Origin of the sequence: Variovorax sp. PDC80, assembly GCF_900115375.1 — a bacterium.
Taxonomy (GTDB): domain Bacteria; phylum Pseudomonadota; class Gammaproteobacteria; order Burkholderiales; family Burkholderiaceae_C; genus Variovorax.
In genome coordinates, this window is sequence record NZ_FOWG01000001.1 from 563557 (window position 1) to 618943 (window position 55387).

General features: G+C 70.3%; 51 protein-coding genes and 4 tRNA genes (2 of these 55 running past the window's edge). 23 read left to right on the forward strand and 32 right to left on the reverse strand.

Annotated features, from left to right (window positions below; all coding sequences use genetic code 11):
* The 3 genes from BM109_RS02480 to BM109_RS02490 form a co-directional block, all read right to left on the reverse strand.
* Nucleotides 1–496: the beginning of a type VI secretion system Vgr family protein gene (locus BM109_RS02480; RefSeq protein WP_256222281.1), read on the reverse strand. Its footprint begins 2732 nt before the window's first position; only the first 496 of its 3228 coding nucleotides appear in the window; its start codon is at nt 494–496; its stop codon lies beyond the left edge, outside the window.
* An 88-nt stretch (nt 497–584) separates the two neighbouring features.
* Complete coding sequence (locus BM109_RS02485) at nt 585–1067, reverse strand: Hcp family type VI secretion system effector (protein ID WP_093340269.1); 483 nt, start codon at nt 1065–1067, stop codon at nt 585–587.
* A 208-nt stretch (nt 1068–1275) separates the two neighbouring features.
* A complete protein-coding gene (locus BM109_RS02490) occupies nt 1276–1992 on the reverse strand; it encodes an SIR2 family NAD-dependent protein deacylase (RefSeq protein ID WP_093340270.1) in 717 nt (238 codons plus the stop codon).
* Nucleotides 1993–2157: 165 nt separating this feature from the next.
* Between BM109_RS02490 and BM109_RS02495 the strand changes: the two genes are divergently transcribed.
* The gene (locus tag BM109_RS02495) at nt 2158–2994 is read left to right on the forward strand and encodes a hypothetical protein (RefSeq protein ID WP_093340272.1); all 837 of its coding nucleotides are present in this window, start codon (nt 2158–2160) and stop codon (nt 2992–2994) included.
* A 6-nt stretch (nt 2995–3000) separates the two neighbouring features.
* On the opposite strand, the gene BM109_RS02500 is transcribed toward BM109_RS02495, so the two are convergent.
* From BM109_RS02500 to BM109_RS02530, 7 genes are all read right to left on the reverse strand, one after another.
* Nucleotides 3001–3077 (reverse strand) — tRNA-Asn (locus BM109_RS02500).
* Between the two features lie 9 nt (nt 3078–3086).
* Nucleotides 3087–3163, reverse strand: a tRNA-Arg gene (locus tag BM109_RS02505).
* Nucleotides 3164–3170: 7 nt separating this feature from the next.
* Nucleotides 3171–3248 (reverse strand) — tRNA-Pro (locus tag BM109_RS02510).
* Between the two features lie 10 nt (nt 3249–3258).
* A tRNA-Leu gene (locus BM109_RS02515) sits at nt 3259–3332 on the reverse strand.
* Between the two features lie 535 nt (nt 3333–3867).
* Complete coding sequence (locus BM109_RS02520; RefSeq protein WP_093340274.1) at nt 3868–4701, reverse strand: carbohydrate ABC transporter permease; 834 nt, start codon at nt 4699–4701, stop codon at nt 3868–3870.
* A 5-nt stretch (nt 4702–4706) separates the two neighbouring features.
* Nucleotides 4707–5630, reverse strand: coding sequence for a carbohydrate ABC transporter permease (locus BM109_RS02525; RefSeq protein ID WP_256222282.1), 924 nt, complete (start codon nt 5628–5630; stop codon nt 4707–4709).
* A gap of 34 nt (nt 5631–5664) precedes the next feature.
* The gene (locus BM109_RS02530; RefSeq protein WP_093340276.1) at nt 5665–6939 is read right to left on the reverse strand and encodes an extracellular solute-binding protein; all 1275 of its coding nucleotides are present in this window, start codon (nt 6937–6939) and stop codon (nt 5665–5667) included.
* Nucleotides 6940–7074: 135 nt separating this feature from the next.
* Between BM109_RS02530 and BM109_RS02535 the strand changes: the two genes are divergently transcribed.
* From BM109_RS02535 to BM109_RS02555, 5 genes are all read left to right on the forward strand, one after another.
* Nucleotides 7075–8118, forward strand: coding sequence for a LacI family DNA-binding transcriptional regulator (locus BM109_RS02535; protein ID WP_256222283.1), 1044 nt, complete (start codon nt 7075–7077; stop codon nt 8116–8118).
* Nucleotides 8119–8135: 17 nt separating this feature from the next.
* A complete protein-coding gene (locus BM109_RS02540; RefSeq protein WP_093340280.1) occupies nt 8136–9092 on the forward strand; it encodes a phosphate acetyltransferase in 957 nt (318 codons plus the stop codon).
* 9 nt (nt 9093–9101) lie between these two features.
* A complete protein-coding gene (locus BM109_RS02545; protein WP_093340281.1) occupies nt 9102–9560 on the forward strand; it encodes a GNAT family N-acetyltransferase in 459 nt (152 codons plus the stop codon).
* 31 nt (nt 9561–9591) lie between these two features.
* Nucleotides 9592–10521, forward strand: a complete 930-nt coding sequence (locus BM109_RS02550) for an SMP-30/gluconolactonase/LRE family protein (protein WP_093340283.1) — start codon at nt 9592–9594, stop codon at nt 10519–10521.
* A 197-nt stretch (nt 10522–10718) separates the two neighbouring features.
* Nucleotides 10719–12215: a carboxylesterase/lipase family protein gene (locus tag BM109_RS02555; RefSeq protein ID WP_177239225.1), complete on the forward strand. Its 1497-nt coding sequence runs from the start codon at nt 10719–10721 to the stop codon at nt 12213–12215.
* A 68-nt stretch (nt 12216–12283) separates the two neighbouring features.
* Here BM109_RS02555 and BM109_RS02560 read toward each other — a convergent pair whose 3' ends face one another.
* The 4 genes from BM109_RS02560 to BM109_RS02575 form a co-directional block, all read right to left on the reverse strand.
* On the reverse strand, nt 12284–13039 hold the full coding sequence (locus tag BM109_RS02560) for a helix-turn-helix domain-containing protein (protein WP_093340286.1): 756 nt from the start codon (nt 13037–13039) through the stop codon (nt 12284–12286).
* Between the two features lie 106 nt (nt 13040–13145).
* A complete protein-coding gene (locus BM109_RS02565; protein ID WP_093340287.1) occupies nt 13146–14078 on the reverse strand; it encodes a dimethyl sulfoxide reductase anchor subunit family protein in 933 nt (310 codons plus the stop codon).
* A 5-nt stretch (nt 14079–14083) separates the two neighbouring features.
* Nucleotides 14084–14863 carry a 4Fe-4S dicluster domain-containing protein gene (locus tag BM109_RS02570; protein ID WP_256222286.1) on the reverse strand — a complete coding sequence of 260 codons (780 nt, stop codon included), beginning with the start codon at nt 14861–14863 and terminating at the stop codon, nt 14084–14086.
* A complete protein-coding gene (locus tag BM109_RS02575) occupies nt 14860–17799 on the reverse strand; it encodes a molybdopterin oxidoreductase family protein (RefSeq protein ID WP_093340289.1) in 2940 nt (979 codons plus the stop codon). Before BM109_RS02575 ends, BM109_RS02570 begins: the two co-directional genes overlap by 4 nt.
* 81 nt (nt 17800–17880) lie before the next feature.
* Here BM109_RS02575 and BM109_RS02580 point away from each other — a divergent pair, with 81 nt between their 5' ends.
* Nucleotides 17881–18822 (forward strand): LysR family transcriptional regulator, encoded by a 942-nt coding sequence (locus tag BM109_RS02580; protein WP_093340290.1) that lies wholly within the window; start codon nt 17881–17883, stop codon nt 18820–18822.
* Here the strand turns inward: BM109_RS02580 and BM109_RS02585 are convergent.
* Together BM109_RS02585 and xsc are read right to left on the reverse strand one after the other, a co-directional pair.
* Nucleotides 18819–20009 (reverse strand): acetate/propionate family kinase, encoded by a 1191-nt coding sequence (locus BM109_RS02585; protein WP_093340292.1) that lies wholly within the window; start codon nt 20007–20009, stop codon nt 18819–18821. The two genes, BM109_RS02580 and BM109_RS02585, sit on opposite strands and share 4 nt — an antisense overlap.
* Before the next feature lie 16 nt (nt 20010–20025).
* Nucleotides 20026–21837 carry a sulfoacetaldehyde acetyltransferase gene (gene xsc / locus BM109_RS02590; RefSeq protein ID WP_057597042.1) on the reverse strand — a complete coding sequence of 604 codons (1812 nt, stop codon included), beginning with the start codon at nt 21835–21837 and terminating at the stop codon, nt 20026–20028.
* A gap of 184 nt (nt 21838–22021) precedes the next feature.
* Here xsc and BM109_RS02595 point away from each other — a divergent pair, with 184 nt between their 5' ends.
* From BM109_RS02595 to BM109_RS02630, 8 genes are all read left to right on the forward strand, one after another.
* Entirely contained in the window at nt 22022–22843 is an 822-nt protein-coding gene (locus BM109_RS02595) for an IclR family transcriptional regulator (RefSeq protein ID WP_093340294.1), read from the forward strand.
* A gap of 22 nt (nt 22844–22865) precedes the next feature.
* Complete coding sequence (locus BM109_RS02600) at nt 22866–23840, forward strand: AAA family ATPase (RefSeq protein ID WP_093340295.1); 975 nt, start codon at nt 22866–22868, stop codon at nt 23838–23840.
* 12 nt (nt 23841–23852) lie between these two features.
* Complete coding sequence (locus tag BM109_RS02605) at nt 23853–25580, forward strand: cobaltochelatase CobT-related protein (protein WP_093340297.1); 1728 nt, start codon at nt 23853–23855, stop codon at nt 25578–25580.
* A gap of 140 nt (nt 25581–25720) precedes the next feature.
* Nucleotides 25721–26512 (forward strand): IclR family transcriptional regulator, encoded by a 792-nt coding sequence (locus BM109_RS02610; protein WP_093340298.1) that lies wholly within the window; start codon nt 25721–25723, stop codon nt 26510–26512.
* Nucleotides 26509–27501, forward strand: a complete 993-nt coding sequence (locus BM109_RS02615; protein WP_093340300.1) for a tripartite tricarboxylate transporter substrate binding protein — start codon at nt 26509–26511, stop codon at nt 27499–27501. The genes BM109_RS02610 and BM109_RS02615 overlap by 4 nt, the downstream gene beginning before the upstream one ends.
* A gap of 49 nt (nt 27502–27550) precedes the next feature.
* Nucleotides 27551–28999 carry an acylating sulfoacetaldehyde dehydrogenase gene (locus BM109_RS02620; RefSeq protein WP_093340301.1) on the forward strand — a complete coding sequence of 483 codons (1449 nt, stop codon included), beginning with the start codon at nt 27551–27553 and terminating at the stop codon, nt 28997–28999.
* A 2-nt stretch (nt 29000–29001) separates the two neighbouring features.
* A complete protein-coding gene (locus BM109_RS02625) occupies nt 29002–30519 on the forward strand; it encodes an AMP-binding protein (RefSeq protein ID WP_093340303.1) in 1518 nt (505 codons plus the stop codon).
* On the forward strand, nt 30516–31310 hold the full coding sequence (locus BM109_RS02630) for a sulfite exporter TauE/SafE family protein (RefSeq protein ID WP_093340304.1): 795 nt from the start codon (nt 30516–30518) through the stop codon (nt 31308–31310). The genes BM109_RS02625 and BM109_RS02630 overlap by 4 nt, the downstream gene beginning before the upstream one ends.
* Here BM109_RS02630 and BM109_RS02635 read toward each other — a convergent pair.
* Nucleotides 31273–32511: a DUF2252 domain-containing protein gene (locus tag BM109_RS02635; protein ID WP_093340306.1), complete on the reverse strand. Its 1239-nt coding sequence runs from the start codon at nt 32509–32511 to the stop codon at nt 31273–31275. The genes BM109_RS02630 and BM109_RS02635 overlap by 38 nt on opposite strands.
* A gap of 82 nt (nt 32512–32593) precedes the next feature.
* Nucleotides 32594–33841, reverse strand: a complete 1248-nt coding sequence (locus BM109_RS02640) for an acyl-CoA dehydrogenase family protein (RefSeq protein ID WP_093340308.1) — start codon at nt 33839–33841, stop codon at nt 32594–32596.
* A gap of 174 nt (nt 33842–34015) precedes the next feature.
* Here BM109_RS02640 and BM109_RS02645 point away from each other — a divergent pair, with 174 nt between their 5' ends.
* Nucleotides 34016–35017: an AraC-like ligand-binding domain-containing protein gene (locus tag BM109_RS02645; RefSeq protein ID WP_177239226.1), complete on the forward strand. Its 1002-nt coding sequence runs from the start codon at nt 34016–34018 to the stop codon at nt 35015–35017.
* Here the strand turns inward: BM109_RS02645 and BM109_RS02650 are convergent.
* From BM109_RS02650 to BM109_RS02665, 5 genes are all read right to left on the reverse strand, one after another.
* On the reverse strand, nt 35004–35393 hold the full coding sequence (locus tag BM109_RS02650; protein ID WP_093340311.1) for a VOC family protein: 390 nt from the start codon (nt 35391–35393) through the stop codon (nt 35004–35006). The two genes, BM109_RS02645 and BM109_RS02650, sit on opposite strands and share 14 nt — an antisense overlap.
* Before the next feature lie 21 nt (nt 35394–35414).
* A complete protein-coding gene (locus BM109_RS02655) occupies nt 35415–36005 on the reverse strand; it encodes an NADPH-dependent FMN reductase (RefSeq protein WP_093340313.1) in 591 nt (196 codons plus the stop codon).
* Nucleotides 36006–36089: 84 nt separating this feature from the next.
* Nucleotides 36090–37184 (reverse strand): helix-turn-helix transcriptional regulator, encoded by a 1095-nt coding sequence (locus BM109_RS02660; RefSeq protein ID WP_177239227.1) that lies wholly within the window; start codon nt 37182–37184, stop codon nt 36090–36092.
* Nucleotides 37185–37324: 140 nt separating this feature from the next.
* Nucleotides 37325–37720 carry a hypothetical protein gene (locus BM109_RS41140; RefSeq protein ID WP_177239228.1) on the reverse strand — a complete coding sequence of 132 codons (396 nt, stop codon included), beginning with the start codon at nt 37718–37720 and terminating at the stop codon, nt 37325–37327.
* Between the two features lie 11 nt (nt 37721–37731).
* The gene (locus BM109_RS02665; RefSeq protein WP_093340316.1) at nt 37732–39396 is read right to left on the reverse strand and encodes a hypothetical protein; all 1665 of its coding nucleotides are present in this window, start codon (nt 39394–39396) and stop codon (nt 37732–37734) included.
* 226 nt (nt 39397–39622) lie between these two features.
* Here BM109_RS02665 and BM109_RS02670 point away from each other — a divergent pair, with 226 nt between their 5' ends.
* On the forward strand, nt 39623–40591 hold the full coding sequence (locus BM109_RS02670; RefSeq protein WP_256222292.1) for a DUF2272 domain-containing protein: 969 nt from the start codon (nt 39623–39625) through the stop codon (nt 40589–40591).
* 10 nt (nt 40592–40601) lie between these two features.
* Here BM109_RS02670 and BM109_RS02675 read toward each other — a convergent pair whose 3' ends face one another.
* Nucleotides 40602–41090, reverse strand: coding sequence for a DUF4124 domain-containing protein (locus BM109_RS02675; protein WP_093340319.1), 489 nt, complete (start codon nt 41088–41090; stop codon nt 40602–40604).
* A gap of 93 nt (nt 41091–41183) precedes the next feature.
* The gene (locus tag BM109_RS02680; protein ID WP_093340321.1) at nt 41184–41996 is read right to left on the reverse strand and encodes an IclR family transcriptional regulator; all 813 of its coding nucleotides are present in this window, start codon (nt 41994–41996) and stop codon (nt 41184–41186) included.
* Nucleotides 41997–42091: 95 nt separating this feature from the next.
* Here BM109_RS02680 and BM109_RS02685 point away from each other — a divergent pair, with 95 nt between their 5' ends.
* The 3 genes from BM109_RS02685 to BM109_RS02695 all read left to right on the forward strand — a co-directional run bounded on the left by BM109_RS02685 (nt 42092) and on the right by BM109_RS02695 (nt 46346).
* Nucleotides 42092–43741 (forward strand): GMC family oxidoreductase, encoded by a 1650-nt coding sequence (locus tag BM109_RS02685; RefSeq protein ID WP_093340323.1) that lies wholly within the window; start codon nt 42092–42094, stop codon nt 43739–43741.
* 76 nt (nt 43742–43817) lie between these two features.
* The gene (locus BM109_RS02690) at nt 43818–45137 is read left to right on the forward strand and encodes an MFS transporter (protein ID WP_093340324.1); all 1320 of its coding nucleotides are present in this window, start codon (nt 43818–43820) and stop codon (nt 45135–45137) included.
* Between the two features lie 90 nt (nt 45138–45227).
* The gene (locus BM109_RS02695; RefSeq protein WP_093340326.1) at nt 45228–46346 is read left to right on the forward strand and encodes a class II histone deacetylase; all 1119 of its coding nucleotides are present in this window, start codon (nt 45228–45230) and stop codon (nt 46344–46346) included.
* Nucleotides 46347–46382: 36 nt separating this feature from the next.
* Here BM109_RS02695 and BM109_RS02700 read toward each other — a convergent pair whose 3' ends face one another.
* The gene (locus tag BM109_RS02700; protein WP_143129064.1) at nt 46383–47063 is read right to left on the reverse strand and encodes a DJ-1/PfpI family protein; all 681 of its coding nucleotides are present in this window, start codon (nt 47061–47063) and stop codon (nt 46383–46385) included.
* Nucleotides 47060–47413 carry a DUF6616 family protein gene (locus tag BM109_RS40610; RefSeq protein ID WP_143129066.1) on the reverse strand — a complete coding sequence of 118 codons (354 nt, stop codon included), beginning with the start codon at nt 47411–47413 and terminating at the stop codon, nt 47060–47062. The genes BM109_RS02700 and BM109_RS40610 overlap by 4 nt, the downstream gene beginning before the upstream one ends.
* A gap of 163 nt (nt 47414–47576) precedes the next feature.
* On the opposite strand from BM109_RS40610, the gene BM109_RS02705 reads away from it, so the two are divergent.
* A complete protein-coding gene (locus BM109_RS02705; RefSeq protein ID WP_093340329.1) occupies nt 47577–48557 on the forward strand; it encodes an AraC-like ligand-binding domain-containing protein in 981 nt (326 codons plus the stop codon).
* Here the strand turns inward: BM109_RS02705 and BM109_RS02710 are convergent.
* Nucleotides 48536–49438 (reverse strand): transporter substrate-binding domain-containing protein, encoded by a 903-nt coding sequence (locus BM109_RS02710; protein WP_093340330.1) that lies wholly within the window; start codon nt 49436–49438, stop codon nt 48536–48538. The genes BM109_RS02705 and BM109_RS02710 overlap by 22 nt on opposite strands.
* 16 nt (nt 49439–49454) lie before the next feature.
* On the reverse strand, nt 49455–50789 hold the full coding sequence (locus tag BM109_RS02715) for an aspartate aminotransferase family protein (RefSeq protein ID WP_093340332.1): 1335 nt from the start codon (nt 50787–50789) through the stop codon (nt 49455–49457).
* Between the two features lie 175 nt (nt 50790–50964).
* Between BM109_RS02715 and BM109_RS02720 the strand changes: the two genes are divergently transcribed.
* Entirely contained in the window at nt 50965–51864 is a 900-nt protein-coding gene (locus tag BM109_RS02720; RefSeq protein ID WP_093340334.1) for a LysR family transcriptional regulator, read from the forward strand.
* A gap of 7 nt (nt 51865–51871) precedes the next feature.
* Here BM109_RS02720 and BM109_RS02725 read toward each other — a convergent pair whose 3' ends face one another.
* Entirely contained in the window at nt 51872–52774 is a 903-nt protein-coding gene (locus tag BM109_RS02725) for a LysR family transcriptional regulator (RefSeq protein WP_256222298.1), read from the reverse strand.
* Between the two features lie 123 nt (nt 52775–52897).
* On the opposite strand from BM109_RS02725, the gene BM109_RS02730 reads away from it, so the two are divergent.
* Nucleotides 52898–54244, forward strand: coding sequence for an amidohydrolase (locus tag BM109_RS02730; RefSeq protein ID WP_093340337.1), 1347 nt, complete (start codon nt 52898–52900; stop codon nt 54242–54244).
* Here BM109_RS02730 and BM109_RS02735 read toward each other — a convergent pair.
* Nucleotides 54225–54887 carry a DUF6134 family protein gene (locus tag BM109_RS02735; protein WP_256222299.1) on the reverse strand — a complete coding sequence of 221 codons (663 nt, stop codon included), beginning with the start codon at nt 54885–54887 and terminating at the stop codon, nt 54225–54227. The genes BM109_RS02730 and BM109_RS02735 overlap by 20 nt on opposite strands.
* On the reverse strand, nt 54884–55387 hold the 3' portion of the coding sequence (locus BM109_RS02740; protein WP_093340339.1) for a DUF1295 domain-containing protein. 303 nt of this gene lie beyond the right edge of the window; only the last 504 of its 807 coding nucleotides appear in the window; its start codon lies beyond the right edge, outside the window — the gene reads right to left on this strand; it ends in the stop codon at nt 54884–54886. Before BM109_RS02740 ends, BM109_RS02735 begins: the two co-directional genes overlap by 4 nt.

Sequence of the window (55387 nt, forward strand, 5' to 3'; positions counted from 1 at the left end):
AGATGCCCTCGGACTCCATGAGCCGGCTCACGAAATCGAAGTCGGTCTCACCGTACTGCACGCAGTAGTCCCAGCTGCGGTAGCTGCCGCTCAGCCGCGCATCGATGCCGAAGCCGTAAGGCGCGAGCACCTCCTGCACGATGTCGGGCACGGACTTGAACTGGAAGATCTTGAAGTCCGAGCGCCGCGTGGCGTACCAGAGCCAGGGGCGCAGCTGGGCTTCGTAGACATGCATGTCGCCGTCGTCCTTGCCCACGCGCGCGAAGCGCGTGACCTGCCCGCTGATGAAGCGCTGCCCCGCGCCACCGAGCTCGGTGGCGAGGTTGACCTCGATCGTCATGTCCTCGCCGAGCATCTGCCTGGCACCGATGCCGGGCAGCTCGCTGACCAGCCGCACGCGCGATTCGAACAGCGTGGAGATGCGCTCCTGCCCCGTCATCGAGCGGAACTTGAGGCGCTCGCCCAGCGCGCTGTGGGCGATGAAGCTGCGGGTCATGGGGCCGGGGACTCAGCGACGAAGCGGATGCAATGCACGGGCGCGCACGGGCCGGCGCGCATCGCACGCCGGCCTGCACGCGCGGTGCTCAGGCTTCCCTGTTTTCCTTGATGTTCCAGCCGAGCTGGGTTTCGGCGCCCTTGCCGCCCTTGTCGGTCTGTTCCCAGTACTGCTGCTTGACCTTGGCGGCCTGGAACGCGTACTGCACGAACACCGCGTCGCTGCCCTGCTCGGCCGTGTACTGCACCGAAGTGACCAGCACCTCCTCGAGCGTCACGCGCGTGTATTCGATCTGCGAGCCGCCGGCCTTGCAGACCGACACTTCGATCTTGCTCAGGTGCTTGCCGCTGGCGCAGTTCTTCAGCACGGCCGGTGCCGCCTTGTCGATGCGCGCGAGCACCTGCAGGTCGTTGAAGCTGGCCTTGCCCACGCCACCGCCGCCACCGCTGACCATGTTGCCGGGCTGGGTCGCGCCCCATGCGAAGGACTTGATGTCCGTCCAGTCCTTGTGGTTCGCGTCCTTCGATTCGCCATTCGCGCCTTCGACGCGCATGAACATGTCTACCGCCATGAGCTGCTCCCGTGTTGCGTTGAAACCGCCTGGAAGGTAGGTGATGCGCGATGGGCTCGCCAGTGCAGAAGGTCACGGCGAAAAAAGCACTACGCGCCCGGAACCTTAGGAACAATCGGTTCTTTCAAGGGCTTTGTGCGCGACGGCCGAAACAAGGCGACACAAAAAAGCCCGTCATCTCACGATGATGGGCCTGCGTTGGCGAACGCTAGGTGCCGGCTCGCTCCGCTTCCGCGAGCCATCGCGCGACGAGCGTCGGCACCTGCTCGGTCGCCCTGCCGCGCATGAAGACGAAGCCGCGCGGCACCTCCTCCATCTCGAGCGACACCAGCACCTTCTCGGCACTCGCGTGCGCGTACCGCGCGAGCGAGGCGGCCGGCTGCACCGCGAGCGAGGTGCCCACCACCAGCACGCGCGCGGCGGTGGTGACGTGCATCAGCGCCTCGTCGAAGTGCTGCACCGATTCTCCGAACCACACGATGTCGGGCCGCAGCTGCGTGCCGTCTTCGCACAGCTGGCCCATCTCGATCGCCGCGCCGTCGATGCGGTAGCGATGACGCCGCGCCGAGGTGCCGCGCGCATAGGCGAGTTCGCCGTGGATGTGCAGCACCTGCGTGGAGCCGGCGCGCTCGTGCAGCGCATCGACGTTCTGCGTGACGATGACCACCTCGTAGGCCGGCTCGAGCGAGGCGATGGCCGCGTGCGCCGCATTGGGCTGGGCCGCCCAGGCCTTCTGGCGACGCTCGTTGTAGAAGGCCTGCACGGTCTGGGGATGGCGCTGCCAGCCCTCGGGACTCGCGAGCTCCTGCCACGGATGGTTGTTCCACAGGCCCTTGGCGTCGCGGAAGGTGGGCAGGCCGCTTTCGGCGCTCACGCCCGAGCCCGAGAGCACGACGATCTTGCGGGGTTGAACGGTGGTTGTCATGAAGAGGACTCCGAAGGGAACAAGAAACCCGGGGCAACGTCGAACGCACACCCCGACCGACCCCGCCATGCGGGATTCTTTCGAGCGGCGACCGAGCGCCGCGAGAATGCCAGAAGCCCGCCGCGGCCCTTCACGCGACCGCGCGCACGCATCCGACAACGAGCCATGAACAGCACCACCACCTCCAACCGACCGCTGCAGCGCTTCTACCTTCTCGCCGTCGCCCTCGTGGTGTTCCTCGGTTGCTGGGTGGCGCCGATCGACACGCCCGCGCGCGCGCAGGTCGAGGACGGACTCAAGCGCGCCCTGACCACCTTTGCTGCCGCACGCGCGCTCGGCGCGGTGGTGTCGGTGGCGCAGGGCACGCAGGTCGACGCCACGCCCGGCGGCATCGGCGTGAGCCTTGCGCCGGGCCAGGCGCTCAAGCCGCTCAACGAACTGATCGAACAGTTCGCGGCCATCATGCTGGCGGCCAGCGTGTCCTTCGGCATCCAGCTGGTGCTGCTGAAGATCGGCGCGCATGCTTACATGTCGGTGCTGGTCTGCGCGGTGGCGCTCGCATGGATCGCCTGGCGCTGGCACAGCGGCCGTTCGCCGCGCTGGCTGCAGTCGCTCATGATCGGGCTACTGCTGGTGCGCTTCGCGGTGCCGCTGTCGGCCATGGCCAACGAGGGGCTGTACCGTGTCTTCATGGCCGACGAGTACCAGTCGGCGCTCGCGCTGATCGAGAAGTCGCCGGCCGCCGTGATCGACACCACGCAAGAGGCGCAGCCGAATGCGCAGGAGGGCTGGAAGGAACGCATCGAGCGCTGGCTGCCGAAGCTGCCGAACCTCAAGGCCACCTACGACCAGATCATCCGCTCGGCCTCGGACTGGGCCGAGCGCATCGTGAAGCTGATCGCGCTGTTCGCGCTGCAGACCGTGGTGCTGCCGATCGCGCTGTTGTGGATGGCGTGGCGGGTGGCGCGGGCGCTGGTGCGCGAGCCGGTCAGGCCTGCATGAATTGAATGGCTCCCCGAACACGGTTCGAACGTGTGACCTGCGCATTAACAGTGCGCCGCATCTACCAGCTGAGCTACCGGGGAAAAAACGAATGGCCCCACGTGCACGACTCGAACGTGCAACCCCCTGCTTCGTAGGCAGGTGCTCTGATCCATTGAGCTAACGCGGGATGAGGATGGTCTGGGTGGCAGGACTCGAACCTGCAGCCTCCTGCTTCCAGGGCAGGCCGTCTACCTGATTGACACTACACCCAGAAAAAAATGATGCCTCGGGGGAGACTCGAACTCCCAGAATTCCGCTTCTAAGGCGGACACGTCTACCGATTGCGTCACCGAGGCTGAATGTGTTTTCTCTTGCTTGCCGAGGTGAGGGGCCGCGCCATCGCGACCCCGCCTCGTCGTTTCGAATTTTTAAGGAGCGTGCATGAGCCGCCTGGCTTCATGCGCTGCAGCACGATCGCTGCATGGGTCAAGGGTTCGTTGCACAGGCCCAAAACGAAAAGGCCCGGAACCTTTCGGTGTCCGGGCCTCTTGGTGAAGAGCGCTTGGGAGGTCGTCGCCTAAGCGCGTCCTCCACCCGGATGCAAGCTGTGGTTCTCGTTCAGCCATGCAGCGACCGTGACGGCCAGCAGAGCGCGCACGAGCGGCCGGACCGGCATGGGTCGGAGGCTGTCGATGCAAATGCGGGCTGCGGTGGTCACGATGGGTCCTGTGATGCTGTGGGTCGAATCGAAGAGGCGCGGTCTGCCGCGCGAAGGAGTCGGACTGTAAATAGTCTTTACTCCGTCGTCAACACATCGATCGAAAAAAATTTCGGCGCGGCAATGCACGAGATCGGCATCGACCTCGCGAGCCTTCCGATCGCGGGCCTCACTCAACCCTTGAGCACGCCCGCCATCATTCCCTTGACGATCTGCTCCTGCCCGATCGCATAGGCGGCCAGCAACGGCAGCGAGGTGAGCGTCGCCACCGCGAGCATCGCGGGGATGTTCGACGAGAACTCGCCCTGGTAGTCCCACAGCGCCAGGGGCAGCGTGCGCATGCCGGGCGAGCTGGTGAGCACGTAGGCGAAGATGAATTCGGACCACAGGTGGATGCCGTTGTAGATCGCCACCGTGGCGATGCCAGGACCGGACAGGGGCAGGAAGATCTGCCGGAAGATGGTGAACGGACCGCTGCCGTCGATCTCGGCGGCCTCCTCGAGTTCGCGCGGGATCTGGCGCATGAACTCGGTCAGGATGACGATCGAGACCGGCAGGCTGGTGGCGACGTAGGGACCGATCAGCGCGAACAGCGTGTCGTAGAGGCCGAGGTTGCGCGTCATCAGGTAGACGGGCACCAGCGTGACGTGCAGCGGCACCACCATCGCGGCGACGATCAGTCCGAGCAGCGCGTGGTTGAAGCGAAACCGCAAGCGCGCGAGCGCGTAGGCCGCCATCGTCGACGCCGCGACGATCAGCAGCACCGAGGCGCCGACCACCAGCAGGCTGTTTCGCAGATACCCCGCATAGCCGCCTTGGAGCACCGACAGGTATTGGCTCCAGTCGAAGCGCTCGGGCCAGGCCCACAGGCTGCCCGAGAACATGTCCTGCTGCGACTTGAGGCTGGTCAGCAGCATGAAGGCGATCGGCAGCAGCGTGACCGCGAGCCAGACCAAGGCCAGCAGCCAGACCAGGCCGAGAGTCAGCGGACGGGAGCGAACAAGCATGGATGTCACACCGGGGTCGAGAAGCGCCGCGTCAGGCGCAGCCCCAGGGCGGCGATCAGCGTCACGACCAGGAACATCGCCGAGGCGATCGTGCTGCCGTAGCCGAGCTGGTAGGACGAGAACACGGTGCGGTACATGTAGGTCGCCATCAGCTCCGAGGCGCCTTCGGGACCGCCGCCGGTCATCACGTAGACCAGGTCGAAGTAGCGCAGCGAGCCGATCACGGCAAGCATCGCGGCGATGCGGACCGTGCCGCGCAGCCAGGGCAGCTTGATGGTCCAGAACACCTTGGCCGGGCGCGCGCCGTCGAGGCGCGCGGCCTCGGCGAGCTCGCGCGGAAAGGAAGCCAGGCCGGCCATGAACAGGATCATGTGGAACGGAATGTTCTGCCAGCAGACCACGAGCGCCACGGACAGCAGCGCCAGGCGCGTGTCGCCGAGCCAGTCCTGCGCCAGCCCCGGCAGGCCGATGGCCTGCAGCAGCGCGTTGAGCGGGCCGAAGTTGGGATCGAGGATGTTCTTGAAGACCACGCCCAGCGCGACGCTGGAAAACAGCAGCGGCAGGAAGTAGAGCAGCTTCAGCCATTGCGAACCGCGGCCCGCGCGGTCGAGCAGCAAGGCCAGCGCCAGGGCAATCGGCAGCTGGATCAGCACCGAGAGCAGCGCCAGCAGCAGGTTGTTGCACAGCGCGCGCCGGAACTGCGTGTCGTGCAGCAGTTCGATCCAGTTGCGCAGGCCGACGAAGACGCGGCCGGCGCCCAGGCCGTTCCATTCGAACAGCGAGAGACGGAAGCTGTCGACGAGCGGATAGACCAGGAAGACCAGCAGCAGCAGCACGGCCGGCGCCAGGAACACCACCGGCGCGAGCCGCCGCGCCAGCGCGGCGCGGCGCCGTGGCGTCGATGCGAAGACGGAGACGCGCGAACTCACGATGAAGGCTCCTGGTCCGGGCACGGGCCGGTGCTCAGCGCGGCATCCGCGCCGCCAGCGCCTCCATTTTCCGCGCGGCCTGCTCGGGCGTCATCGAGAGGCCGAACAGCGCCTGCACCGTGTCCTTGTGCAGCTCGGCGAGTTGCGGCGGCAGTTCCTGGTCGTACCACAGCTGCACCGACGGCGCGCTCACCACCGTGCTCATCAGCCGCTGCAGCAGCGGATCGGCGAGCTGCAGTCCCTTGACCGGCACCATGCGGCTGTTGGCCAGCCGGGCCCGCACGGCTTCGTCGTCGACCATGGTCTTGATCAGCGCGTACGCGGCTTCGGGCGACTTGCAGGCGCGGGAGATGCTGTAGAAGTTGGTGCCCATCGAGCCGATGACGGCATCGCCCGCGCCCTTGCCGTTCGGCACGGTGGGAAAGGGAAAGAAGTCGACCTTCTTGCGGAACGCCGGGTTCTCGTTCTGGATGTTGCCGAGCTCCCAGCTGCCCATCAGCGTCATCGCGGCCTTGCCGGCATAGAGCAGGCGGCGCGAGGCGCCGGCGTCGTAGTCGAGCCCGTTGAAGCCCGGCGCGAAGGCACCCGCCTGCACCAGCTCCTGCAGGTAGCGGCCGGCCTCGACGAAGGCCGGCGCGGCGAAGCCCTCCCCGCCCGTGCGCGCCGCCGCCTTGCGAAAGGCATCGGGGCCGCCGATGCGGTCGACCAGGTACATGAAGTACATCGAGCCGGGCCACTTGGACTTGTTGGCCAGCGCGAAGGGCGCGATGCCCAGCCCCTTGAGCGTGCCCACCAGCGCCATCAGCTCGGGCCAGGTGCGCGGCGGCTTCAGGCCATGCCGGCGAAAGAGTTCGGTGTTGTAGAAGATGACCGCCGCCGAGGTCTCCTCGCCGGGCAGGCCATAGACCTTGCCGTCGACGGTGGTGGCGTCGAAGGCCCCGGGAAGAAAGCGCGCGCGGAAGGCCTCGTCGCGGGCCAGGTAGGGCGAGAGGTCGAGCACCTGCCCGGCCTTCACGTACTCGCGCAGCAGGCCGCCGCCCCAGTTGGCGAACACACACGGCGGCTGGTTGGCGCCGAAGGCGATCTTGAGCTTGACCTTGTAGGCCTCGTTGGCGATCGGCGAGCGCTGCACCGTGTAGCCGGCATGGCTGTTCTCGAAGCGCTTGCCGGCGTCCTGCAGCACCCGCGAAACGCCCGGCTGGGTCTGGATGTCCCATGCCGTGATGGTCGGGGCGCCCTGCGCCGCGACATAGCCGAAGATGCAGCCGGCGGAAATGGCCCATCCGCCGGCGAAAGACCGAGGCTTCATTGCCGTGCCCACTCCTGAAGGTTCAGACGTCATAACGATATTGTTAACGTTAATTATCTCAATACTGGTAAATACCATGTAATCCATAGCGAAACCGTGAATAACGTTACAGAAGGGCGTTACGCGAACGTTATGATGCCCCGAGTACAACGCTTCAACCTCCAGGACATGGCGCGGACCACCATCACCTTGGCCGACATCGCGGCGGCAGCCGGCGTGTCGGTCATGACCGCTTCGCGGGCCGTCAACAACCAGCCCGGCGTTTCGTCGCAGACCCGCGACGCCTTGCTCAAGGTCGCGTCCGAGCTCGGCTACGAGGGCCACCGGGCGGCCTTCAAGTCCGGTACGCGCCCCCGCGTCATCGGACTGATCGCCACGCGCCTGAACCACCCGTTCGTTGCCGACATCGTCGGCAGCGTCGTCGAAACGGCGGCCGCCGCCGGCATCGAGGTCCTGGTCTATTCGCGCGGCCCGCACGAGCGGCCTCCCTCGGCCGAAGTGCTGCAGTTGCTGCGGCAGTCCACGGAAGGGCTGGTGGTCCTGCTGCCCTACCGGCTCGACCCGATGGCCGAGATGGCGGCGGAGCGCTTTCCGGTGGTGATGATCGACAGCCCCGGCGAGCCGGGCGAACTGCCCTGCGTCGCGTCCGACAGCTACGGCGGCGCGCGCGCCGCGATGAAGCACCTGGCCGAGTTCGGGCACCGCCGCATCGCCTTCGTCGCGGGCGCCGAAAAGTTCGAGTCGGCGCTCGAGCGGCGCCGTGCCTACGACGATGCGATCGCGGTGCACGGGCTCGAGCGCGACCCGGCGCTGGTGGTGCCCGGCGAGTACGACTTCGAGGGCGGCCGTACCGCGGCGCGCCAGCTGCTCGCGCTGCCGCAACGTCCCAGCGCCGTGTTCGCCGCCAACGACCTGAGCGCCTTCGGCCTGATGGGCGTGTTCCAGGAGCATGGGCTGCGGATCCCCGAGGACGTCTCGGTGGTGGGCTTCGACGACGTCGCGGCCGCGGCCCAGGTGCATCCCGCGCTCACGACCGTGCGCCAGCCGCTGGCCGACATGGGCCGTGCCGCGGTCAGCACGCTGCTGGCGCAGATCGCGGGCGTCGACGCCGGCACCACGCGCGTCACGCTGCCCGCCGAACTGATCGTGCGCCGCTCCACCGCGGCACCGGCACGCTGAGTGAGAAGGAGTCCCGCATGACCTCGTCGACCCCCACCGCCTCCCATCCGCACTACGACCGCCTGATCGCCACCGCGCGCGGCCTGCCGCCGCTGCGCGTGGCGGTGGTGCATCCGGCCAATGCCGTGTCGCTCGAGGCCGCGCTCGCCTCGGCAGCGCTGGGCCTGATCGCGCCCACGCTGGTGGGCCCGCGCGCGAAGATCGAAGCGGCGGCGCACGAGATCGGCATCGACCTTTCGGGCATTCCCATCGTCGATGCGCCGCACAGCCATGCCGCGGCCGACGCGGCCGTGGCGATGGCCCTGCGCGGCGAGGTCGATGCATTGATGAAGGGCAGCCTGCACACCGACGAGCTGATGGGCGCCGTGGTGCGCCGCGAAGGCGGCCTGCGCACCTCGCGCCGCATCAGCCACTGCTTCGTGATGGACGTGCCCGGCCATGCGCAGCCGCTGGTCATCTCCGACGCGGCGATCAACATCGCACCCACGCTCGAGGAGAAGGTCGACATCGTGCAGAACGCGATCGACCTCGCGCATGCGCTGCTGATGCCGGCCGTGCGCGTGGCCATCCTCTCGGCCACCGAAACGGTCAACGCGAAGGTGCCCTCCACGCTCGACGCGGCCGTGCTCTGCAAGATGGCCGACCGCGGCCAGATCACGGGCGCGCAGCTCGACGGCCCGCTCGCGATGGACAACGCGATCGATGCCGAGGCCGCGCGCATCAAGGGCATCGTCTCGCCCGTGGCGGGCCGTGCCAACGTGCTGATCGTGCCCGACCTCGACGCGGGCAACATGCTCGCGAAGAGCCTCACCTTCCTCGGCGGCGCCTATGCGGCCGGCATCGTGCTCGGCACCAAGGTGCCGGTGATCCTCACGAGCCGCGCCGATTCGGAAGCGGCGCGGCTCGCCTCCTGCGCCGTCGCGTCGATGCTCGCGAAGGCGGGGCGCGACCGGCTCATCAAGGCCGTGGGGTAGCCTTCGTCCATGACCATTGCGCCCGAGTCGCCCGATCAGCCCGAGGTGATCGCCCTGATCGCCGAGCTCGACGCTTATCAAGACACGCTCTATCCACCCGAAAGCCGGCACGCGCTCGACCTCGCGTCGTTGAAGCAAGCCAACGTGCTGTTCTTCGTCGCGCGCGACGATACGGGGCGGGCCATGGGCTGCGGCGCGGTGGTGCTCGACACCGCGCAGGGCGAGATCAAGCGCATGTACGTCGCACCCGGCTTCCGGGGCCGGGGCATCGCGCGCCAGTTGCTTCAGGCGCTGGAGTCCGCATCCATCGACGCGGGCTGCAAGCTGCTTCTGCTGGAGACGGGACCGTTCCAACCCGAAGCCCTCGCCCTCTATGCTTCGCTCGGCTACGAGCGTCGCGGCCCCTTCGGCAGCTACACCGACGACCCGCTCAGCGTGTTCATGCAGAAGGCGCTCTCGAACCGCTGAGGCCCAACGTCCACGCGCCAGGAGACACCCGATGAAGATCCGAGAAATCGCCAGCGGCCTGCAGTTTCCCGAAGGACCGATCGCCCTGCGCGACGGTTCGATATTGCTGGTGGAGATCGCGCGCGGCACGCTCACGCGCGTGCGGCCCGATGGCCTGGTGCAGGTGGTGGCCGATCTCGGCGGTGGCCCGAACGGTGCCGCGATCGGCCCCGACGGCGCGGTCTACGTCTGCAACAACGGCGGCTTCAAATGGCACACCGAGGCCGACGGCAGCGTGCGGCCCGTGGGCCAGGCCGACGACTACTCGGGCGGGCGCATCGAGCGCGTGAACCTCGCGACCGGCCGCGCGGAGCGGCTCTACGACACAGTCGAGGGCGGCGCGCTGTGCGGGCCCAACGACATCGTGTTCGATGCGCATGGCGGCTTCTACTTCACCGACCTCGGCAAGGTGCGCGAGCGCGACATGGACCGCGGCGGCCTGTTCTACGGCCATGCCGACGGCGCCGCCGCTCATGCCATTGCGCGGCCCGTGATGACGCCCAACGGCATCGCGCTGTCGCCCGATGGCCAGACGCTCTACTACGCCGAGACCGAGGGCGCGCGCGTCTGGGCCTTCGACATCGTGGCGCCGGGCCGCGTGCGCAAGGACGGCTGGCCCTCGCCGCATGGCGGGCGCATGCTCTGCGCCTCGCCGGGCGGGCACTACCAGCGCTTCGATTCGATGGCGGTCGATGCGCTCGGCAACCTCTGCGTGGCGACGCTGCTGCATGGCGGCATCAGCATCGTGGCACCCGACGGCGGCCAGGTCGAGCACCTGCCGCTGCCCGACCGCTACACCACCAACATCTGCTTCGGCGGCCCCGGCCTGCGCACCGCCTTCGTCACGCTGTCGGGCAGCGGGCGGCTGATCGCGATCGACGACTGGCCCACGCCCGGGCTGGCGCTGAACCACGAGGCCTGAAGTCCGCGCGCGGCGCGCGCCACGCAAGCACATTCCCACCGCTCGCGCTTGTACCGAGTTGCTGTTGTCGCGCCCGCGTCAGCACAGCATCTCGGTACAAGCGTGCGCGCACCTGCGTTCCTACGATGCCAGCTCACTCAACAACCAGGTGTGGAGACATGAAACGTCAGGACAGAGGTACGGGGATGAAGTGGTTCATGGCCCTCGCATTGAGCGCGGGGCTGGTGGCATGCGGCGGCGGTGGTGGCGGCGGCAGCGGATTCATCCCGCTGCCACCCGCATCGGGCGGCAATGGCGGCGACCCACCGCCCGCGGCGGATGCGAACGCCTATGCCGATCCGATCCAGACCGCATCGGGCAAGGTGTCGGGCAGCACGGTCGGCGAAGGCGACACGCAGGTGCACCAGTACAAGGGCATCCCCTACGGCGCGCCGCCGGTCGGCAACCTGCGCTGGAAACCGCCGCAGCCGCCGGCCGCGTGGGACGGTGTCTATGCCGCCACCAGCTACAGCAAGATGGCGCCGCAGCCCTTCCCCGCGTCGCCGGTCTACGACGCCGTGCCCGAGTCGGGCATGGGCGAGGACGTGCTGCGCCTCAACATCACGACGCCCGCGAAGAAGAAGGGCGAGAAGCTGCCGGTGATGGTGCTGTTCCATGGCGGCGGCCTCACCACCGGCTCGGTGAACCGCGCGAGCGACAACCTGCCGAACCTGCCCAACCACGGCGTGGTGTCGGTCACGGTGCAGCACCGCATCGGCGCGCTCGGCTACATGGCGCATCCGGCGCTCACGGCCGAGTCCGCCAACAAGTCCTCGGGCAACTACGGCCAGCTCGACCTGATCGCGGCGCTCAAGTGGGTGCAGGCGAACATCGAGGGCTTCGGCGGCGATCCGGGCAACGTCACCATCTGGGGCCACTCGGGCGGCGGCATGAAGACCAACTGGCTCATGGCCTCGCCGCTGGCCAAGGGGCTGTTCCACCGCGCCATCGCCGAAGCTGGCTGGACCACCGCCGGCACGCCGCTCGCGCAGACCGAGCAGTACGGCGTGAAGCTGATGGCCAAGGTGGGCGCGGCCGACATCGACGCGCTGCGCAAGAAGCCGTGGCAGGACATCATCGCGGCCTCGTTCGCGAGCGGCAGCGGCTACACCACGGCCTTCACGGTTGACGACTGGTCGCTGCCCGACACCATCGGCAACCTGATCCTCGACAACAAGCACAGCGACGTGCCCTTCATGGTGGGCAACGGCGGCGCCGAGATCACTGCCGCCAACCCGCTGCGCGGCAACTTCCTCAAGCAGATGGTGAAGGTGCAGAAGTCGCCGATCTACACCTACATCTTCACGCACGTGCCGGTGAACTGGGCCAATGCGGGCGTGGCGGCCTACCACGGGCTCGAGGTGTCCTACCAGTACGGCTCGCTCGCCACGGTCGGGCGCATCTACGGCACCTCGCTGCTGCCCGCGAGCCCCGACATTCCGGCCGACCCGGGCGTGAGCGATCGCGACTACAAGCTCAGCGACGAGGTGATGAGCATGTGGACCCGCTTCGCGACCACGGGCGATCCCAACGTCGCCAAGGTCGGCGTGACCTGGCCGAAGTACGACGATGCCGACCAGTACCTCGACATCGGCATTCCCTCGATCGTGAAGACCGGCTTCTCGACCGTGACGACGAAACAGATGCCGCGCTGAACGCGCCGCCATGAAGAAGAAAGCCGCCGCGGGTTTCGCCCCGCGGCGGCTTTTTTTTGTGGGCGCGTTCAGGAGAAGAACTTCACCGACTCGCGGTCGCGCGAGTACGACGGGCTCTGCCCGTACCAGTGCCGGTAGAAGTGCGAGAGATGCGCCGAGTCGCTCAGGCCCGCCTCGTGCGCGATGTCGGTGAGCGAGCGGCCCGAGTACAGCAGCTTGCACACGCGCACCTGCTTGCGCCAGGCCTGGTAGGCACGGAACGACAGCCCGAGCGAATCGGAGATCAGGTGCGACATGCGGTGCGGCGAGAGCTCGAAGGCGCGCGCGAGCTCGACCAGCGAGGCCTCGGGCTCCTCGTCGAGGTAGCGCAGCACCTGCAGCACGCGCGTGTCGATGCGCTGCGCGCGCGGCAGCTGCTCGACCGCCATCGTGACCAGATCGCGAAAGATCTCCTCGGCCTGCGCGGGCTTGCGGGCGCCCTCGTGCATGCCGGCGAGGAAACCGTCGAAGGGCTTGAAGGCCTTGCGCTCGAGCACGTGCGCGCCCGGCGGCACGATGCTGCTGAAGGCGCTGAAGAAGGGCGACGACGGCGGCAGGTTGATGCTCACCAGGCCCGCGTTCGACATGCTCAGCGTGCGCACCGTCTGCGGCGCCACCGCGATCGCGCCGCCCACGAACTGCCGCCGCGGCGTGCGCAAGGTGAGCGGCGTGCCGTCGACGGAGAACAGCAGCACCGCATGGGGCCTGGAGGTGGCGGGGAAGTCGTCCTTGCGCGAGGCGTAGACGTAGGAATTCGCACTGAAGAAATACAGGTGGTCGATCATCGGAGGGGGCAACCTGTCGTTCGGAAGGCAACGCGTGTTTTTGCATCACCACCCGGCATCCGGCCAGCGTGCTAACCCCTAGCGGCCTCGACGACGGGCAGCGGTCCTACGACACCACCTGGTAGTACAGGTTCTGCGGATGTTGTGCCTGCGCGAAGAAGAACCAGCGCTCGGCCAGCAGCCCCGGCGCCTGCACCAGCACCGCGAGCAGCCACGGCAGCGCGGCCGCGCTCGCGAGGCCCCAGGCCAGCAGCAGCGCGGGCAGCGCGAAGGCCAGCAGCAGGAAGCCCAGCTTGACCTGGCGCAGCGCGAGCTGCGAGGCGCCATGGAAGAACTCGCGCGTGTTGAACGAGCCCGCCGACATACCCATCGACTTCTGCACCAGCTTGTGCGTGCGAATGCCCGTGGCCGACTGCAAGGTGGAGCGCGGACGCAGCCGCGCATTGCGGCGCAGCGTGAACGCGCGCACGGCCCAGGCCACGAGCGTGAAGGCCAACGCCCACGGGCCGAGGGCCTGCACGAAGCGCGCCTCGCCGGCCCAGGCGGCGAGCGCGCAGGCCAGCACCAGGCCCGACGACAGCCCGATCAGCATGAAGTTGGCGATGGTCAGCGGATGCGCCCACTCCTGGATGAAGCGCAGGCAGGCGTAGATCATCGCGGTGCAGTACCACAGCGCGACGGCGCCCCCCAGCACCAGCACGGGCAGCAGCACCGACCACGGCGCCGCGACCTCGAGCCGCAGCGCGAGCCACCACAGCGCGACCAGCGCGATGAAGGCCGGCAGCACGATCACCTCGCGCGACATCCACGAGGTGCGCCACATCAGCACCGCGCGCCAGGCGCGCGTCTTGCGGCCCAGGTGCATGAACGAGGCCGCGAGGCCCGCGACCAGCAGCAGCTCGGCCAGCGCCAGCGCGCTGCCGAGGAAGCCCGGCGACAGCCCGAGGCCGAACAGCACGGCCAGCGCGAGCGCGGCCACCAGGCCCTGCGCGGCGCCGGCCAGCGTGGTGAAGAAGAGGATCGAGAAGGCGGGATGCATGCGCGCTACTCCGGCGTTCCCTGCGCGGGCGCCGCCATGTTGCGGCGCGGCAGGTAGCGGTTGGCGGGGTTGGTCTCCCACTCGGGCATCAGCGGATAACCGCCGCGCTCGCGGATCGCGCGCGAGACCTCGGAGTCGGGATCCTTCACGTCGCCGAACAGGCGCGCGCCGGTGGGGCAGGCCTTCACGCAGGCGGGCTTGCGGTCTTCCTTGGGCAGCTGCTCGTCGTAGATGCGGTCGACGCACAGCGTGCACTTGGTCATGACCTGGCGCTCCTCGTCGAGTTCGCGCGCGCCGTAGGGACAGGCCCAGGCGCAGTACTTGCAGCCGATGCACTTGTCGTAGTCGACCAGCACGATGCCGTCTTCCTTGCGCTTGTAGCTCGCGCCGGTCGGACAGACCGGCACACAGGGCGGGTCCTCGCAGTGCAGGCAGCTCTTGGGGAAGTGCACGGTGTCGGTGTTCGGGAACGAACCGGCCTCGTAGGTCTGCACGCGGTTGAAGAAGGTGCCCGTGGGGTTCGCGCCATAGGGCTCGAAGTCCGCGAGCGGGCCCGCGCTGCCCGAGGTGTTCCACTGCTTGCACGAGGTCACGCAGGCATGGCAGCCGACGCAGACGTTGAGGTCGATCACGAGGGCGAGCTGCTTGGCGAGGGTTTCGCCGGGCTCGGCGCGCTGGCTCGTCGCCGCCCCGCCCGCGGAGGCCGGCAGGAATGCACCGGCGGCGCCGGCCACGGCCTGGGGCTGCGCGGCCCCCGCCACGAGGTCCTTCAACCATTGCATCATTTCCGCCCCCTCCCCGCAAAGTACGTCAACACCTGCGCCGCCTTGCCCAGCACGCCGGGCGCGCTCGGCATGCTCGCGAACTGCGGATAGCTCTCCTCGGGTTCGCCGGGCTCGGCCGGCCGGATGCGCACGCGCACGTCGTACCAGCCGGCCTGCCCCGTGATCGGATCCGAATTGCTGATGCGCCCGCTGGCCGTGCCCGCGCACGGCAGCTCCTCGCTGATCAGGTGGTTGAGCAGGAAGCCCTTGCGCGCCTCGTCGGCGCCCGGCGCGAGCTGCCATGCGCCGTCGGCCTTGCCGATCGCATTCCAGGTCCACACCGTGCCGGGCTCCACCGCCTCGCTGTAGCGCAGCATGCAGCGCACCTTGCCCCACTGGCTCTCGACCCAGCACCAGCCGCCATCGGCAATGCCCGCCGCTTCGGCCGTCACGGGATTCACGTGCAGGTAGTTGTGGCTGTGGATCTGCCGCAGCCACGCGTTCTGCGAATCCCACGAGTGGTACATCGCCATCGGCCGCTGCGTGAGCGCATTGAGCGGATAGGCCGCGGTGTCGGTCGCGGCCTCCTCGAGCGGCGCATACCAGAAGGGCAGCGGATCGAAGTAGGTGGCGATGCGCTCGCGCAGGCCCTCGGGCGGCTGGCGGCCCTGGCTCTTGCCCTGCGCGGCCAGGCGGAAGCTCTGCAGCGTGTCGGAATAGAGCGCGAGCTGCACCGGGTCGTTGCGCTGGCGCCAGCCCTTGTCCTTCGCGAAGTCGAGGTACTCGCGGTTCCAGTTGCGCATGTAGTGCATGGTCTCGGGCATGTGGTACTGGAACACGCAGTTGTTCTGCGCATAGGCCTCCCACTGCTTCGGATTGGGCTCGCCGCGCAGGTGCTCGGTGCCGTCCTTGCCGCGCCAGCCCATCAAGAAGCCGATGCCCGGCTGCGGCTGGAAGTTGACGACGAAGTCGGGATAGTCGGCGTACTTGCGGCCACCCTCGGCCGTGGTGAAGGCCGGAAACTTCAGCCGCGAGGCCAGCTCGATCAGCACCTCCTGGAAGGGCTTGCACTGGCCCGTGGGCGGCACCACCGGGATGCGCACCGAATCGACCGGCCCGTCGAACTCCGAGATCGGCCGGTCGAGCATGCTCATCACATCGTGGCGCTCGAGGTAGGTGGTGTCGGGCAGCACCAGGTCGGCGAAGGCCACGGTCTCGCTCTGGAAGGCATCGCACACCACCAGGAACGGGATCATGTACTCGCCCTGCTCGTCCTTGCGATTGAGCATCTCGCGCACGCCCATCGTGTTCATGCTCGAGTTCCAGGCCATGTTGGCCATGAAGATCAGCAAGGTGTCGATGCGGTAGGGATCGCCCTTCACCGCATTGGTGATGACGTTGTGCATCAGCCCGTGGGCCGACAGCGGATGCTCCCACGAGAAGGCATGGTCGATGCGGATCGGCGAGCCGTCGGGGTTGATCGCGAGTTCGTCGGGGCTGGCCGGGAAGCCCAGCGGCGCCGCATTGAGCGGCGTGTTGGGCTGGATCATCCCGGGGTCGTTGAAGGCCCGGTAGTTGGGCACGATGTGGCGCGGGTACGGCGCCTTGTGGCGAAAGCCGCCGGGCGCGTCGATGGTGCCGAGCACGCTCATCAGGATCGCGAGCGCGCGCACGGTCTGGAAGCCGTTCGAATGCGCCGCCAGCCCGCGCATCGCATGAAAGGCCACGGGCCGCGCCTGCGTGGTCTCGTGCCGCTTGCCCCAGGCATCGGTCCAGGCGATCGGCAGCTCGAAGGCCTGGCGCAGCGCGGTCTCGCCCATCTCGCGCGCCAGCTTGCGGATGCGCGCCGCATCGATGCCGGTGATGGCCTGCGCCCATTCGGGCGTGCAGCTGGCCACGCGCTCGCGCAGCAGCTGGAACGAGGGCGCGACCCGCGTGCCGTCGGCCAGCGTGTAGTGGCCCTCGAGCGCGGGATCGCAACCCTCGGCGATGCCCTCGGGATAGGCGGGCTTCACCGTGCCGCTGGCCTTGTCCCACACCAGCTTGTTGTGCGGATGGCGGCCGTCACCGGGCGGGCCGCGCTCGGGGTCGAAGGCGAACAGGCCCTCGCGCTCGCAGTCGTCGAGCACCACCAGCTGCGGCGCGTTGGTGAAGCGCTTGAGGAAGGCGTGGTCGATCAGCTCGCTCGCGATCAGCTCGTGCAGCAGCGCCATCAGCAGCGCGCCGTCGGTGCCGGGCTTGATCGGGATCCATTCGTCGGCGATGGCCGAGTAGCCGGTGCGCACCGGATTGATCGAGATGAAGCGCCCGCCATCGCGCTTGAACTTGCTGATGGCGATCTTCATCGGGTTGCTGTGATGGTCCTCGGCGGTGCCGATCATCACGAACAGCTTGGCGCGCTCGAGGTCGGGGCCGCCGAACTCCCAGAAGCTGCCGCCGATGGTGTAGATCATGCCCGCGGCCATGTTGACCGAGCAGAAGCCGCCATGCGCCGCGTAGTTGGGCGTGCCGAACTGGCGCGCGAACAGGCCGGTGAGCGCCTGCATCTGGTCGCGGCCGGTGAACAGCGCGAACTTCTTCGGATCGGTGGCGCGGATCTTCGCGAGCCGCTCGGTCAGGATCTCGAAGGCGCGGTCCCAGCCGATCGGCTCGAACTCGCCGGCGCCGCGTTCGCTGCCGGGCCTGCGCAGCAGCGGCTGCGTGAGCCGCGCGGGCGACACCTGCTTCATGATCCCCGAGGAACCCTTGGCGCAGATCACGCCCTTGTTGAGCGGATGGTCGGGGTTGCCGTCGATGTAGCGCACCTCGGGCCCGTGCTCGCCCTCTCGCAGATGCACGCGGATGCCGCAGCGGCAGGCGCACATGTAGCAGGTGGTGGTCTTGACCTCGGTCTGGTCGGTGGGCGTGGGCGCCGCCAGCGGATCGTGCACGGGCTCGCGGGACAGGAAACTGAACACTGGCGGTCCTTTGTTTTCAAGCGTGGCCGGCCGATGGTAGGCAGCATCGATCGAACGGAAAAGCGCAGAATATTGCTCACGATGACCGGAAAATCAGATCAGCAGAATTCGACCCGCCTGCGCCTCAACCTGCGCCAGCTCGAGGTCTTCGTGGCCACCGCGCGCGGCGGCAGCACGCGCGCCGCGGCCGACCGCATCGCGCGCTCGCAATCGGCCGCCAGCAGCGCGCTGGCCGACCTCGAAGGCTCGGTCGGCGCCCTGCTGTTCGACCGCATCGGCCGCCGGCTGGTGCTCAACGAGAACGGCCGCGCGCTGCTGCCCAAGGCCCAGGCGCTGCTCGACCAGGCGGCGGAGGTGCAGGCCCTGTTCAGCGGCGAGCATGCGGCGCCGCTGCGCGTGGCGGCCAGCTTCACCATCGGCGAATACCTGCTGCCCGAGCGCGTGTCGGCCTGGACCGCGCTGCATCCGCAGAGCCAGGTGCACCTGCACATCGCCAACACGCGCGACGTGATCGACGCGGTGGCGGGCTTCGACGTCGACGTCGGCTTCATCGAGGGGCCGCAGACCCATCCCGACCTGGTGGTGCGCGCCTGGCGCACCGACGAACTCGTGATCGTGGCCGCGCCCGGCCATGCGCTGGCCGACCGGGTCGCCACGCACCGGCAGCTGTCGCAGGCCACCTGGGTGCTGCGCGAGCACGGCTCGGGCACGCGCCAGGTCACCGATGCCTGGCTGATCCAGAACCTCGAGCAGGTGCAGGTGGGTTTCGAGCTCGGCAGCACCGAGGCCATCAAGCGCGTGGTGGCCTCGGGCACGGGCCTGGCCTGTCTCTCGCGCTACACGGTGGCGCAGGCGCTGGAGGACGGGCACCTGGTCGAGCTGCGCACGAAACTGCCCGCGGGCACGCGGCGGCTCGCGACCGTGATGCACCGCGACAAGCTGCTGGGCCGCGCGACCGCGGACTTCCTGCGCCATTGCGGCGCGAGCGTGCCGCGCGGGGCGGTGGCGCCGTTGCCGGGCTAGGCGAGCACGCGCGCCGTGTGGCGCGCGATCACGGCTTCCTCATCGGTGCGCAGCACCCACGCACTGATGCGACTGCTACCGGTCGAGATCCGCGCCTGCCCACCGCCATTGGCAGCGGCATCGAGTTCCACCCCCATCCACGCGCAGTCCTCGAGCACCCGCGCGCGCAGCCCGGCACCGTTCTCGCCGATGCCGCCCGTGAACACGATCGCATCGACACCGCGCAAGGCCGCAGCGAGGCTGCCCATGTGCTGCACCACCTGCTCGACGAAATGGTCGATGGCCTCGGCGGCCGCGGGTTCGTCCGATGCTTCCAGCGCGCGCATGTCGCTCGACACGCCCGAGAGCCCGAGCAGGCCCGACTCGCGGAACAGCAGCTTCTCGACCGCATCGGCCGACATGCCGCGCGACCGCATCAGGTAGAGCACCACCGCGGCATCGAGTCGGCCGCAGCGCGTGCCCATGGTGAGACCGTCGAGCGGCGAGAAGCTCATGGTGGTGGCGACCGAACGCCCCTGTGCGATGGCGCACATCGAGGCGCCGTTGCCCAGGTGCGCGACGATCACGCGGCCGTTCGCGGCCTCGGGTGCCTGCCGCGCGAGCTGGTGCGCGATCGACTCGTACGAGAGCCCGTGGAAGCCGTAGCGCCGCACGCCCGCGTCGTGCAGTTCGCGCGGCAGCGCGAAGCGGCGGTTGAGTTCGGGCTGCACCGCATGGAAGGCGGTGTCGAAGCAGGCCACCTGCGGCACGCCGGCGAAGGCCTGCATCGCGGCGCGCACGCCCGCGAGGTTGTGCGGCTGGTGCAGCGGCGCGAGCGGTTCGAGCGCGGCCAGGTCCTCGAGCACGGCGTCGTCGATGCGCACCGGCGCCACGAAGTCCATGCCGCCATGCACGATGCGATGGCCCACGCCCGCGATGCGGCCGGCGCCGCCCTGCTGCGCATGCCAGTCGAGCAGCGCGGCCAGCGCGCCGCGGTGCGAGCGCGCATCGCCCTCGAGCTTCGCGTCGTGCAGGGTGCGGCCCTGCGCATCGCGGATGCGCAGCCGCGCATCGAGGCCCGCGCCCAGGCCATCGGCCTGGCCCGACCAGTGCGCGGCGGGCAGGCCGCCGTCGGCACCGGCCGCGTCGAACAGCGCGACCTTGATCGACGACGAGCCCGCGTTGAGCGTGAGCAGCTGGTCGGTCATGCGCGGCGCCGTCCGATCAGACGTAATCCTTGTACTTGTCGAGGAAGCGCACGGGCTTCGACAGCGCATCGCGCCGGAACGGATCGCCGAGTTCGCGCGTGCACATGATCTCGATCACGCAGGTCTTGCGCTGGTTCATCTGCAGGTCGATGGCCTTCTTGAGCGCCGGGCCCACGTCCTCGAGCCGGTCGACCACGATGCCCTCGGCGCCCATGGCCTTGGCGATGCCCGCGAAGCTCTCGCTCTCGAGTTCGCCAGCGACGAAGCGGCGGTTGTAGAAGTCGACCTGGTTCTTCTTCTCGGCGCCCCACTGGCGGTTGTGGAACACGACCGCGGTCACGGGAATGTCGTGCCGCACGGCGGTCATGATCTCGACCATGCTCATGCCCCAGGCACCGTCGCCGGCATAGGCCACGGCCGGGCGGTCGGGCGCAGCGCACTTGGCGCCGATCATGGTGGGCAGCGAGTAGCCGCAGTTGCCGAAGCTCATCGGCGCGAAGAAGGAGCGCGGCTCCTCGAAACGCAGGTAGCTGTTCGACACGGCATTGATGTTGCCGATGTCGGTCGAGACCATCACGCGCGGCGGCATCGCCTTCTCGAGTTCGCGCAGCACCTGGCGCGGATGCAGGTAGGTGCCGCCGGTGGGCGTCTTCTCGCCCTTGGCTTCCTCGATCACGTCGAGGCTGAACTGGTCGCGCTCGTGGGTCCAGGCGTCGAGCTCCTTCTCCCAGGCCTCCTTCTCGGCCTTGATCTTCGCGGCGCGCTCGGCCTTGGTGGCGTCGCAGGCCAGGGTCTTGGCCGCGAGGCGCTCGAGCAGGGCCTTGGCCGTGGCCTTGGCATCGCCGTGGATGCCGACGGTGATCTTCTTCACCAGGCCCAGGTTGGTGTGGTCGGCCTCGACCTGGATGATCTTCGCCTCCTTGGGCCAGTAGTCCATGCCGTGCTGCGGCAGGGTGCCGAACGGGCCCATGCGCGAACCGAGCGCGAGCACCACGTCGGCCTGCGCGATCAGCTTCATCGCGGCCTTGCTGCCCTGGTAGCCCAGCGGGCCGGCCCACAGCGGATGGCTCGCGGGGAAGGAGTCGTTGCGCAGGTAGCCGTTGGCCACCGGCGCGCCCAGGCGCTCGGCGAGCGCCTTGCACTCTTCCACGGCGTCGCCCATGACCACGCCGCCGCCCGAGAGGATGACCGGGAATTTCGCGGTGGCCAGCAGCTCGACCGCGGCATTGAGGCTGTTCTCGCCGCCGGCGCCGCGCTCCACGCGCATCGGCTTCGGGATCTCGGTCGTGATCTCGCCGTAGAAGTAGTCGCGCGGGATGTTGAGCTGGGTCGGGCCCATCTCGGAGATGGCGCGGTCGAAGCAGCGCGCGGTGTACTCGGCCATGCGCTTGGGGTTGTTCACGTGGCCCTGGTACTTGGTGAACTCCTGGAACATCGGCAGCTGGTTGGCTTCCTGGAAGCCGCCCAGGCCCATGCCCATGGTGCCGGTCTCGGGCGTGATCATCACGACCGGGCTGTGCGCCCAGTAGGCGGCCGCGATGGCGGTCACGCAGTTGCTGATGCCGGGGCCGTTCTGGCCGATCACCACGCCGTGGCGGCCCGACACGCGCGCATAGCCGTCGGCCATGTGGGCCGCGCCCTGCTCGTGCACCACGGGCACGAGGCGGATGCCGGCGGGCGCGAAGATGTCCATCGCGTCCATGAAGGCCGAGCCCATGATGCCGAAGATGTCGGTCACGCCATTGGCGACCATGGTCTCGACGAAGGCCTCGGAGGGCGTCATCTTCTGCACGCCGGTGACGGCTTCGCGGGTGGGTTGCTTGCTCATGGGTCGGTGTCTCCTGCGGATGAAGGGCTGGACGGCGGACTGCAAAAAGCCGGAACGGGAAGTTCCGTATTTCGGGGTTGGCGAATCGGGCGGACTATAGGACGGGTACCGTGCCGCGTCAAACAAATTCCAAAAAACGGTACGGAATGTTCTATTTTTTGCAAAAGGACTATGATCCGCCGCCATGAAGATCGTCAAGTCGCTCCCGCCTTCCGCCGAGGCCCCGGGCGCCGACACCCCGGCGATGCGGCTGTTCGCGCTGCTCGAGGTGATCGCCGCCAAGGACCAGCGCTACTCGCTGCAGGGCCTGGTGGAGGAGACCGGCCTGCCCAAGCCCACGCTGCACCGCATGCTGCAGCAGATGGAGGGCGCGGGCCTGCTGCAGCGCGAGGGCGACGGGCGCCACTACGGCATGGGCACGCGGCTGCGCCGGCTGGCCGAGAACCTGCTGTTCAACGACAGCCTGCACGGCGCGCGCCACACGGTGCTGCGCCAGCTGGTCGAGGAGATCGGCGAGAGCTGCAACCTCACGGCGCTGTCGGGCAGCGAAGTGGTCTACCTCGACCGCGTGGAGACCGCGGCGCCGCTGCGCTTCTACCTGCACCCGGGCTCGCGCGTGCCGGTGCACTGCTCGGCCAGCGGCAAGATGTTCCTCGCGCAGATGGGCCAGGCGCAGCGCCGCCGGCTGCTGGCGAATGCCTCGCTCGAGGCCTACACGGCGAGCACGCTGACCGATGCCACGGCGCTCGAGGCCGAGATCCAGCGCGTGCGCAAGAACGGCTTCGCGATCGACAACGAGGAGTTCCTGCCCGGCCTGCTGTGCATCGCCGCGCTGGTGCCGGCCACGGGCGACAGCCCGTCGAACCTCTGCATCGCGGTGCAGGCGCCCGTGATGCGGCTCGACATCGCGAAGGCCAAGACGCTGCTGCCCGCGCTGCAGCGCGCGGCGCTCGCGCTGAGCCGCATCGATGCCGATGCGACGCCCGCGCGCCGCGCCCAGGCCTGACACCTCCACACCCAGCCACCCCATGAACGACATCGCCGCCCTCCACCCCACGCGCCTCGTCGGCGTGCGCGAGACCTTCGGCATCGACGCCGACCTGCAGGTGCCGGCCTTCGCCGAGCGCGACGCGCACGTGCCCGAGATCGACGCGGTCTACCGCTTCAACCCCGACGTGACGCTCGCGATCCTCGCGGGCTTCATGCGCGACCGGCGCGTGATGGTGCAGGGGCTGCACGGCACCGGCAAGTCGACCCACATCGAACAGGTGGCGGCGCGGCTGAACTGGCCCTGCGTGCGGCTCAACCTCGACGGCCACATCAGCCGGCTCGACCTGGTCGGCAAGGACGCGGTGGTGCTGCGCGACGGCAAGCAGGTCACCGAGTTCCAGGAAGGCATGGTTCCCTGGGCGCTGCAGCGGCCGGTGGCGCTGATCTTCGACGAGTACGACGCGGGCCGGCCCGACGTGATGTTCGTGATCCAGCGCATCCTCGAGCGCGACGGCCAGTTCACGCTGCTCGACCAGAACAAGGTGCTGCGCCCGCACCCCTTCTTCCGGCTGTTCGCCACCGCCAACACGGTCGGCCTGGGCAACCTCAACGGGCTGTATCACGGCGCGCAGCGGCTCAACCATGCGCAGATCGACCGCTGGAACATCGTCGCCTCGCTCGACTACCTGCCCACGGCCGAGGAGATCGCGATCGTGCAGGCGCGCGTGCCCTCGCTGGCCGACGCGGCGGGCCGCGCCACGGTCGCGGCGATGGTGGCGGTGGCCGACCTCACGCGCAAGGGCTTCGCGGCCGGCGACCTGTCGACGCTGATGTCGCCGCGCACCGTGATCACCTGGGCCGAGAACCTCGAGATCTTCAGGGACGTGGCGCTGGCCTTCCGCCTCTCCTTCGTCAACAAGTGCGACGAGGCCGAACGGCCGCTGGTGGCCGAGTACTTCCAGCGCTGCTTCGACCGCGAGCTCGCGGAATCGCACCGGCTCGCGGACGGCTGAGCGCGGCGCGCCATGACGCAGCAGGACATCCGCAAGGTTCGGCAGGAGGAGCGCGTCGCCGAACTCTGCGCGGGCGTGGTGCGCGCCTTCAGCGGCGAGCGCGACCTGCACTTCCGCGGCCGGCGCCTGCACCGCGGCCGCGTGCCGCTGCCGTGGTTCGCGCCGCACCTGCATCCCTCGCCCGAGACCGACGACTTCGAATCGTTCCGCGGCGTGGCCGATGGCCTCGCGCTGCGCATCGCCGGCTCCGATGCCGCGCTGCACCGCACGCTGCAGCCCGAGGAGCCGGTGGAGCGCATGCTGTTCGAGATGCTCGAGCAGTTCCGCGCCGAGGCGCTGGTGCCCGAGGCCATGGCCGGCATGCGGCGCAACCTGCGCCATCGCCACGCGCAGTGGTCGCTGGCCTTCCACCACTCGGGCCTGACCGAGACCGCGCGCGGCCTGCTGCTGTACGCGGTGGCGCAGATCTGCCGCGCGCGCGTGAGCGGCGAGCAGGTGGTCGAGGAAACCGAGGACATGCTCGAGGCCACGCGCTTCGCGCTGGCGCCGCGCATCGGCCATGCGCTGGGCGGACTGCGGCGCGATCGCTTCGACCAGGCCGCGTATGCCGTGCATGCGCTGGCGATCGCGCGCACGGTCGCCACGATGCTGCACGAGGCCGGCGGCGATGACGAAGCACCCGATGCGCGCCAGAACGACACCGACGACAAGCGCAGCGTGTTCAGCCTGGTCGCCGAGATGGACCGCGAGATCGTCGAGCAGCACGTCAGCGCGCAATCCGGGCGCAGCCGGCTGCTCGAGGAGGCCGGTGCCGCCTACCGCGTGTTCACCACCGAGCACGACCGCGAGCACGAGGCCGCCACGCTGGTGCGCCGCGAGCTGCTGGCCGAATTGCGCGAGCGGCTCGACCGCCGCATCGCGGCGCAGGGCGTGAACCTGGCGCGGCTCGCGCGCGAACTGCGCGCGCTGCTGGCCGTGCCCGAGCGCGACGGCTGGGACGGCGGCCAGGAGGAAGGCCGCATCGACGGCCGCCGGCTCGCCCAGCTCGTAGCCTCGCCGGCCGAACGGCGGCTGTTCCGTATCGAGCGCGAGGAGCCGCTGGCCGATTGCGTGGTCAGCTTCCTCATCGATTGCTCGGGCTCGATGAAGGAGCATGCCGAATCGGTCGCGATGCTGGTCGACGTGCTCGCGCGGGCCCTCGAGCAGGCCGGCGTGGCCAGCGAGGTGCTGGGCTTCACCACCGGCGCCTGGAACGGCGGCCGCGCGCAGCGCGACTGGCTGCGCGCGGGCCGGCCCGCGCACCCGGGCCGGCTCAACGAGCGCTGCCACCTGGTGTTCAAGGCCGCGGGCACGCCCTGGCGCCGCGCGCGCGCGCCGATGGCCGCGCTGCTGCGGCCCGAGCTGTTCCGCGAGGGCATCGACGGCGAAGCCGTGGACTGGGCCTGCACGCGGCTGCGCGCGCGCAGCGAGGAGCGCAAGCTGCTGCTCGTGATCTCCGACGGCTCGCCGATGGACAGCGCGACCCATCTCGCCAACGATCCGCACTACCTCGACCACCACCTGCGCGAGGTGCTGGCGCGCCAGGAGCAGCAGCGCGACATCGCGATCGCCGGCATCGGCGTGGGGCTGGACCTGAGCCCCTACTACAGCCACAGCCACGTGCTGGACCTCGCGACCTCGACGGGCAATGCGATCTTCCGCGAGGTGATCGGGTTGATGGCGGGGCGGCACCGGCACTGAGTTCCGCATGGCCCGCGCGCCATGTCAGCCGAAAGTGTCGCGTTGACAAGCGCCATCGGCGTTTGTACATTGAGTTTCAATTATCCGAACGCTGTTCCAATATTTGGAATTCATCGAAAGCGTCGGGACAACGGAGACGCATGGATTCCACGCTCGCCAAAGGCCTCGCCGTCATGGAATGGATGGCACGCCAGGCACGCGCCTGCCGCGTGACCGACGTCGCCCTTGCCTTCGGCATGGCGCGCAGCAATGCCCATCGCACGCTGCAGACGCTGGTGGAATGCGGCTGGGCGGTGCAGGACGCCGACACCAGCGCCTACCGGCCGAGCCTGCGGCTGTTCGAGCTCGGCGCCATGGTCTCCGAGGCGGCCGACATCGGCGCGCTGCTGCGCCCGCATCTCGCGGCACTGGCGCAGGCCAGCGGTGAGACCATCCATCTCGCGGTGCTCGACGGCGCCGAGATCGTCTACCTCGACAAGTTCGACAGCCCGCTGCCCGTGGCCGCCTATTCGCGCATCGGCGGCCGCGCGCCGGCCTGCTGCGTGGCCTCGGGCAAGGCGATGCTGGCGGCCGCGCGGCTCGACGCCGCCGCGCTGCGGGTGATGTTCGGCACGCTGCAGCCCCACACGCCGCACAGCATCGTCGACTTCGATGCGCTGCAGGCCGAGCTCGAGCGCAGCCGCGCGCGCGGCTATGCCGAGAACCGCGAGGAATGGCGCCTGGGCGTCTGCGGCCTCGGCGTGCCGGTGTTCGATGCGCGCGGCACGGCGGTGGCCGCCGTCGGCATGAGCGTGCCCTCCATCCGCTTCGCGCGCACCCAGGCGCGCGAACTCTCCGATCGCATCATGGCCTGCGCACGCGACGCCAGCGCCACGCTGGGCTACCGCCCCGCCACCGCCCCCGCCACCCCAACGAGAAGGAGACCCGTATGAGACTGTCCTTGTCCGCCCCCTGGTTGCGCGCGGGGCTGCTGGCCGCCGCGACGCTGGCATCGCCGCTGGCCGCCGTCGCGCAGAACGGGAGCGACTACCCCAGCAAGCCGATCAAGCTGATCGTGCCCTACCCGCCCGGCGGCGGCACCGACGTGATCGCGCGCATCGTGCAGGAGCGCTTCCAGACGCTGCTGGGCCAGCCGGTCGTGATCGACAACCGCGGCGGCGCGGCCGGCTCGATCGGCACCGAACTGGTCGCCAAGTCGCCGGCCGACGGCTACACGGTGCTGTTCACGCTGTCCTCGCACACCATCAACCCGGCCATCTACAACAAGCTCTCGTTCGACACCGCGAAGGACTTCGCGCCCGTGGGCCTGGTGGCCTCGCTGCCGCAGATCCTGGTGGCGAACCCGCAGTTCCCGGCCAGCACCGTGGCCGAGCTGGTCGCGATGGCCAAGGCCAAGCCCGACAGCATCTCCTTCGCCTCGGTGGGCAACGGCTCGCCCGGCCACCTCGCGGGCGAGCTGCTGAAGCTGCGCACCGGCACGCAGATGACGCACGTGCCCTACCGCGGCGGCGGCCCGGCGGTCACCGACGTGATGGGCGGCCAGGTGCCGCTCTTGTGGGTGTCGATTCCCGCCGCGGCGCAGTTCGTGAAGGCCGGCAAGCTCAAGGCGCTGGCCGTGTCGACCACCAAGCGCAGCGCCGCCTTCCCCGATGTGCCGACGATGCAGGAGGCCGGCATTCCCGACTTCGACGTCGACTCCTGGTACGCGGTGTTCGTGCCCGCGAAGACGCCGCAACCCGCGATCGACCGGCTCAACCGCGTGATCAACACGGTGGTGAAGGAACCCGACATCCGCGACAAGCTGCTGGCCCAGGGCAGCGAAGGCGTGGGCGGCACGCCCGAGCAGCTCGGCAAGGTGGTGTCGACCGAACTCGTGCGCTGGAGCAAGCTCGCCAAGGAAGCGAACATCCGCGTCGACTAGTTTTTCTTCTCTTCTTGATGAACGGCGCCACGGGCGCCGAGCGATTTCCATGAACACCTCCGTATCCTCCTCAGAAACCTCGGGCCCCATCGTCGAACTGGTGGCACGCGCCCGCGCGGCGCAGCGCATCTACGAGACCTGGTCGCAGGCCCAGGTCGACATGGCGGTCACGGCCGCCGGCTGGGCCATCATCGAACCCGCGCGCAACCGCGAACTGGCCGAGCTGGCGGTGGCCGACACGGGCGTGGGCAACGTCGAGGACAAGGTGCGCAAGAACCACCGCAAGACCTTCGGCCTGCTGCGCGACCTGCAGGGCGCGCGCTCGGTCGGCGTGATCGCCGAGGACCCGGCGCGCGGCATCGTCGAGATCGCGCGGCCGGTCGGCGTGGTGTGCGCGATCACGCCCTCGACCAACCCGGGCGCGACGCCGGCCAACAAGATCATCAACGCGCTCAAGGGCCGCAACGCGGTGATCGTCGCGCCCTCGCCCAAGGGCTGGAGCACCGCGGCGCGGCTGATCGAATTCATCCACCAGCAGTTCGACCGCATCGGCGCGCCGCGCGACCTGGTGCAGCTGCTGCCCGCACCCGTCAACAAGCAGTCGACGGCCGAGCTGATGCGGCTGTGCGACCTGGTGGTGGCGACCGGCTCGCAGGCCAATGTGCGCGCCGCCTATGCGAGCGGCACGCCGGCCTTCGGCGTGGGCGCCGGCAATGTCGCGGGCATCGTCGACGAGACGGCCGACACCGAGGCCGCGGCCGATCGCATCGTGCGCTCGAAGACCTTCGACAACGCGACCAGCTGCTCGTCGGAGAACAGCCTGGTGGTCGTCGACGCGGTGCGCGCGCGCCTGCTCGCGGCCCTCAAGGACCGCGGCGCCGTGATGCTCGGCGAGGCGCAGAAGGCCACGCTGCAGCAGTTGATGTGGCCCGGGGGCAAGCTCTCGCCCGCGGTCATCGGCCAGTCGGCGCGTGCCATCGCCGAGCGCGCCGCCGAGGTCGACGGCGCCAACCGCGCGGCCTGGCAGGCGATCGCCGAGGCCGACCCGCGCATCCTGATGGTGGCCGAGGACGGCGTGGGCCACGACCATCCGTTCTCGGGCGAGAAGCTCAGCCCGGTGCTCGCGGTCTATGCGGCGCGCGACTTCGCGCATGCGGCCTCGATCGTCGAGCGCATCTACGGCTACGAGGGCGCGGGCCATTCGGTGGGCCTGCATTCGGCCGTGCCCGAGCGCGCGCTCGAGCTCGGCCTGTCGCTGCCGGTGTCGCGCGTGATCGTCGACCAGGCGCACTGCATCGCCACCGGCGGCAGCTTCGACAACGGCCTGCCGTTCTCGCTCTCGATGGGCTGCGGCACCTGGGGCCGCAACAACTTCTCCGACAACATGAACTACCGGCACTACCTCAACATCACGCGCGTGTCGCGGCCGATCGCCGAGCAGGTGCCGAGCGAGGAACAGATCTTCGGCGCCTTCTTCGCGCAGCACGGAGCGCACTGAGCATGGCGGCGGGCGACGGCGACACCGTCCATGGCCTGATCGAGCAGGTCGCCGCGCGCCAGCCGGGCGCGGTGTATGCGCTGTCCACCGAGAGCGAGGCGCGCATCGACTGCGCCGCGCTCGCGCTCGGTTGCCGCCGCGTGGCCGGTGCGCTGCAGGCGGCCGGCGCGCGGCCCGGCGACACCGTCTCGGTGGTGATGCCCAACGGCCTGCAGACGCTGCGGCTGCTGCTCGGCGCCATGCATGCGGGGATGGTCGTGAACCCGGTCAACCTGCTGTCGCAGCCCGAGCAGATGCGCTACGTGCTCGCGCACTCCGACTGCCGCGTGGTCTGCGTGGCGCCCGAGTGGGAAGAACGCGTGCGCGCGATGCTCGCGGACATCGGCCGGCCGGTGTCGGTGCTGGTGGCCGATCCCGACGGGCTCGCGCTGCCCGGGGAAGGCGAAGCGACGTCGCTTCCCGTGCCCTCGCCCGACGCGGTCGCGCTGCTGATGTACACCTCGGGCACCACGGGCCAGCCCAAGGGCGTGATGCTCACGCAGCGCAACCTCGCGGCCAATGCGCAGGCGATCAGCGCCGAGCATGAACTGGGAAGCGCCGACCGCGTGCTCGCGGTGCTGCCGCTCTATCACATCAACGCCTTCTGCGTGACCATGCTGGCGCCGCTCGCGCACGGCGGCAGCCTCGCGATGCCGCCGAAGTTCTCGGCCGGCCGCTTCTGGGAGCAGGCGGCGCAGGCCGGCTGCAGCTGGATCAACGTGGTGCCGACCATGATCTCGTACCTGCTCGAGGGCGAGGCACCGGCGCGGGAACGCACGGCCGCCATCCGCTTCTGCCGCTCGGCCTCGGCCGCGCTGCCGCCCGAGCACCACCGCGCCTTCGAGCGCCTGTTCGGCATCGGCATCGTCGAGACCATGGGCCTCACCGAGACCGCCGCGCCCTCGTTCTCGAACCCGCTCGACCCGGCGCGGCGCAAGCTGGGCTCGGTCGGCCGCGCCTCGGGCTGCGAGGCGCGCGTGATCGACGCGGCACTCGCCGAAGTGCCCGACGGCAGCACCGGCGAGCTCGCGATCCGCGGGCCCAACGTGATGCGCGGCTACTACAAGAACGAGGAGGCCACGCGCGCCAGCTTCACGCCCGACGGCTGGCTGCGCACCGGCGACCTCGGCCACCGCGATGCCGACGGCTTCTTCTTCGTCACCGGCCGCATCAAGGAACTGATCATCAAGGGCGGCGAGAACATCGCGCCGCGCGAGATCGACGAGGCCCTGCTGCGGCATCCCGCCGTGCTCGAGGCCGCGGCCGTCGGCGTGCCCGACCGCCACTACGGCCAGGAGGTCGGCGTGTGCATCGTGCTGCGCGAGGGCTGCGCCTGCGGCGAGGACGAGCTGCGCGCCTTCAGCGCCGAGGCGCTCGGGCGCTACAAGGCGCCGGGCCACTACCGCTTCGTGACCGACCTGCCGCGCGGGCCCTCGGGCAAGGTGCAGCGGCTCAAGCTGCTGCCGCTGTTCGCGGCATGAACCCGGCCGACCTGCTGACACCGCCGCTGGCGCCGCTGCTGCTGGCCTACAGCCTGTGCGTGGTGTTCGCGGCCGGCGTGGTGCGCGGCTTCGCGGGCTTCGGCTTCTCGGCCATCACGGTGGCCGGCATGTCGCTTGTGGTCTCGCCCGCGCTGGTGGTGCCCGCGATCTTCATGCTCGAGATCCTCGCGAGCCTGAGCCAGCTGCGCGGCATCGCGCGCGACGTCGACATGCCCTGGCTCGGCTGGCTGATGCTCGGCAACCTGCTGTTCATCCCGCTCGGCGTGGCGTTGCTGGCCTGGCTGCCCGAGACGCCGCTGCGCCTCCTGATCGGCGCGCTGCTGATGGCCGCCGCGCTGCTGCTGCGCAGCGGCGCGCGCGCCACGCTGGTGCCCACGCGCGCGGTGCGCTTCGGCGCCGGCCTGGCCTCGGGCTTCATCAACGGCGTGGCCGCCATCGGCGGCATCGCCATCGCCGTGCTGCTGAGCACCACCGCGATGGCACCGGCCGCGCTGCGCGCCACGCTGATCGCACTGCTGCTGTTCAGCGACGTGGTCTCGCTCGCGAGCGCCGCGCTGATGCCGGCCGCGCATGCCACCGGCCGGCTGCTCGGGCCCGACACCTTCAAGTGGGCGCTGTGGCTCGCGCCCGCGATGCTGGCCGGCATCTGGTGGGGGCAGCGCTCGTTCAAGGGGGTGTCGCCCGAGCAGTTCAGGCGGCATGTGCTGAACCTGCTGATCGCGCTGGCGGCGGTCAGCGTGGTGCGCTCGGTGGTCGGGTTGGTCGGATGACCATCGCGCCCGCGTCGTAGGCCTCGCAGTACAGCGCCCAGTCCTTCGCCACCTGCGCGGCGCATTGCTGCGCGGCGTCGAGCAGGTCCGCGCGCCACGACTTCGCCGAGGCGCCGAAATCGACCAGGGCATCCGCGATGGCCGAGCCCTGCCGGCCCGCGCTGCGCAATTGCGCCCAGGCCATGAGCTGCCCCATGTCGTCGAGCACGGCGCGGATGTCGGCGGGCCGCGTGCGGTGCACGTCGAGGCTCACGCGGTCCTCGCTGGGCTGCAGGCCGCGCAGCACATACGAGCTCTTGCGCGTCACGATCGGATGCAGGAAGGCCATCGACACGGCCTGCATGCGACGCTGCAGCGCGACCACGCGGTGCGCCTCCGATTCCCAGGCGGGCTGCGCCGTCTTCTTCAGGTGCGGCGCGAGCGAGGACGGCAGCGCCTGCTTGAGGTCGAGCAGGTAGTTGGCATCGGGCGAGCCCTTGCCCTCAACCAGCACGATGTAGCGCTCCACGCCCAGGCTGCCGGTGCCGGCGATGCGCCGCGCCACGTCGAGCACCTCGAAGAAGCCCGGGTTGGGCTGCGAGGCCGCGAAGCGATCGACCAGCTTGACGACGCGCTCGCGCTGCGCCTCGGTAACCGGCAGCGCATGCTTGCCGTCGCTGCGGATCAGGCGCCGGCGGCCCTTGCGCTCGGTGCGCCGGTCGAGGAAGGCGGGGCGGGTGCGCGCCTTGAGGGTGTCGAGCAGTTCGCGCACCAGGCCGGTCGCGGTGTCGCGCTCGACCCAGCGGGCCTTGCCGAGCGCGAGCGCGCCCGCGTAGGCATCGAGGAAGACCCTGCACAGCGCGGGGGACTCGGCGGCGCCGCGGCTGCGGCCGTCGCCGGCCACGAGGATGCTCGTGAGGAAGCGCACCAGTTCCCAGGTCACGGGCGCCAGCGCGGCCTCGTCGAAATCGTTGAGGTCGAAATAGACCAGCCGGTTGTCGCCCTTGTAGCTGCCGAAGTTCTCGAGGTGCGCGTCGCCGCACAGCCAGGCCAGCGGCGCCTTGGCGAACAGCGCGCCCGAGGGCAGGCGGTCGTAGAACAGGTGGCAGGTGCCGCGCAGGAAGACGAAGGGGCTCGAGCGCAGGTTGGCGTATTTCATCGCCAGGCGTTCGGGGTCGCGGTCGGCGTTGAAGGCGCGGATGGTTTTGACGGCATTGGGCATGGTGCTTTTGCTTCCCGCTTTCTTGGTGACGGGATTCTGCTGCCCCGTGCCCAGCCGAAGCTGACCGGCGCGTCACACCTTGTCAGGCGATGCCGGCGGCCGTGAGCGGGTCGTAGTCCGCCGCGCGCAGCAGCGCATGCAGTTGCCGCCGGCGCACGCCCATGTTGCCGCCGTCGAACAGCGGGAGCGCGATCGCGTCCTGCAGCAGGCCCGCGAGCGGCAGTTCGTGGTCGTAGCTGTCGATGCCCACCACGCGCATCAGGTCGGTGATGACGCGCACGGCGGCTTCGGAGCCGAAGATCTTCGACTGCAGCGCGAGCTCGAGCGCGCCGGGCAGCTGGCGGTCGATCGCATCGCAGGCCTTCCAGCCCAGGGCGCGCGCGGCCTCGATGGTGGTCTTGGCATCGGCCAGCGCATAGCCCACGGCCTGGTGCTCGACGATGGGCAACGCACCGCCGCGGCATTCGGTCTTCGCGAAGCGCAGCGCCACGTCGAAGGCCGCGCGCATCAGGCCCACGCCCATGATGCCGACCAGCGCCGCGGTGCCCGAGAAGCTGGCCTCGACGATGTCGCGCGCGCCGCCCACCGGGCCCACCACGTCGGCGTCGGGCACGGCCACGCCGTCGAGCCTGAAGCGCGGCACGAGGTGCGCGCGGTGGCCCATGGCATCGATGTCGTGCAGCGGCACCAGGCCCGGCGCGCCGCGCCGCACCACGAGGATCGAGAGCGCGGCCTCGGGCGGCGCCTCGGGGTCGGTGCGGCAGACCACGCTGAGCAGGTCGGCGCCCTCGCCGTCCCAGCCGGTGGCGGCCGACACCCATTGCTTGGTGCCGTGGATGCGCCAGCCGCCTTCGCCTCGCTCGGCCGTGGTGCGCACGCCCTCGCCGGGCCGCGGCGCGGCGAAGTTCGCGCTGCCGCCGGGCTCGCTGTTGGCCAGCGCGGCCAGCGGCGCGCCCTCGCAGGCGAGGAAGGGTGCGAGCAGGCGCCGATGCTGCTCGGGCGTGCCGGCGATGAACAGCGGCGCCAGGCCCAGCAGGTTGGCGAACAGCGTCAGCGAGACATTGCAGTCGACCGCATGGAACTCCTCGGCCACGATCGCGAGGTCGACCATGCCCGTGCCCTCGCCGCCGAAGGGCTGCGGCATGAGCCGGCGCAGGAAGCCGCGGCGGATGATCTCCTCGTACATCGGCCGTGTGGCGCGGAAGCGCTCGCCGGGCGTGTGCAGCGCGCGCGTGGCGGCGCGCACCTGCGAGAGCACCTCGTTGGCGGCACGCCGCGCATCGAGCTGGAGCGCGCGGCGCGCGGGGTCGAGGGTGAAGTCGATGGTCATGGGAAATCCGGTCGAGTGATGGGTGGGTGCGCAGTCTGGCCGCGCCACCCCCAAGCGGCCTTGTCGTTTCGTGCACGGCGCCTTGCCGGAACGCGCAGCACGGGCGCGCGGCTTGCAAGGCCCGCGCGCCGTCGCGATGATGGGTGTCCCAACCTCCCGTCCACAGGTGCGCACATGAAGTCCTGGTCCACCGAAGCCGTCGCCGCGCCCGAGCAGTTCGCCTACTGGCGCGAGGTGGTGTGCGAGGCCTTCGCGGCGCTCGATCCGCGCTCGGCCGAGCGCGGCGCGGGCTTCGCGAGCCGGGTCGACATGGAAGGCATCGGCGCTATCAACGTGGCGCGCATCCGCGCCGAGGCCCACACCGTGGTGCGCGACTTCTCGCAGATCCGGCGCGATCCGCAGGACCGGCTGTTCGTCAACCTGCAGGTCGCGGGCCAGGGCATCGTGCGCCAGGGCCACCGCGAGACGCGCGTGACGCCCGGCGCCTTCAGCATCGTCGACACGGCGCGGCCCTACACGCTGCATTTCGACGCGCGCTTCGAAGTGCTGTCGCTGCGCGTGCCGCGCGAGCTGCTGCTGCCGCGCGTCAGCGAGCCGCGCGCCCTGTTCGCGCGCGCGCTCGGCGGGCCGGCCGGCATCGGGCGCGCGACCTCGGGCTTCATGCAGTCGCTGATGGAGGGCGGCGGGCTGCCCGCGGGGCCCGCGGCCGAGCGGCTGGCGGTGCTGCTGTGCGAGCTGGTGGCCGAGTCGGCGCGCGCGGCGGATGCCGGCGTGGCCGCCGCGCCGCCCATGCGCGATGCGCACCGGCAGCTGCTGGTGCGCCGGGTCAAGGCCCATGTGCTCGAGGCGCTCGATTCACCCGAGCTCGACGTGCCCTCGATCGCGCGGCGCTTCGGCGTCTCGGTGCGCTACCTGCACCTGGCCTTCGCGCACGAGGGCAGCACGCCGGCCGCGTGGATCCGCGCGCAGCGCATGGCACGCTGCGCGCAGGACCTCGCGAACCCCGCGGACCGGCGGCCGGTCTCGGCCATCGCGCTGCGCTGGGGCTTCCAGGACATTCCGCATTTCACACGCACGTTCGGCGCGGCCTTCGGCTGCACGCCCTCGGCCTATCGCCTGCGGCACGGGGGCAGCACCCCCGGCGACGAAAGCAGCGCGCGCCTCAGGGCAGGTTGAGCTGCCACGAGACGCCGAAGCGGTCCTGCACCCAGCCGTAGAGCCGGCTGAACGGATAGGCATCGACCGGCATCAGCACCTGGCCGCCGTCGGCCAGCCCGTCGAACAGCCGGCGCAGCTGCGCCTCGTCGTCGCAGTCGATGAACAGCGAGATCGAGGGCGTGAAGCCGAAGGCATGCACGGGCGGGCTGTCGATGCACAGCAGGCTGTGGCCGCCGAGCTCGAAGCGCGCCTTGAGCACCGTGCCCTCGGCGCCCGGGCCCGCGGGGCCGTAGCGCTCGATCTCGGTGATGCGCGCCTCGGGAAACAGCGAGAGGTAGAAGTCCATCGCGGCCTGGGCCTGGCCGGTGAACATCAGGAAGGGCGTGAGCCGCATGGCCGATCTCCTCGAAGAAGGTCAATAGGGCGGCGCCTTGCGCGCGCGCTGTTCGCGCGCCGCTTCGGTCCACCACGCGAGGTCGTCGGCGAAGCGGCCGAAGGCCCGGTCGAGCGAGGCGCCGGGCGCGCCGGTGGGCTGGCCCTGCGCGTCGAGCGTCTGCGAGATCGGACCGACCGACAGCGTGCTCGACACCACGATCATGCCCATCTCGGAAAGGATCGAATGCCACACCGTGCCCGAGCGCACGCCCGAGAAGCGGCCGGCCGAGTAGCTCGCGATCGCCGCGGGCCGCCAGAACCACTCCTCGAGGAAGTGGTCGGTGAGGTTCTTGAGGCCGGGCTGCGGGCCCCAGTTGTATTCGCCGGTCACGAAGACGAAGGCATCGGCCGCGCGGATCTTGCGCGCCAGCGTCTCCATCGCCTCGGGCGCCGTGCCCGCCGGGTACTCCTTGTACATGCGGTCGAGCATCGGCAGGTCGACGGCCTTGGCATCGATCAGCTCCACCTCGGCGCCGCGCGCGGCCAGCCGCTCGACCAGATAGTCCGCGAGCCGCACGCCCATGCGGTCGGCACGGTAGGAACCGTAGAACACCAGGATCTTGTCTGCCATCGTCGCTCCGTTTCGCAGGGCCGCCGGGTGCGGCCCTTGCGCGAAGGGTAACGCTTCAAGGTGGCATTGGCGAAACGGCTCGGCTCACACGCGGGTCCAGGCCTTGCCGATCAGGTCGGTCTGGCGGGTGCACTCCATCTTCTCCATCAGCGAGGCGATCTGCGCGCGCACGGTGTGGTACGACACGGCGTTGTCGATGGCGTACTGCTTCGGCGCCGCGCCGCGCATCAAGGCCTCGAGAACGCGGGCCTCCGAGGGCGTGATACCGAAGGCGATCTCGAGTGCCTCCGCGTTCAGGGCGGCTTCGCGGCGGTCGCGGCAGACACGCACCACGACCAGGATCTCGCCGCTGATGCTGAGCTGGAGATCGGCGCGCGCCAGGTCGAGCCGGTGCGTGCGCCCGAGCGGCCCCGCCAGCACCAGGCGCCGCGCGGGCCCGCCGCCGGCCGCCTCGCGCAGCCTGCGAACCAGCAGGCCCTGCGATCTCTGGTCGGCATGCCACAGCCGGCCTTGGCGGAGCTGCAGCGCGCCCCGCTCGCCGAGCCACGCCCTCGCCAGTTCGGACACGTGCAGCACGGCGCCGGCCGGCGTGACCAGGAAGACGGCTTCGTTGAATGTCTTGAAGGTGGCGTCGACGAACGAGAGCGACAGCGCCGCATCGCGCTGGCGCTGCTGCATGGCGTTCTGCAAGGCGGTGGTGAAGGTGCGCATCGGTTCCGAATCGACGCGCCGGCCAATGTCGTCGGACGGATGGTTGCGCTGCACCGAGAGGCCGGCGCGTCGGCTCGAGGTTTCGACCGCCATGAAGGTCACGATCTGCCGCATGCGATGCACGCACATGAAATCGGCATAGAAGGCCTGCCGGTCGAGTTCGGTCTGGGTGAAGCGTTGCGCGGTGTCGAGCCAGGTGCCCGCGGGCAGGCCATGTCCAAGCGGCGCCACGATGTCCGAGGCATGGAAATGCTCGACGTACTCGCGCTCGGCGCGGGCATCCACGCACTGCTGCTCGAAGCGCAGCAGGCCGCCGCTGCCGTCGAACATGATGAAGGTCGCGGTATCGCCGCCCACCAGCTGGCGCGCCCCCTCCAGCACATCGAGCCAGGGCTGCGACTGCGGTTCGTCGAGGTGATGGATGGCATCCAGCGCGCGGCGCAGCGGAATCTTCTCGCGCATCTGCATGAGCGTCTTCTCCTGGTGGCCTGGAGGCGCGGGGCAGACCGGCGCGTGCCGCGGGCCTGCGCTCCTCCTGCACCAGTGTGGCGATAGCGAGCGCTCCGCGTCAAGGGGCCGCGGCGGCAGGCCCCCTCGCCCTGGGCGCCCTAGCGTCGTGTCAGCGTGGTGTCGAACCCGTTGCGCGAGCGCCCCTGGTAGGTCCTGGCATCGACCGGCTTGAAGCTGATCGTGCTGTCGCCGCAACCGACCAGCGCCTGGGAGGGATGCAGGCTCAGCTCGAAGCCCTGGCCCTCGGCCGGTGTCCAGCGCGCGGGGGTCGGCAGGCCGACGCAGGGATCGGCGGTGCTGCGGATCGCGAGCTGCCAGATGCCGGCGCCACGCTCCAGGTTCAGGTCGGCGCGGTATTCGCGGCCGTTCGGTGCCTTGAGCAGTGCGTTCCAGGCACCGTCGATGGCGGGTGCCGCCGGGTCGGTGACCTGCGCGCTGGCGGCCAGCGGGGCGAGCGCCAGGATGGCGCCGGCCATGCATCGGGTGATCGACATGGTGCGGCTCCTCACAGTCCGATCTGCCGCTTCAGCGCCTGCCAGGCCGGGCCGTTCAGGCGCTGCAAGGTGCGGGCGTTGTACTGGAGCTGCGGCTTGACCTGGCGCACCATGTACACCGCCCCGCCGTATTCACCGAAGCTGCGCCGGTTGTCGACGTAGGTCGACGGATAGCTGGCGGCATCCAGCTCGATCAGCCGCGCGCCGTTGACCGTGGCGATGCGAAAACCGCCCGTGCCGCCCGCGATGCAGTTGCTCATGGTCGAGCTGGCCTGGGCCCAGTCGCAGATGTAGTAGCGCACGGTGCTCGCATCGACGAAGGCCACGCGCAGGATGTGGCGATCGTCCTGCGCCAGGCCGAGGCTCGCGGTGCCGCCGCCGTTGGCGAGGTTGACGCCGCCGACCGGACGGCCCGCGATCAGCGCTTCGAGCGTGGCGAAGCCCACCGCGTCCGTCGTGACGTCGTTGATCAGAGGGAACTGCTTCACGTCGATGCCGAAGCGGGTGCGGATCAACGAACCGGCGGGAAAGGTGGCACCGGGATCGGCGAGCCCGACGGACGGGTCGAGGCCGACGATGGTGTTGCTGCCGTCGGTGGCGGCCTGCATCTGCGCCACGACCTCCGACATCTTGCGGCCCGCGATGTCCTGCGACAGCGTGTAGGCCAGGCTCGGAACGCTGCCCCCGCAGAACTCGGTACGGTTCGGCAGGCCCTGCGTGTTGAAGAAGTCGGTGGTCTCGTCGCAGCGCAGCCAACCGGTCGGGCTCAGGCGGACCTGGCGATAGAGCTGGCCATGCGCGATGGCGACGCCGGCCGTCTTGCCCTCGCGCCGGTCGACGACCTGCGTGCGTCCCTGGCCGCTCACGACGCCATCGGTCGAATAGGTCTGCAGGTAGTAGGTGCTCGGGTTCGTGAACTCGAGCCGCGCCAGGGTTTCGCCGGGCGCGGGAGCCGTCGCGACCGCCGGATCGACCACGGCGAGCGTGGCACCGGCATGGAGTGCGAGGTTGGTCAGGCCGGCTGCGGTCCGGGCATCGTCTGCGAAGCCTTCGCCCACCGCCAGGCCCTGGTAGTCGGCGATGTCGGCGGCCGGGATTCCGAGCTGTGCCGCCACCAGCGCCCGCGCGCGATCGGCCGCGATGCCGGCGGCGATGGCGGCCTGCACGAGGGTGGTGAGCGGATTGATCTGCGCACGCAAACTGGCCGGCGCGCCGAGATGGTAGGCGCGCATGCCCAGCGGCACGGGCGTGCCGCTGCCATCGCTTTCGTAGGAGCCGCCCGCGGCCACCGCGCCCGGCACGATCTTCGCCAGCAGTGGCGCGGCCGCCAGCTTCGCCGCGTCGGCGGCATCGATGGGCGTGTAGCTGAAGCGGTACTGCCCGTCGGCCGCGGTCTTGCCCGATGCGGGCTCGCCGGCATCGCAGGCGCCGTTCGCATTGCGGTCCACGCACACCACGGCGTTGCCGATGGGGCCGAGCACGACCACCTTACCGTTCACGCTGACCGGCCCTGGTGGTGCGGGCGGCGGCGGCGCGGCGGGGGGCGGTGGTGGTGGCAGCAGCCCAAGCGGCAGGCCTCCACCGCCGCCGCCTCCTCCGCCGCAGGCGCTCAGCGCGAGCAGGGCCAGGCAGGCCCAATACGTTGCCGTGCGCGAAGACCGGATCTTGGGTGTCATCGAATGCTCCTTCGTTCGTGATGAAACGAAGCGTCCCTCCTGGATGCCTCTGCGAAGAAGTGTTGACGGTGGGGATCGACCGGGCATCGCGCAATTGAACGATGCCTGGAGCGCTTCGATCGGGCAGCCGATGGGTTTGCACCGCAGGGTCCGCCGCTGGCTATGCTCGCCTCACATGCTCTTTTCTTCCCTGCCCCCTTGCGCTTGGCTGCGACGGGCGACGCCCGTGGCGCTGCTGCTCGTATTGGCCAGCGCCTGCGCGGCCTCCGCGTGCCTCGATACCGCCGCGACCACGCCACCGCCACCACGCGCCCTCGCGATGGCCGCCGCCGCGCAACGCGAGCACGAGGCCTTCGGCGCGCAGACCCTCGATGCCGAAGGCCGCATGGTCGACGCGGGCAGTTCCGAGGCCGAGGACGGACGCGTCTCGCGCTTCGCGCCCGCGCCGTGGCAGCGCGTGCTCGGCTACTGGGACGCGGTGGACCAGCCGCGCGTGAAGCTACCCTCGCTGGTGCGCTTCGGTGCCTTGCGGCCGGCCGATCGCACGCTGCTGCTGGAGGCGCTGAACCAGGCCAGTGCTTCGCGCCTGATGGGGCTGGGCGTCGGGCCCGACCAGGGCCTCGACGCGGCCGAGCTGCATGCGATGGCGACGGCCGTGAACCGGGTCGCGGTGATCGACACGCCGTGGTCGGCCGCCTTCATCAGCTGGCTCGCGCGGCAGGCGGGACTGGGCGCGGACGAGTTCGTGTTCTCCGAGGCGCACGTGGACTACGCGGGCGCGGCCTGGAAGGCCGGCGCCGACGAAGCGGCGGGCCGCCCCACGCGCTTCGCGCTGCGGGCCTGCGATCTCGCACGCACGCCGCCGCGCGTGGGCGACCTGGTGTGCCAGACGCGCGGCGCGCGTTCGACGCTCGACAGCTTCGCGAAGATCGGCACGGTGCTCGCGACGCGGCCCACGGGCGGCGCGGCGCTGCCGATGCATTGCGACGTGGTGACGGCCGCCGACGCACGCGGCTTCGACGCGGTCGGCGGCAACGTGCTGCAGTCGGTCACCTTGCGCCGGCTGGACTTCGCGCCGGGCATGCGGACGCTCGATCCGAGTTACCTGCCCGAAGGCTGCGCGGCGGACGCGGCGGGATGCATCGATCGGCACATGAGCCGGCAGCCCTGGTCGCTGCTGCTGCAGTGGCGCTGAAGCGGGCGCCTCAGCAGTTGTTGCGGCGCAGCCCCGCCATGTGCGCGCAGGGCCGGCGACCCGGACCGGGGTCGTGCACATGCGGCGGCGGAGGCTGCACGCGACGCCGCGGCGGCGGGTAGGGATAGGGATCGGCGCCCCAGAGATAGACCGGCTCGGGATCGGCCTGCGCCGCGCGCCCTTCGTCGGGATAGCGCGGAATGATCGACAGCCCCGGGTTCGAGGGCGGTGCCGGCGCGGCGGCGCTCGGCGGCGGCGTGTAATCGGGCGCACGCGCGGGCGGTGCCGGCTGCAGAGCCGAAGGGGGCGGCGGCTCGGCGATCTGCACGGGCCGCGACGAACGCGTGCCGCTCGGGCAGGCTCCGTCGGTGTAGACGGTGGCGCCGTTGGCATCGAGGCAGCGCACCACCTCGGCCGAGCTCGCCGATGCGCCCAGCACGAAGACCGCCGAGACGATCAGCGTGCGCAACGAGGTGGCGACGAGCAGAGGGGTTCGCATGAAGATGAGAAGAGGGCCGTGCCGGAACGACGCACGGGCAGGTTCATTCTGTGCGCTTTGTCGCGGCCCGCCAAGCGCCGCAGGCCCCGTCGCTCACAGCAAGCCGCCCATGCGCAGCGCCGCGGCCTTCAGCGCATCGATGCGGCGCTCGGCATCGGCCATCGACATGCGCGCGGTCGGCGCATGCACCGCGAGCGCGGCACGCACCTCGCCGGCCGCGTCGCGCACCGGCACGGCCACGGCCACCAGGCCGGCCATGAACTCCTCGCGGTCGCGCGAGAAGCCGTCCTGCGCGATCGCGTCGCACTCGGCGCGCAATGCGGCGGGGTCGGTGAGGGTGCTGGCCGTCATGCGCGGCAGCGGCAGGCCGTCGATCATCGCGTCGCGCGCCTTCTTCGGCATCTGCGCGAGAAAGAGCTTGCCGCTCGCGGTGCAGTGCAGCGGCACGTGCGAGCCCACGTCGAGCGTGAGCCGCAACGGCCACTGGGCCTCGACGCGGTCGAGGTAGAGCACGCGCGCGCCGTCGAGCGTCGTGAGGTTGCAGGTCTCGCCGACCTCCTGCACCAGCGCGGCCAGCACCTCGTGGCGCAGGCCGCGCACGCTGCCGTGGTTCAGCGTGTCGAAGGCCAGCTGCCGCAGCGCGGGGCCGACGACGAAGGAGCGCTCGTCGAGGTCGCGCGCGAGAAAACCGGTGGCCAGCAGCTGGGTGCAGATGCGATGCGCGGTGCCCTTGGGCAGGCCCAGCTGCGCCGCGAGATCGGCCAACGACAGCGCGCGGCCCTCGTGGGCCAGCAGCGCGAGCAGGCGCAGGCTGCGCTCGGCCGAGGAACCGGAAACGGGCTCCTCGACGGGGGCAACCACGGGCGCGGCAACAGGGGCGGCAGCGGAACGCGCGGGACGGGGCATGCGGGTAAACCTCTAAAGTGGAACATTGCGTTCCGAAAATCAATAACCTAGGATGCAGCGGATCGAGGCCATTGTTCCATCGCCGGACCGCACGCATGCCTGACTCTCGCAGTGAAGAAGCCTTCGACTACATCGTGGTGGGCGCCGGCTCGGCCGGCTGCGTGCTGGCGGCGCGCCTGAGCGAGGACCCGGCCACGCGCGTGCTGCTGCTCGAGGCCGGGCCGCGCGACAGCTCGCCGTGGATCCACCTGCCGATCGGCTACGGCAAGACCATGTGGAGCCCGGTCTACAACTGGCGCTTCGAGACCGATCCCGATCCCAACATGAACGGCCGCCGCATCTACTGGCCGCGCGGCAAGACGCTGGGCGGCTCGAGCTCGATCAACGGCCTGATCTACATCCGCGGCCAGCGCGAGGACTACGACCACTGGGCCGCGCTCGGCAACCCGGGCTGGGGCTACGACGAGGTGCTGCCCTACTTCGTGCGCTCCGAAGGCAACCAGCGCGGCGCCAGCGAATTCCACGGCGGCGACGGGCCGCTCAAGGTGTCGGACATCGGCGCGCGGCACGAGCTGATCGAGGCCTTCATCGAAGGCGCCCGGCAGACCGGCGTGCCGCGCACCGAGGACTTCAATGGCGCCGCGCAGGAAGGCGCGGGCTACTACCAGCTCACCACGCACCGCGGCCTGCGCTGCAGCACCGCCAAGGCCTACCTCGCACCGGCGCGCCACCGCCCCAACCTGCGCATCGAGACCGAGGCGCTGGCCACCGGCCTCGTGTTCGAGGGCCGGCGCGCGACCGGCGTACGCTATCGGCAGGGCGGCGTGGAGAAGACAGCGCGCTGCCGCGCCGAAGTGCTGCTCTGCGCGGGTTCCATCCAGTCGCCACAGTTGCTGCAGCTCTCGGGCGTGGGCCCGCGTGCGCTGCTCGATCGCTTCGGCATCGCGCCGGTGCACGAACTGCCGGGCGTGGGCGAGAACCTGCAGGACCACCTGCAGATCCGCCTCGGCTACGAGTGCACGAAACCGATCACCACCAACGACCAGCTCAACTCCTGGGCCGGCCAGCTCGGCCTGGGCCTCGAATGGCTGCTGCACCGCAGCGGCGCGCTCGCGATCGGCATCAACCAGGGCGGCTGCTTCATGCGCGCGCTCAAGGACGAAGCGGGCCGCCCGGTGGCAGCCACCCCCGACATCCAGTTCCACGTGGCCACGCTGTCGGCCGACATGGCCGGCGGCAAGGTGCATCCCTACTCGGGCTTCACCTTCTCGGTGTGCCAGCTGCGGCCCGAGTCGCGCGGCCACATCCGCATCCGCTCGACCGACGCGGCCGAGCCGCCCGAGATGCAGCCCAACTACCTGTCGACCGAACTCGACCGCGCCACCGCGGTGGCCGGCGTGAAGGCCGCGCGCGCCATCGCCGAGGCGCCCGCGATGCGGCCCTACGTCAAGCGCGAGGTGAAGCCCGGCGCGCAGGCCGCGAGCGATGCCGAGCTGCTCGAGTTCTGCCGCAACAACGGCGCCACCATCTTCCATCCCACCGGCACCTGCCGCATGGGGCACGACCCGCTCGCGGTGGTCGATGCGCGGCTGCGCGTGCACGGCATCGGCGGCCTGCGCGTGGTCGACTGCTCGGCCATGCCCACGCTGGTGTCGGGCAACACCAACGCCCCCGCGGTGATGATGGCCGAGAAGGCCGTCGACATGATCAGAGAGGACCACAGGGCGGCTTCGGCCGCGCACTAGCAGCAACGCATCCCGCACGGCCCGCCGAGAGCGAAGACCAAGAGGCCGCCACGACAACACTCATCGGAGACAACACATGAGCAGTGCACGCGACGACGAGAAAACGATTCGCAGGGTGGTGATTTCGGCGCTGGTGGGCGCCACCATCGAGTGGTACGACTTCTTCCTCTACGGGGTGGTGGCCGGCATCGTGTTCAACAAGCTCTACTTCCCGGGCAGCGACCCGGTGGTGGCGACCTTGCTGGCCTACACCACCTTCGCCGTGGGCTTCGTCACGCGGCCCCTGGGCGGCGTGATCTTCGGCCACTTCGGCGACAAGATCGGCCGCAAGAGCATGCTGATCATCACGCTGATGATCATGGGCGTGGCCACCTTCCTGATCGGCCTGGTGCCGACCTACGCGCAGATCGGCATCGCGGCGCCATTGCTGCTGCTGGTGCTGCGCGTGGCGCAGGGCATCGGCCTGGGCGGCGAATGGGGCGGCGCGGTGCTCATGGCCTACGAGTACGCGCCCAAGGAAAAGCGCGGCTTCTATGCCTCGCTGCCGCAGATCGGGCTGGCGATCGGCCTGTGCCTGGCCTCGGGCGTGGTCGCGCTGCTGTCGTGGCTGTTGACCGACGAGCAGTTCATGGCCTGGGGCTGGCGCATCGCCTTCCTGATCTCGGGGCTGATGGTCGGGGTGGGCATGTACATCCGGCTGCACGTGAAGGAGACGCCCGAGTTCGCCGCGGTGAAGGCGCGCAACGCCGAGCTGCGCATCCCGTTCATGGACATGCTGCGCCGCTACCCGGGCAATGTGCTCAAGGGCATGGGCGCGCGCTACATCGACGGCGTGTTCTTCAACATCTTCGGCGTGTTCTCGATTGCCTACCTCACGGGCACGCTCAAGCTCAGCCGCACCGATGCGCTGCTGGGCGTGATGGCCGCGGCCATCGTGATGTGCTTCGCCATCCCCTTCTTCGGCCGGCTGTCGGACCGGCTCGGCCGGCCCCGGGTCTACATGTGGGGATCGCTGATCACCGCGGTGTCGGCCTTCCCGGGCTTCTGGCTGATGACGCACAGCGGCGGCAACGTGCTGCTGGTGTGGCTGTCGATCGTGATCCCGTTCGGCATCCTCTATGCCTCGGTCTACGGCCCCGAGGCCGCGCTGTTCTGCGACCTGTTCGACGCCAAGGTGCGCTACACCGGCATCTCCTTCGTCTACCAGTTCTCGGGCATCTTCGCCTCGGGCATCACGCCGATCATCGCCACCGCGCTGCTCAAGTCGGGCGGCGGCGAGCCGTGGCAGATCTGCCTGTACGTGCTGTTCGCGGGCGTGGTGTCGGCGTTGTGTGCCTGGCTGATCGGGCGCAGTCCCTCGCCGGCCGACGCGCCGGTGGTGGCACCCGCGCGCTGACGCGCTCGGGCAAGTCGCCGTGCACGGTGGATCAGACACCGGCGCGCGGCGGCCGCTACCTTCGTGGCTTTCACCCTGGAGCCACGACGCATGAAGCGCACCGCCTTTTTCCACGACGAGAGAACGCTCTGGCACATCGCCGGGGCACCCCATGCCCTGATGCTGCCCGTGGGCCGCTGGGTGCAGCCGATGGCGGGTGTCGGCATTGCCGAGGCGCCCGACACCAAGCGAAGGCTGAAGTCGCTGATGGACGTCTCGGGGCTCAGCGACAGGCTCGAGGTGCGGTCGGCGCCGCCGGCCTCGCAGGACGAGCTGCTGCGCGTGCACACGCGCGACTACCTCGCGCGCTTCAAGGCCGGCAGCGATGCCGCGGGCGGCGACATGGGCGATCTCGCGCCCTACGGCCCGGGCAGCTACGAGATCGCCGCGCTGTCGGCGGGCCTCGCGATCGCGGCCATGGACGGCGTGGTCGCGGGCCGGCATCCGAACGCCTATGCCTTCTGCCGCCCGCCGGGCCACCATGCCAGTGCCGATCGCGGCATGGGCTTCTGCATCCTCAACAACATCGCGATCGCCATCGAGGCCGTCAAGGCGCGCCACGGCATCGATCGCATCGCCGTGATCGACTGGGACGTGCACTGCGGCAACGGCACGCAGCAGCTCTTCTACGGCCGCGACGACGTGCTGACCATCTCGCTGCACCAGGAGCACTGCTTTCCGCCGGGCTACAGCGGCGCGCACGACCGCGGCGAGGGCGTGGGGCTGGGCTTCAACATCAACATCCCGCTGCAGCCGGGCGGCGGCCACAACGCCTACATGCAGGCCTTCGAGCGCATCGTGATTCCCGCGGTGGACCGCTTCGCGCCGCAACTGGTCGTGGTGGCGAGCGGCCTCGATGCCAGCGGCGTCGATCCGCTCGCGCGCATGCTGCTGCATCCCGAGTCGTTCCGCCTCATGACCCGGCATGCGATGGCGCTCGCCGAACGGCATGCGGGCGGCCGGCTGGTGATGGTGCACGAGGGCGGCTACTCGGAAGTGGCGGTGCCCTTCTGCGGCCTCGCGATCCTCGAGGAGCTGTCGGGCCACCGCACCGAGGTCGAGGATCCGCTCACGCCCTTCTTCGGCCTGATGCAGCCCTCGGCGCGCTTCGATGCCTTCCAGCTCGGGCTGATCGAGGAGCTGGCGGCGCTGCACGGGCTGCAGCGCTGAACCACGAACGAAGCCGGGTGGCTTCGTTCGCGCCGACTACCCGCGCGCCGCCGCGACCCGCTCGATGGTGCCCAGCGGCATGAGCTCGCGCAGCGCCTCGCGCGCACCGGCCACCAGGGCCTCGTCGCACAGCTCGGGTCGTCCCGTGCCATAGGGCGGCTGCGGCGCGTATTCCATCAGCAGCTCCACCATCCGGCCCGTGGCCTCGCCGGCGATCTCGCCGACCACGCGCACGCCGAAGTCGATGCCGGCGGTCATGCCGCCGCCGGTCATGCGGTTGCGGTCGATCACGATACGGCCCGGGCTCGGAATCGCGCCCAGCAGCGCGAGCCGGTCGCGCGCATACCAGTAGCAGCCCGCGCGGTAGCCGTCGAGCAGCCCGGCCGCGGCCAGCAGCAGCGAGCCGTTGCACACGCTGGTGATCCAGGTCGAACGCGCGCCGACACGGGCGAGGAAGGCCTTGGTCTGCTCGTCCTCGAGCAGCGCGAACAGCGCCTTGGTGTTGCCCGGCACGAACAGCAGGTCGGGCGCCTCCCAGCAGTCGTCGAAGCCGTGCGTGGCGACCACGCTGACACCGGCATCCGAGGCCAGCGCGCCGGTGTGCTTCCACGCGAGCTGCGACTCGAAGCCGGGGATGAAGGACAGCGCCTGCAGCGGACCCGCGAGGTCGATCAGGGTCATGCCCGGAAAGACCAGCGACAGCACCTTGAAGCTCATGACGGGAGCCCCGCCAGCAGTTCTAGCACCTGGGCCGGGGTCTGCGCCACGCCGGTGGTGTTGTGCTGCTCGAAGAGGGTGTACCAGCCCGAGGCTTCGACGCCCTGGCGGAAGCCCGCGACCGCCTCGGCGCTGTCCATCTCCCACACGGCCCAGAACGCGGCGGCGGGATCGGCATGGTCGACGCCGCGGTCGGCCGCGCCCCAGCCCAGCGTGCGGATGCCGCCGGCCTTCATGGCCTCGATGGCGCCGAGCACGGCGTCGGCGAAGGCCCGGCGCTCGGCCGGCGTGCGGGCGATCCAGGCCGGCCTGGGTGTCCATTGTTCGATGAAGAGATGCTTGCTGCTCATGGGATTCCTCGGGTTGGATGAAGGGGCCGGCCGACGATAGCCAGCGCAGCGCCGGCGGCACGACTGCCGGTGCACCGTGTCTTGCACCAGCGTGCACGGCGTGCGGCCGCGCGGCCCCGCCTTGCTTGTGGCGCGCCGCCAGACCGGCTGTAATGCCCGGACCATGCACGCCCAGTCCTGTTCCACGCTCGACGTTCCCGCTGCCCAGCGGATGCGCTACTGGGAAAGCGCGATCGCGCCCTACTTCGGCCGGCTGCGCGGCGACGACGACGCGGGCGGCCCGGACTTCGAGGCCCGCTGCGACATCTACGACGTCGGCGGCCTGGGCGCGGTGCGCATGCAGGTGCCGCTCTCGCGCGTGACGCGCGAGGCCCGCGACGCGCTCGACAGCGGCGGCGGCTATTTCAAGCTCTCGATGCAGATCGCCGGCGCCGCCGACGTGCACGCGGCCAACCGCACGGTGCACCTGGGCCCGGGCGACTGGATCATGCTCGACCAGCGCCTGCCCTACACCTGGGAATCGGCCGCGCCGGCCTCGCTGTTCGGGCTGCAGATCCCGCGCGAGCGCCTCGCGGCGCTGGGCCTGCCGTCGCTGGTGTGTTCGAGCGACGAGGCGCTGGCCGACAGCGGCATGGCGCCGATCCTCGGCGGCCACCTGCGCACGCTGAACACGCAGCTCGCGCACGTCACCGAGGATGCCGCCCACCTGCTGGCCGAGGCTTCGATCGGCCTGCTCGCGACCACCCTGTCGAGCGGCCGGCCGCATGCGCGCGCGCCGGTCGACGCGCTGGCCGCCGTGCGCCTGCGCGCGGTGCAGTACGTGCGGCTGCATGCGAGCGAGGCCACGCTCTCGGTCGATGCGATCGCCCATGCGCTGCGCTGCTCGCGGCGCTACCTCTACAAGGCCTTCGACGGCAGCGACGCGAGCCCCGAGCGGCTGATCTGGCAGACCCGGCTCGAGCGCTGCCACGAGGCGCTGCGCGATGCGCGCAACCACGCGCGCTCGGTCTCCTCGATCGCCTTCGAGAACGGCTTCAACAGCGATGCCCACTTCGCGCGCATGTTCCGCGCGCGCTACGGCCAGTCGCCCGCGCGGCTGCGGCGCGGCCTGCGGGCACAGGCTCAGGGCAGCCGCTCCTCGTAGGCCTCGGCCGGCCGGTCGTTGGGCGACTGGAAGGCCGCCTTCAGCGAATCGCTCAGCGGGATGTTGATGACCGCGTTGCGCGGCGGGATCGGCGCCATGAACCAGCGCGCATAGAGCTTCTCGAGCGCGCCCGAGGCCATCGCATTCGCGAGGTAGCCGTCGACCGCGCGCTTGAAGGCCGGGTCGTCCTTGCGGATCATGATCGCGATCGGCTCGATGCCCAGCGGCTTGCCGACGATGCGGAAATCCGCCGGGTTGCGCGCGTTCGAGATGTTGCCCGCGAGCGTGTTGTCGTCCATCGCGAAGGCATCGGCGCGGCCGCTCTCCAGCAGCAGGAAGCTCTCGGCATGGTCCTTGGCCAGCACGATGTTCAGCGCCATGCCCTTGTTGTCCTGCTCGAGCTTGCGCAGCCGCTGCACGAGCGTGGTGCCCACGGTCGTGACCACCGTCTTGCCCTTGAGCTGCTCCGCCGACTCGATGCCGCTGGCCGCGCGCACGGCGAAGCGCGCCTCGGTGATGTAGGTGGTGCTGCCGAAGGCCACCTGCTGCTGGCGCGCGGCATTGTTCGTGGTCGAGCCGCACTCGATGTCGACGGTGCCGTTCTGCAGCAGCGGCACGCGGTTCTGCGAGGTCACGACCATCGGCCGCACCGCCACGCCGGGCAGCAGCTTGGCGAGCATCTGCTCGCAGAGCTCGACGTGGTAGCCGACGTAGCCGCCGCCCACCGCGTACGACAGCGGCGGCGAGGCCTCGCGCACGCCCATCACGAGGGTGCCGGCGGCCTTCGCCTTGGCGAGCGTGCCGCCGGGTTCCTGCGCGAGCGCGGCCAGTGCGGCGGCCGCAAGCACGGCACCCGCGAGCATTCGATTCGGGGTCTTCATGGCGTTCTCCGGCGCGTCAGGCCGCGAGCGCCACCGGCGCGGGATGGGCGATCTCGTCCAGGCTCTCGCGCAGCGCGCGGTCGAGGATCTCGATGGCGCGGTCGATCTGCTCGTGCGCCACGTTGAGCGGCGGCGCGATGCGCCACACCGAGCCGCGCTCGGGCCGGCGCCGGATGTTCATGCTCAGGCCGAGCTCGAAGCACTTCTTCGTGGTGCGCGCGCCGAGCTCGTGATGGGGCAGCCGCGAGTCGCGGTCCTGCACCAGCTCCACGCCCAGCAGCAGGCCCTCGCCGCGCACGTCGCCGATCGCCTCGTAGCGCCGCTGCAGCTCGAGCAGTTGACCGCGCAGGTAGGCGCCGGTGGTGCGCGCGCGCTCGATCAGGCCTTCGCTGCGGATGGTGTCGAGCACCGCCAGGCCGACGGTGGCGGGCAGCGGGTCGGAGACATGGCTGGTGTAGAAAGTGAAGCCCTTCTCGTGCACGTCCTGCTCGATGCGCGGGCTGGTCGCCACGGCGGCCAGCGGCAGGCCGCCGCCCATGGTCTTCGACACCGACATGATGTCGGGCACCACGCCGTAGAAGTCGGAGGCGGTGCGGTGGCCGATGCGGCCGAACGCGGTCTGGGCCTCGTCGAAGATCAGGAGCATGCCGCGCTCGTCGGCGGCGCGGCGCAGCGCCTGCATGTACGACCTGGGCGGCACCAGCACGCCGCCCGCGCTGATGATCGGCTCGATGATGATCGCGGCGCGCCGGCCGGTCGAGGCCATGTCGTACATCTTGAGGCCGAGCTCGAGGCAGGCCAGCGCCGACTCCTCGCCCGACATGCCGCGGATGTAGGGCCGGTAGGCGTTGGGCTCGGGCATCAGGTAGACGCCGGGCACGTGCACGCCGTAGCCCTTGCGGTCGCTCGCGAACGACACCGCGCTGGTGCCGCCCGTCACGCCGTGCCAGGAGCCGCCCACGGCCAGGATCTCGAAGCCGCCGGTGTACATCTTCGCCATGCGCAGCGCGACCTCGTTGCTCTCGGAACCGGTGTTCACGAACAGCGACTTGCTCAGCGGCGCGGGCATCCAGTCGGTGGCCATCTTCTGCGCCAGCTCGGCCACCACCTCGGGGATCATGCCGCTGAACAGGTGGAAGGCCTTCTCGCCGGCCTCGTGCACCGCGCGCACGATCGCCGGATGGTTGTGGCCGATGGTGGCGCACATCTGGCCCGAGGTGAAGTCGAGGATCTCGCGGCCCGTGTCGTCGACCACCACCGCGCCGCGGGCGCTGCGGAACAGGTTGGGGAAGGTGTCGCCGCCGTAGCGCACCATGTATTCCTTCGCGGCCGCGCGCAGTTGTTCGCTCATGTCCGAATCCTTTGCTGAAGTGGTGAGTGGATTCGCCAATGGTCGCGAGGCCCGCGCACGCGGTCCAATGTCGAGTTTGCATCCGGGCGCGATGCGCGGCACGCATCGCCCATGCACGCAACCGATGGGCACGCGGCTTGCAGAATGCGCCGCACGCAAAGGAACAGAGGGCGCGATGGACACACGCTGGTTTCAGGATTTCGTCACCTTGGCCGAGGTACAGAACTTCACGCGCGCGGCCGAGATGCGCAACGTCTCGCAGGCCGCGTTCAGCCGCCGCATCCAGGCGCTCGAGCAATGGCTGGGCGCCAAGCTGATCGATCGCGCGGCCTATCCCACGCGGCTCACGCCCGCGGGCGAGCGCTTCCGCAAGGTGGCCGCGGGCCTGCTCGACCAGATCGCCGATGCGCGCGCCGAGATCGGCGACGCGCCCGCGCGCAACCACGTGCGCATCGCCTCGACCTATGCGCTGGCCAGCACGCGGCTGCCGGGCTGGTGGGCGCGCTGGTCGGGCGCGGGCGACCTCAGCTGCAGCCTCGAGGTCGGCAACGTGCACGACACGCTGACGGCCTTCAGCGCGGGCTCGGCCGACGTGCTGATCGGCTTCCACCAGGCCGCGCATCCGCTGCAGCTCGATGCGGCGCGCTTCGAGCGCCGCGAGCTCGGCCTCGAGCGCGTGCGGCCCTACGTGTCGCGCGCGCTCGCCGCTTCGGAACGCTTCGCGCTGCCGGGCAGCGTGACCCATCCGCTGCCGCTGTTGATGTATTCGCCCAGCGGCTACTTCGCGCGCGTGGTCGCGACCGCGATCGAGCAGTCGGCGCAGCCGCTGATCGGTTACCGGGCCTTCGAATCAGAGATGACCGACGTGCTCGGCGACCTCGCGCAGCAGGGCATGGGCATGGCCTGGCTGCCCGACAGCTCCTTCGTCGCGGGCCGGCTCGGCGAGCTGGTGCCGGTGGGCGATGGTGCCTGGGACGTGGAGGTCGCGATCGTGGCCTGGCGCGCGCGGCTCAACGCGCGGCCGGCGGTCGCGCGGCTGTGGGAGCGCATCGGCGCCGACGCGCTGCCCGCCTGAAGCGACTTCAGCCGGGCTCGGCCGGCATGCGCTCGGCGATCACCTCGCGCAACAACGAAAGCGCTGGCGCCTCGCTGCGGCCGGCCAGGGTCACGAGGCCGAAGCGCGCGCGGCCCAGCGGCGGATGCACCGGCAGTGCGACCAGGTCAGGCGCCACCGCGCGCACCGCGAGCAGGATCGCGTCGCTGCCGCGCGCGAGCTCGACCAGGTTCGACAGCTCCGAGCAGCGCAGGGTCACGCACTGGTCGGGATGCGCCTCGGGACCGTAGGCATCGACCATCGCGCGCACCACGTCGCGCCCGAGCCCGGTGGACGCCAACGGGTAGTCCTTGAGGCTCTGGAACGTCATCGGCCCGCGCTTGCGCGCGAGCGGATGGCCGCGCCGGCACATGAAGGCGCCGCCCATCTCCACCAGCGGCTCGACGCGCAGGTCGATGCTCGGCGTGACGGTACGGAACTCGACCACCGCGGCGTCGAGCGTGCGCTGGCGCAGTGCCTGCACCAGCCGGTCGGTGTCGCCGCGCAGGATGTCGATGCGCACCGGCGCGCCGCGGTAGGCCATGCGCTGCAAGAGCGGCGTGGCCAGCAATGCGCCGGGCCCGGCGCCGAGCCCCACGCGCAGGTGGGCGCCGCCGCCGCCGCGCGCGCTGGCCACCAGTTCCTGCGCATCGCCGACCAGGTGGCGCGCGCGCTCGAGCATCTCGCGCCCGAAATGCGAGAGCTCGCTGCGCCGGCCCACGCGGTCGAACAGCGCGCGGCCGAGCACCTCCTCGAGCGCATGGATGCTGCGGCTCAGCGCCGGCTGCGTGATCGACAGCGCCTTGGCCGAGCGCGTGAAGGAACCCGTCTCGGCCACCGAGAGGAAGTGGCGCAGCTGCACGAAGGTCATGGCATGGAGGGGCCTGTTCATGCATTGGAATTATGGCTGTGGATAGAACAATGCATTGGACGCCTGGCAAGTCATTGCCTAGATTCGCGGCCGGTCCCTTTCCAGAACAAGCAAAGACACCTCACCCAGGAGACAGGTCCCTTCATGCATTCACTTCGCCAGCTTTCCCTTGCCGCCTGCCTCGCCTGCGCCGCCGTGCCCGCCGCCATGGCGCAAGGCGCCGCCCCCAACGCCCAGCGCATCGAGTCGCTCGCGCGCGAGGCCTATCCGCAGCTCGACACGCTCTACAAGGACATCCACGCCCATCCCGAACTCGGCTTCCAGGAGGTGCGCACGGCCGGCAAGCTGGCCGAGCAGATGCGCGCCCTCGGCTTCGAGGTGACCGAGCACGTGGGCCGCACCGGCGTGGTCGCGGTCCTGCGCAACGGCGCCGGCCCCACGGTGCTGGTGCGCACCGAGCTCGATGCGCTGCCGATGCAGGAGAAGACCGGCCTGCCCTACGCGAGCCAGGCCAAGGCCACCTGGCAGGGCCGCGAGACCTTCGTCGCCCACAGCTGCGGCCACGACGTGCACATGGCGAGCTGGGTCGGCACCGCGCGCACGCTGCTCGCGCTCAAGGACCAGTGGCAGGGCACGCTGGTGTTCGTCGCGCAGCCGGCCGAGGAGGCCAGCGGCGGCGCCAAGGGCATGCTGGCCGACGGGCTCTACAAGCGTTTTCCCAAGCCCGATGCGGCCTTCGCGCTGCACACCTCGGCCTCGCCCTACGGCTACGTCGGCTACCGCGCGGGGCCGATCACCTCGGCCTCCGACGGCTTCGAGATCGACTTCAAGGGCCGCGGCGGCCACGGCTCGGCACCGCACCGCGCGATCGACCCGATCGTGCAGGCGGCCCATTTCGTGACCGACGTGCAGACCGTGGTGAGCCGCGAGAAGGACCCGGCCGAGTTCGGCGTGGTGACGGTGGGCGCGATCCAGGCCGGCACCGCCGGCAACATCATTCCCGACTCGGCGCTGCTGCGCGGCACCATCCGCAGCTACAAGCCGCAGGTGCGCAAGCAGCTGATCGACGGCGTGCGCCGCACCGCGCTGGCCTCGGCCGCGATGGCGGGCGCGCCCGAACCCGCGATCGGCCTCGACCCGGCGCGCGGCAACGGCGCGGTGATCAACGACCAGGCGCTGGCGCAACGCACCGTGGCCGCGCTCAAGGCGCAACTCGGCGACGCGAAGGTGGTGCAGGTGCCGCCGATCACCGCCAGCGAGGACTTCTCGGAGTTCGCGGTGGAGGGCGTGCCCACCTTCTTCTTCTTCATCGGCGTGAACGATCCGAAGGAGGTCGCCGACTCGCAGAAGGAAGGCGGCAAGCCGCTGCCCTTCAACCACTCGCCCTTCTTCGCGCCGGTGCCCGAGCCCTCGATCACGACCGGCGTGCAGGCGATGACGGCCGCCGTGCTGAGCGCGCTGGCCGCGAAGCCTACTTCAGCCGGTAGCTGAGCTTCTTGCCGCCGCGCACCTGGGCATCGAGGCCCAGCCATTCGCCGTCGGCCACGGCGTACCAGAGGTCGATCGGCTGCTCGGGCCCGCTGACGCGCCAGCGCCGGGCCGCCACGCCGCGGCCGCGCACCTCGACGCGGCCCTCGTCGAGCGCGGCGATGCGCACCGGCTCGAGCTTGCCGGTCTGCGCATTGAGCAGCTGCTGCTGCGCGCGCATCGCGGGGTTCCAGTAGGCGAAGCTCATCACGCAGCCCGGCATCGCGCTGCGCCCGCGCGGCGTGAGGACCACCAGCGCGGGGCCGTCGCCCTCCGACTCGCGCTCGGCGCGCACCTCGGAGCGGTCGCCGCCGTCGTTGGTGTCGGCATCGAGCCGGCGCAGGCAGTCGCCGCGCCAGTGCTCGACCGCCGAATGCCGGTAGCGGTAGACCGTGACGCCCAGCAGCTTGACCGCGAACGCGGCCTCGCTGCTCAGCCGGCGCTCGTCGCCCGCGGCCGTGAGCACGAAGCGGTGCTCGCCGATCGGCGCGTCGTCGAGCAGCACGCGGAAATTCCATTCGCCCGTGGCGGGCGAGGCCACCGGCTGCGCGCCCGCCGCGAGGGCCAGCGCGCACGCCAGCGCCGTGCCGGCATGGCGCACGCTCATTTCGGCGGCCGGCGCACCGGCCCCGGCACGAAGGCGTTGGTGCGCGCGATGTAGTCGCGGTAGGCCGGCCGCCGGTGGCCGATGTCGGCCTCGAGCAGGCGCACGCCCGACACGCGCAGCAGCAGCCAGGTCATGAGCAGCGGCGAGACCACGCTCCAGGCGCCGCCGAGGCCGGCCGCGCCCAGCGCCATCAGCCACAGCCCCCACCAGACGCAGGCCTCGCCGAAGTAGTTGGGATGGCGGCTGTAGCGCCACAGGCCGCGGTCCATCACCTGGCCGCGCTGCGAGGGGTCGGCCTTGAAGCGCGACATCTGGGCATCGGCGATGGCCTCGAAGCCGATGCCGAAGGCCGCCAGCGCGCCGCCCGCGATGTCGAGCCAGCCCAGCGGCCGCGCGCCCGCCATGCCGACGAACAGCGGCGCCGAGACGATCCAGGCCAGCACCGCCTGCAGCCCGAAAACGAGGTACAGGCTCTTGAGGCCGAAACCCGGCTGGTTGCG

Bases quoted from the DNA above. Each gene is read 5' to 3' on its own strand.
- BM109_RS02485 (WP_093340269.1), bottom strand. From the start codon at position 1,067: ATGGCGGTAGACATGTTCATGCGCGTCGAAGGCGCGAATGGCGAATCG.
- BM109_RS02490 (WP_093340270.1), bottom strand. From the start codon at position 1,992: ATGACAACCACCGTTCAACCCCGCAAGATCGTCGTGCTCTCGGGCTCG.
- BM109_RS02495 (WP_093340272.1), top strand. From the start codon at position 2,158: ATGAACAGCACCACCACCTCCAACCGACCGCTGCAGCGCTTCTACCTT.
- BM109_RS02520 (WP_093340274.1), bottom strand. From the start codon at position 4,701: ATGCTTGTTCGCTCCCGTCCGCTGACTCTCGGCCTGGTCTGGCTGCTG.
- BM109_RS02530 (WP_093340276.1), bottom strand. From the start codon at position 6,939: ATGAAGCCTCGGTCTTTCGCCGGCGGATGGGCCATTTCCGCCGGCTGC.
- BM109_RS02535 (WP_256222283.1), top strand. From the start codon at position 7,075: ATGCCCCGAGTACAACGCTTCAACCTCCAGGACATGGCGCGGACCACC.
- BM109_RS02540 (WP_093340280.1), top strand. From the start codon at position 8,136: ATGACCTCGTCGACCCCCACCGCCTCCCATCCGCACTACGACCGCCTG.
- BM109_RS02545 (WP_093340281.1), top strand. From the start codon at position 9,102: ATGACCATTGCGCCCGAGTCGCCCGATCAGCCCGAGGTGATCGCCCTG.
- BM109_RS02550 (WP_093340283.1), top strand. From the start codon at position 9,592: ATGAAGATCCGAGAAATCGCCAGCGGCCTGCAGTTTCCCGAAGGACCG.
- BM109_RS02555 (WP_177239225.1), top strand. From the start codon at position 10,719: ATGGCCCTCGCATTGAGCGCGGGGCTGGTGGCATGCGGCGGCGGTGGT.
- BM109_RS02560 (WP_093340286.1), bottom strand. From the start codon at position 13,039: ATGATCGACCACCTGTATTTCTTCAGTGCGAATTCCTACGTCTACGCC.
- BM109_RS02565 (WP_093340287.1), bottom strand. From the start codon at position 14,078: ATGCATCCCGCCTTCTCGATCCTCTTCTTCACCACGCTGGCCGGCGCC.
- BM109_RS02570 (WP_256222286.1), bottom strand. From the start codon at position 14,863: ATGATGCAATGGTTGAAGGACCTCGTGGCGGGGGCCGCGCAGCCCCAG.
- BM109_RS02580 (WP_093340290.1), top strand. From the start codon at position 17,881: ATGACCGGAAAATCAGATCAGCAGAATTCGACCCGCCTGCGCCTCAAC.
- BM109_RS02585 (WP_093340292.1), bottom strand. From the start codon at position 20,009: ATGACCGACCAGCTGCTCACGCTCAACGCGGGCTCGTCGTCGATCAAG.
- xsc (WP_057597042.1), bottom strand. From the start codon at position 21,837: ATGAGCAAGCAACCCACCCGCGAAGCCGTCACCGGCGTGCAGAAGATG.
- BM109_RS02595 (WP_093340294.1), top strand. From the start codon at position 22,022: ATGAAGATCGTCAAGTCGCTCCCGCCTTCCGCCGAGGCCCCGGGCGCC.
- BM109_RS02600 (WP_093340295.1), top strand. From the start codon at position 22,866: ATGAACGACATCGCCGCCCTCCACCCCACGCGCCTCGTCGGCGTGCGC.
- BM109_RS02605 (WP_093340297.1), top strand. From the start codon at position 23,853: ATGACGCAGCAGGACATCCGCAAGGTTCGGCAGGAGGAGCGCGTCGCC.
- BM109_RS02610 (WP_093340298.1), top strand. From the start codon at position 25,721: ATGGATTCCACGCTCGCCAAAGGCCTCGCCGTCATGGAATGGATGGCA.
- BM109_RS02615 (WP_093340300.1), top strand. From the start codon at position 26,509: ATGAGACTGTCCTTGTCCGCCCCCTGGTTGCGCGCGGGGCTGCTGGCC.
- BM109_RS02620 (WP_093340301.1), top strand. From the start codon at position 27,551: ATGAACACCTCCGTATCCTCCTCAGAAACCTCGGGCCCCATCGTCGAA.
- BM109_RS02625 (WP_093340303.1), top strand. From the start codon at position 29,002: ATGGCGGCGGGCGACGGCGACACCGTCCATGGCCTGATCGAGCAGGTC.
- BM109_RS02630 (WP_093340304.1), top strand. From the start codon at position 30,516: ATGAACCCGGCCGACCTGCTGACACCGCCGCTGGCGCCGCTGCTGCTG.
- BM109_RS02635 (WP_093340306.1), bottom strand. From the start codon at position 32,511: ATGCCCAATGCCGTCAAAACCATCCGCGCCTTCAACGCCGACCGCGAC.
- BM109_RS02640 (WP_093340308.1), bottom strand. From the start codon at position 33,841: ATGACCATCGACTTCACCCTCGACCCCGCGCGCCGCGCGCTCCAGCTC.
- BM109_RS02645 (WP_177239226.1), top strand. From the start codon at position 34,016: ATGAAGTCCTGGTCCACCGAAGCCGTCGCCGCGCCCGAGCAGTTCGCC.
- BM109_RS02650 (WP_093340311.1), bottom strand. From the start codon at position 35,393: ATGCGGCTCACGCCCTTCCTGATGTTCACCGGCCAGGCCCAGGCCGCG.
- BM109_RS02655 (WP_093340313.1), bottom strand. From the start codon at position 36,005: ATGGCAGACAAGATCCTGGTGTTCTACGGTTCCTACCGTGCCGACCGC.
- BM109_RS02660 (WP_177239227.1), bottom strand. From the start codon at position 37,184: ATGCAGATGCGCGAGAAGATTCCGCTGCGCCGCGCGCTGGATGCCATC.
- BM109_RS41140 (WP_177239228.1), bottom strand. From the start codon at position 37,720: ATGTCGATCACCCGATGCATGGCCGGCGCCATCCTGGCGCTCGCCCCG.
- BM109_RS02665 (WP_093340316.1), bottom strand. From the start codon at position 39,396: ATGACACCCAAGATCCGGTCTTCGCGCACGGCAACGTATTGGGCCTGC.
- BM109_RS02675 (WP_093340319.1), bottom strand. From the start codon at position 41,090: ATGCGAACCCCTCTGCTCGTCGCCACCTCGTTGCGCACGCTGATCGTC.
- BM109_RS02680 (WP_093340321.1), bottom strand. From the start codon at position 41,996: ATGCCCCGTCCCGCGCGTTCCGCTGCCGCCCCTGTTGCCGCGCCCGTG.
- BM109_RS02685 (WP_093340323.1), top strand. From the start codon at position 42,092: ATGCCTGACTCTCGCAGTGAAGAAGCCTTCGACTACATCGTGGTGGGC.
- BM109_RS02690 (WP_093340324.1), top strand. From the start codon at position 43,818: ATGAGCAGTGCACGCGACGACGAGAAAACGATTCGCAGGGTGGTGATT.
- BM109_RS02695 (WP_093340326.1), top strand. From the start codon at position 45,228: ATGAAGCGCACCGCCTTTTTCCACGACGAGAGAACGCTCTGGCACATC.
- BM109_RS02700 (WP_143129064.1), bottom strand. From the start codon at position 47,063: ATGAGCTTCAAGGTGCTGTCGCTGGTCTTTCCGGGCATGACCCTGATC.
- BM109_RS40610 (WP_143129066.1), bottom strand. From the start codon at position 47,413: ATGAGCAGCAAGCATCTCTTCATCGAACAATGGACACCCAGGCCGGCC.
- BM109_RS02705 (WP_093340329.1), top strand. From the start codon at position 47,577: ATGCACGCCCAGTCCTGTTCCACGCTCGACGTTCCCGCTGCCCAGCGG.
- BM109_RS02710 (WP_093340330.1), bottom strand. From the start codon at position 49,438: ATGAAGACCCCGAATCGAATGCTCGCGGGTGCCGTGCTTGCGGCCGCC.
- BM109_RS02715 (WP_093340332.1), bottom strand. From the start codon at position 50,789: ATGAGCGAACAACTGCGCGCGGCCGCGAAGGAATACATGGTGCGCTAC.
- BM109_RS02720 (WP_093340334.1), top strand. From the start codon at position 50,965: ATGGACACACGCTGGTTTCAGGATTTCGTCACCTTGGCCGAGGTACAG.
- BM109_RS02725 (WP_256222298.1), bottom strand. From the start codon at position 52,774: ATGAACAGGCCCCTCCATGCCATGACCTTCGTGCAGCTGCGCCACTTC.
- BM109_RS02730 (WP_093340337.1), top strand. From the start codon at position 52,898: ATGCATTCACTTCGCCAGCTTTCCCTTGCCGCCTGCCTCGCCTGCGCC.
- BM109_RS02735 (WP_256222299.1), bottom strand. From the start codon at position 54,887: ATGAGCGTGCGCCATGCCGGCACGGCGCTGGCGTGCGCGCTGGCCCTC.